The sequence below is a fragment of the Pseudomonas californiensis genome (assembly GCF_021147775.1).
GTDB lineage: Bacteria > Pseudomonadota > Gammaproteobacteria > Pseudomonadales > Pseudomonadaceae > Aquipseudomonas > Aquipseudomonas californiensis.
Genome location: NZ_JAGTPK010000032.1, coordinates 1 through 57,671 on the forward strand (window position 1 = coordinate 1; position 57,671 = coordinate 57,671).

At 57.8% G+C, this 57,671-nt stretch carries 35 protein-coding genes and 1 pseudogene (1 of these 36 running past the window's edge); 24 read left to right on the plus strand and 12 right to left on the minus strand.

Features of this window, described 5'->3' with window-relative positions:
* Positions 1 to 141 precede the first annotated feature (141 nt).
* Positions 142 to 411 carry a hypothetical protein gene (locus KDX37_RS22940; protein WP_231655306.1) on the minus strand — a complete coding sequence of 90 codons (270 nt, stop codon included), beginning with the start codon at positions 409 to 411 and terminating at the stop codon, positions 142 to 144.
* A gap of 355 nt (positions 412 to 766) precedes the next feature.
* Here KDX37_RS22940 and htpG point away from each other — a divergent pair, with 355 nt between their 5' ends.
* Positions 767 to 2,674 carry a molecular chaperone HtpG gene (gene htpG / locus KDX37_RS22945; RefSeq protein ID WP_231655307.1) on the plus strand — a complete coding sequence of 636 codons (1,908 nt, stop codon included), beginning with the start codon at positions 767 to 769 and terminating at the stop codon, positions 2,672 to 2,674.
* A gap of 94 nt (positions 2,675 to 2,768) precedes the next feature.
* Complete coding sequence (locus tag KDX37_RS22950; protein WP_231655308.1) at positions 2,769 to 3,497, plus strand: dienelactone hydrolase family protein; 729 nt, start codon at positions 2,769 to 2,771, stop codon at positions 3,495 to 3,497.
* A 71-nt stretch (positions 3,498 to 3,568) separates the two neighbouring features.
* On the opposite strand, the gene fabB is transcribed toward KDX37_RS22950, so the two are convergent.
* The 3 genes from fabB to KDX37_RS22965 form a co-directional block, all read right to left on the minus strand.
* A complete protein-coding gene (gene fabB, locus KDX37_RS22955; RefSeq protein WP_231655309.1) occupies positions 3,569 to 4,789 on the minus strand; it encodes a beta-ketoacyl-ACP synthase I in 1,221 nt (406 codons plus the stop codon).
* Between the two features lie 10 nt (positions 4,790 to 4,799).
* Positions 4,800 to 5,315 (minus strand): 3-hydroxyacyl-[acyl-carrier-protein] dehydratase FabA, encoded by a 516-nt coding sequence (gene fabA / locus KDX37_RS22960; RefSeq protein WP_231655310.1) that lies wholly within the window; start codon positions 5,313 to 5,315, stop codon positions 4,800 to 4,802.
* Positions 5,316 to 5,535: 220 nt separating this feature from the next.
* A complete protein-coding gene (locus KDX37_RS22965; protein WP_231655311.1) occupies positions 5,536 to 7,455 on the minus strand; it encodes a response regulator in 1,920 nt (639 codons plus the stop codon).
* A 317-nt stretch (positions 7,456 to 7,772) separates the two neighbouring features.
* Between KDX37_RS22965 and KDX37_RS22970 the strand changes: the two genes are divergently transcribed.
* The 8 genes from KDX37_RS22970 to KDX37_RS23005 all read left to right on the plus strand — a co-directional run bounded on the left by KDX37_RS22970 (position 7,773) and on the right by KDX37_RS23005 (position 14,021).
* Positions 7,773 to 8,798: an NAD(P)H-dependent glycerol-3-phosphate dehydrogenase gene (locus KDX37_RS22970; RefSeq protein WP_231655312.1), complete on the plus strand. Its 1,026-nt coding sequence runs from the start codon at positions 7,773 to 7,775 to the stop codon at positions 8,796 to 8,798.
* 25 nt (positions 8,799 to 8,823) lie between these two features.
* Positions 8,824 to 9,168 carry a DUF4389 domain-containing protein gene (locus KDX37_RS22975; RefSeq protein ID WP_264759358.1) on the plus strand — a complete coding sequence of 115 codons (345 nt, stop codon included), beginning with the start codon at positions 8,824 to 8,826 and terminating at the stop codon, positions 9,166 to 9,168.
* Positions 9,165 to 9,620 carry a phosphohistidine phosphatase SixA gene (gene sixA, locus KDX37_RS22980; RefSeq protein WP_231655313.1) on the plus strand — a complete coding sequence of 152 codons (456 nt, stop codon included), beginning with the start codon at positions 9,165 to 9,167 and terminating at the stop codon, positions 9,618 to 9,620. Before KDX37_RS22975 ends, sixA begins: the two co-directional genes overlap by 4 nt.
* A 64-nt stretch (positions 9,621 to 9,684) precedes the next feature.
* A complete protein-coding gene (locus tag KDX37_RS22985; protein WP_231655314.1) occupies positions 9,685 to 10,128 on the plus strand; it encodes a hotdog fold thioesterase in 444 nt (147 codons plus the stop codon).
* A 121-nt stretch (positions 10,129 to 10,249) separates the two neighbouring features.
* Complete coding sequence (locus KDX37_RS22990; protein ID WP_231655315.1) at positions 10,250 to 11,071, plus strand: alpha/beta fold hydrolase; 822 nt, start codon at positions 10,250 to 10,252, stop codon at positions 11,069 to 11,071.
* On the plus strand, positions 11,068 to 11,922 hold the full coding sequence (locus KDX37_RS22995; RefSeq protein ID WP_231655316.1) for an alpha/beta hydrolase: 855 nt from the start codon (positions 11,068 to 11,070) through the stop codon (positions 11,920 to 11,922). Before KDX37_RS22990 ends, KDX37_RS22995 begins: the two co-directional genes overlap by 4 nt.
* Positions 11,923 to 12,049: 127 nt before the next feature.
* Positions 12,050 to 12,880: a DUF4892 domain-containing protein gene (locus KDX37_RS23000; protein ID WP_406643167.1), complete on the plus strand. Its 831-nt coding sequence runs from the start codon at positions 12,050 to 12,052 to the stop codon at positions 12,878 to 12,880.
* Between the two features lie 91 nt (positions 12,881 to 12,971).
* A complete protein-coding gene (locus tag KDX37_RS23005) occupies positions 12,972 to 14,021 on the plus strand; it encodes an AI-2E family transporter (RefSeq protein WP_231655318.1) in 1,050 nt (349 codons plus the stop codon).
* A gap of 57 nt (positions 14,022 to 14,078) precedes the next feature.
* On the opposite strand, the gene KDX37_RS23010 is transcribed toward KDX37_RS23005, so the two are convergent.
* Both KDX37_RS23010 and KDX37_RS23015 read right to left on the minus strand, forming a co-directional pair.
* Positions 14,079 to 15,134 carry a sensor histidine kinase gene (locus KDX37_RS23010; protein WP_231655319.1) on the minus strand — a complete coding sequence of 352 codons (1,056 nt, stop codon included), beginning with the start codon at positions 15,132 to 15,134 and terminating at the stop codon, positions 14,079 to 14,081.
* Positions 15,131 to 15,880, minus strand: a complete 750-nt coding sequence (locus tag KDX37_RS23015) for a response regulator (protein ID WP_231655340.1) — start codon at positions 15,878 to 15,880, stop codon at positions 15,131 to 15,133. The genes KDX37_RS23010 and KDX37_RS23015 overlap by 4 nt, the downstream gene beginning before the upstream one ends.
* 357 nt (positions 15,881 to 16,237) lie before the next feature.
* Between KDX37_RS23015 and KDX37_RS23020 the strand changes: the two genes are divergently transcribed.
* The 3 genes from KDX37_RS23020 to KDX37_RS23030 all read left to right on the plus strand — a co-directional run bounded on the left by KDX37_RS23020 (position 16,238) and on the right by KDX37_RS23030 (position 22,549).
* A complete protein-coding gene (locus tag KDX37_RS23020; RefSeq protein WP_231655320.1) occupies positions 16,238 to 18,238 on the plus strand; it encodes a hypothetical protein in 2,001 nt (666 codons plus the stop codon).
* A 371-nt stretch (positions 18,239 to 18,609) separates the two neighbouring features.
* A complete protein-coding gene (locus tag KDX37_RS23025) occupies positions 18,610 to 20,928 on the plus strand; it encodes an autotransporter outer membrane beta-barrel domain-containing protein (protein WP_231655321.1) in 2,319 nt (772 codons plus the stop codon).
* A 184-nt stretch (positions 20,929 to 21,112) separates the two neighbouring features.
* The gene (locus KDX37_RS23030; RefSeq protein ID WP_231655322.1) at positions 21,113 to 22,549 is read left to right on the plus strand and encodes a hypothetical protein; all 1,437 of its coding nucleotides are present in this window, start codon (positions 21,113 to 21,115) and stop codon (positions 22,547 to 22,549) included.
* A gap of 30 nt (positions 22,550 to 22,579) precedes the next feature.
* Here the strand turns inward: KDX37_RS23030 and KDX37_RS23035 are convergent, their stop codons facing one another.
* The 5 genes and pseudogenes from KDX37_RS23035 to KDX37_RS30005 all read right to left on the minus strand — a co-directional run bounded on the left by KDX37_RS23035 (position 22,580) and on the right by KDX37_RS30005 (position 33,220).
* A complete protein-coding gene (locus tag KDX37_RS23035; RefSeq protein ID WP_231655323.1) occupies positions 22,580 to 23,704 on the minus strand; it encodes a fimbrial protein in 1,125 nt (374 codons plus the stop codon).
* Between the two features lie 50 nt (positions 23,705 to 23,754).
* Positions 23,755 to 26,268 carry a fimbria/pilus outer membrane usher protein gene (locus tag KDX37_RS23040; RefSeq protein WP_231655324.1) on the minus strand — a complete coding sequence of 838 codons (2,514 nt, stop codon included), beginning with the start codon at positions 26,266 to 26,268 and terminating at the stop codon, positions 23,755 to 23,757.
* 37 nt (positions 26,269 to 26,305) lie between these two features.
* Entirely contained in the window at positions 26,306 to 27,061 is a 756-nt protein-coding gene (locus KDX37_RS23045; protein WP_231655325.1) for a fimbrial biogenesis chaperone, read from the minus strand.
* Between the two features lie 101 nt (positions 27,062 to 27,162).
* The gene (locus KDX37_RS23050; protein ID WP_406643160.1) at positions 27,163 to 27,714 is read right to left on the minus strand and encodes a fimbrial protein; all 552 of its coding nucleotides are present in this window, start codon (positions 27,712 to 27,714) and stop codon (positions 27,163 to 27,165) included.
* 497 nt (positions 27,715 to 28,211) lie between these two features.
* Positions 28,212 to 33,220 (minus strand): annotated as a pseudogene (locus KDX37_RS30005) (RHS repeat-associated core domain-containing protein).
* A gap of 312 nt (positions 33,221 to 33,532) precedes the next feature.
* Here KDX37_RS30005 and KDX37_RS23065 point away from each other — a divergent pair.
* From KDX37_RS23065 to KDX37_RS23090, 6 genes are all read left to right on the plus strand, one after another.
* On the plus strand, positions 33,533 to 35,329 hold the full coding sequence (locus KDX37_RS23065; RefSeq protein WP_231655328.1) for a hypothetical protein: 1,797 nt from the start codon (positions 33,533 to 33,535) through the stop codon (positions 35,327 to 35,329).
* Positions 35,330 to 35,364: 35 nt separating this feature from the next.
* A complete protein-coding gene (locus tag KDX37_RS23070; RefSeq protein ID WP_231655329.1) occupies positions 35,365 to 40,077 on the plus strand; it encodes a hypothetical protein in 4,713 nt (1,570 codons plus the stop codon).
* A gap of 100 nt (positions 40,078 to 40,177) precedes the next feature.
* A complete protein-coding gene (locus KDX37_RS23075) occupies positions 40,178 to 42,562 on the plus strand; it encodes a hypothetical protein (protein ID WP_231655330.1) in 2,385 nt (794 codons plus the stop codon).
* Between the two features lie 3 nt (positions 42,563 to 42,565).
* On the plus strand, positions 42,566 to 45,493 hold the full coding sequence (locus tag KDX37_RS23080) for a hypothetical protein (protein WP_231655331.1): 2,928 nt from the start codon (positions 42,566 to 42,568) through the stop codon (positions 45,491 to 45,493).
* 34 nt (positions 45,494 to 45,527) lie between these two features.
* The gene (locus KDX37_RS23085) at positions 45,528 to 46,025 is read left to right on the plus strand and encodes a hypothetical protein (protein ID WP_231655332.1); all 498 of its coding nucleotides are present in this window, start codon (positions 45,528 to 45,530) and stop codon (positions 46,023 to 46,025) included.
* 78 nt (positions 46,026 to 46,103) lie between these two features.
* The gene (locus KDX37_RS23090) at positions 46,104 to 49,958 is read left to right on the plus strand and encodes an RHS repeat domain-containing protein (RefSeq protein ID WP_231655333.1); all 3,855 of its coding nucleotides are present in this window, start codon (positions 46,104 to 46,106) and stop codon (positions 49,956 to 49,958) included.
* 86 nt (positions 49,959 to 50,044) lie between these two features.
* Here KDX37_RS23090 and KDX37_RS23095 read toward each other — a convergent pair whose 3' ends face one another.
* On the minus strand, positions 50,045 to 50,287 hold the full coding sequence (locus KDX37_RS23095; protein ID WP_004882541.1) for a helix-turn-helix domain-containing protein: 243 nt from the start codon (positions 50,285 to 50,287) through the stop codon (positions 50,045 to 50,047).
* Positions 50,288 to 50,556: 269 nt separating this feature from the next.
* Between KDX37_RS23095 and kdpF the strand changes: the two genes are divergently transcribed.
* The 5 genes from kdpF to KDX37_RS23120 all read left to right on the plus strand — a co-directional run.
* Positions 50,557 to 50,646 (plus strand): K(+)-transporting ATPase subunit F, encoded by a 90-nt coding sequence (gene kdpF, locus KDX37_RS23100; protein WP_004882540.1) that lies wholly within the window; start codon positions 50,557 to 50,559, stop codon positions 50,644 to 50,646.
* An 8-nt stretch (positions 50,647 to 50,654) separates the two neighbouring features.
* Positions 50,655 to 52,349: a potassium-transporting ATPase subunit KdpA gene (gene kdpA, locus KDX37_RS23105; protein WP_231655334.1), complete on the plus strand. Its 1,695-nt coding sequence runs from the start codon at positions 50,655 to 50,657 to the stop codon at positions 52,347 to 52,349.
* Between the two features lie 10 nt (positions 52,350 to 52,359).
* Positions 52,360 to 54,426, plus strand: a complete 2,067-nt coding sequence (kdpB, locus tag KDX37_RS23110; protein WP_231655335.1) for a potassium-transporting ATPase subunit KdpB — start codon at positions 52,360 to 52,362, stop codon at positions 54,424 to 54,426.
* A gap of 59 nt (positions 54,427 to 54,485) precedes the next feature.
* A complete protein-coding gene (gene kdpC / locus KDX37_RS23115; protein ID WP_231655336.1) occupies positions 54,486 to 55,058 on the plus strand; it encodes a potassium-transporting ATPase subunit KdpC in 573 nt (190 codons plus the stop codon).
* A gap of 73 nt (positions 55,059 to 55,131) precedes the next feature.
* Positions 55,132 to 57,671: the 5' portion of a DUF4118 domain-containing protein gene (locus KDX37_RS23120; RefSeq protein ID WP_231655337.1), read on the plus strand. Its footprint extends 124 nt past the window's final position; only the first 2,540 of its 2,664 coding nucleotides appear in the window; it begins with the start codon at positions 55,132 to 55,134; its stop codon lies off the right edge, out of view.

Sequence of the window (57,671 nt, forward strand, 5' to 3'; positions counted from 1 at the left end):
TACCGCCCAAGGCCGGGAAGGCCAAGGACGGTGAAGATTTCTAAAACCCGGTACCCAGTGGACCGTAAGGCTGCTCCGCTTAAGTGAACAGCATTACGCTCATGAGCGGGCTTTATTAGTACATTCTGCGAGCCGGATGGCTTATTTGGCAGGCGTTGCTTCTGTTGCCGGGGCTGGAGCCTGATTGGTGTTTTCAGTGGCACGCTGCTGAGCTGCTTCGGCGTTCTTCTGAGCAGCTTCCTGGCTTTCCTTGGCCGCGTCATTCACTTTCTCTTGAGCCTTCTCCATCGACTCCTGGGACTGTTGTGCTGCTTTGTTGGCATCTTGCTGAGTGTTTTCGGATTTCTTGTCGCAGGCGGCGAGACCCAGAGTGGCAGTCAGCATCAAGGCATAGGCAAAAGAATTACGCATGGGATGTTTCTCCTTATTGATTATCTACGTGGCTAAGAGCGTGCCCCGCCGGGTTAAGTTCCAAAGGCGTGTCGATAATCGACTCGACCGTTTCGTAGCGTTTACGCTTTGCCGTCAAGTACCTGCGACGCTGTGTCGAGGTATTTACAGGCGCGCTTGAAAACTGCCGTTGGCTGTCTTGCTTGATGGTTGGACGAGCAGCCTTTCGATGATTTTGGATCATCCGGATACGACGATTGGTTTTGTCCACCCTTGAAATCCCGTGTCCAGCCCCCACCTTGATGACTACCCGCTGCCACACAGGTCGAGACCTGACTGTGGCGGTTTATGCCATCCAGATCGGAGTTTGATGATTATGAGTGTGGAAACTCAAAAGGAAACCCTGGGCTTCCAGACCGAGGTAAAGCAGTTGCTTCACCTCATGATCCATTCGCTGTATTCCAACAAGGAAATTTTCCTTCGCGAATTGATCTCGAACGCGTCTGACGCGGTCGACAAATTGCGTTTTGAAGCGTTGTCCAGACCGGAGCTGCTGGAAGGTGGCGCCGAGCTGAAGATTCGTGTGAGCTTCGACAAGGACGCGAAGACCGTTACGCTTGAAGACAACGGCATTGGTATGAGCCGTGACGATGTGATCACCCATCTGGGTACCATCGCCAAATCCGGTACCGCAGACTTCATGAAAAATCTGTCCGGCGACCAGAAGAAAGATTCTCACCTGATCGGTCAGTTCGGTGTGGGTTTCTACTCTGCCTTTATCGTTGCCGATCAGGTTGAAGTGTTCAGCCGTCGTGCCGGCCAGCCAAGCGGCGAAGGCGTGCATTGGTCCTCCAAAGGCGAGGGCGAATTTGAAGTCGCCACGGTTGAAAAGGCCGAGCGCGGCACGCGTATTGTTCTGCATTTGAAAAATGGTGAGGATGAGTTCGCTGACGGTTATCGCCTGCGTAACATCATCAAGAAGTACTCCGACCATATTGCCTTGCCGATCGAGCTGCCCAAAGAGCAGGCTCCAGCCGCAGAGGGCGAAGAAGCTGCTGCGCTGGAATGGGAAACCGTCAACCGCGCCAGTGCCTTGTGGACGCGTTCACGCACCGACGTGAAAGACGAGGAGTATCAGGAGTTCTACAAGCACGTCGCGCATGACTACGAGAACCCGCTGAGCTGGAGCCACAACAAGGTTGAAGGCAAGCTGGAATACACCTCGTTGTTGTACGTTCCCGCACGTGCACCGTTCGATCTGTATCAGCGTGAAGCGCCACGTGGGCTGAAGTTGTACGTGCAGCGTGTATTCGTCATGGACCAGGCTGAGTCGTTCCTGCCGCTCTACATGCGCTTCGTCAAGGGTGTGGTCGATTCCAATGACCTGTCGTTGAACGTTTCCCGCGAAATTCTGCAGAAAGATCCGATCATCGATTCGATGAAGTCGGCATTGACCAAACGTGTCCTGGACATGCTGGAGAAACTGGCGAAGAACGAGCCTGAGCAATACAAGGGTTTCTGGAAGAACTTCGGTCAGGTGCTCAAGGAAGGTCCGGCAGAAGATTTCGCCAACAAGGAGAAGATTGCCGGCTTGCTGCGCTTTGCTTCGACGTCTGATGACAGCGGTGAACAGAGCGTTTCCCTGGCCGAGTACCTGGCGCGTGCCAAAGAAGGTCAGGACAAGATCTATTACCTCACCGGCGAATCGTACGCACAGGTCAAGAACAGCCCGCACCTTGAAGTCTTCCGCAAGAAGGGCATTGAAGTCCTGCTGCTGACCGATCGTATCGACGAGTGGCTGATGAGCTACCTGAGCGATTTCGACAGCAAGGGCTTCGTTGATGTTGCGCGTGGTGATCTTGACCTGGGCAAGCTTGACTCCGAAGAGGACAAGAAGGCTCAGGAAGAAGTCGCCAAGGACAAAGAAGGGCTGATCGAGCGTCTCAAGACCGCCCTGGGTGAAGCTGTCAGTGAAGTGCGTGTGTCGCACCGTCTGACCGACTCACCAGCGATTCTGGCGATCGGTGAGCAGGACCTTGGCTTGCAGATGCGTCAGATTCTTGAAGCAAGCGGCCAGAAGGTTCCTGATTCCAAGCCAATCTTTGAATTCAACCCGTCCCACCCGCTGATCGGCAAGCTGGATGCGGAGCAGAGCGAAGAGCGCTTCGGTGATCTGTCGCACATTCTGTTCGATCAGGCTGCGCTGGCCGCAGGCGACAGCCTCAAGGATCCGGCCGCTTATGTGCGCCGCTTGAACAAGCTGTTGGTAGAGCTGTCGGTTTAATGACCGACTGACAAGCAACCCGCTTCGGCGGGTTTTTTGTTTGGCCATTCACTCACTTTCATATCTCTCTTTGTGAAGAAATCAGGAGTCAGCGATGAGCAGCAAAATGACAGTCCGTTCCGTGGTTTACCAGATTGATGGTCAACCTTATGAAAGTCGACTTGTGTATGACGCAGGCGCTTCCTCAGCGCGTCCCGGTCTGCTGATGGCACCCAACTGGATGGGCGTCAGTGAGGGTGCCGAGACGATTGCCAAGGCAGTAGCCGAACAGGGGTATGTGGTGTTGCTGGCCGACCTGTACGGGCAAAACACTCGTCCTTCCAACAATGACGAAGCTGGCGCCGCGATGACGCCTCTCAAGGAAGACCGTGCGTTGCTTCGCAAGCGCATGCAGGCGGGTCTTGATCAATTATTGAGTCAGGCAGGGGTTTCGCTGGATTCAAAAAAGATTGCCACGTTCGGTTTCTGCTTCGGCGGTTGCTGTTCACTGGAGCTTGCGCGTACCGGTGCTGAACTCCAGGCGGCAATCTCTTTCCATGGCACGCTCGATACGCCAAACCCTGCCGACGCCAGCAATATCAAAGGCTCGGTATTGGTGTTGCACGGTGCTTCTGACCCTTTGGTGCCCAAAGAGCAGTTGCCAGCGTTTGAAGACGAAATGAATGCAGCAGGGGTGGATTGGCAGCTGCACAGCTACGGCGGTGCGTACCATTCATTTACCGATCCCCACGCGAATGTGCCGGGCATGATGATGTACGACGCGAAAGTGGCTGGTCGCGCGTTCAAATCGATGCACGATTTGCTGGGCGAAGTGTTCAAATAAACTTTATGTCCGATTTTTGCTCATAAAAAAAGCGCCTCTGGAGGCGCTTTTTTCATGCTGCTGCAAAGGTATTACTGACCTTTCCAGCTCTTCAGGACCAGCGTGGCGTTGGTGCCGCCGAAGCCGAAGCTGTTGCTCATGACCAGGTCGAGCGTTGCGTTTTCGCGAGTCTTGAGCAGGATCGGCATGTCGGCGACAACCGGGTCGAGTTCATCAATGTTCGCGGAGCCTGCGATGAAGTTGTTTTCCATCATCAATAGGCAGTAGATCGCTTCGTGAACGCCTGCTGCGCCCAGCGAGTGACCGGACAGGCTCTTGGTCGAACTGATCGCAGGGGCCTTGTCGCCGAACACTGCGCGTACACCTTCCATCTCCTTGGCGTCGCCGACCGGGGTCGAGGTGCCGTGGGTGTTGATGTAGTCGATATCGCCGTCAACGGTAGCCAGCGCCATCTGCATGCAGCGGATGGCACCTTCGCCGCTCGGTGCGACCATGTCGTAGCCATCGGACGTTGCGCCGTAGCCCACAATTTCAGCGTAGATCTTCGCACCGCGTGCCAGAGCGTGTTCCAGCTCCTCAACCACAACCATGCCGCCGCCGCCCGCAATGACGAAGCCGTCGCGTTTGGCGTCGTATGCGCGGGAAGCTTTCTCCGGCGTCTCGTTATATTGAGTGGACAATGCGCCCATGGCGTCGAACAGGAACGACTGGCTCCAGTGTTCTTCTTCACCACCGCCTGCAAAAACGATGTCCTGCTTGCCCAGCTGGATCTGCTCGACAGCGTTGCCGATGCAGTGGGCGCTGGTGGCGCAGGCGGAAGAGATGGAGTAGTTCACGCCCTTGATCTTGAACGGCGTGGCCAGACAGGCGGAAACGGTGCTGCCCATGGTCCGCGTGACGCGGTAAGGGCCAACGCGCTTGACGCCTTTCTCACGCAGGATGTCCAGCGCTTCCATCTGGTTCAGTGTCGATGCGCCGCCGCTGCCGGCGATCAGGCCGGTGCGCACGTTGGACACTTGCTCGTCGGTCAGGCCGGAGTCAGCGATGGCGTCTTTCATGGCCAGGTAGGCATAGGCTGCCGCATGGCCGACGAAGCGGAAGATCTTGCGATCGATCAGTTCTTCAAGGTTGAGGTCGATGGAGCCGGCAACCTGGCTACGCAGACCCATTTCGGCATATTCCGGCTGGAATTTGATGCCAGGGCGGTTGGCACGCAGGTTAGCGGTGACGGTGTCTTTGTCATTGCCCAAGCAGGAAACAATACCCAGACCAGTGATAACGACGCGGCGCATGCGATTACCCTTAGAAGTTGTCAGTAGAGGTGAAAACGCCGACCCGAAGGCCTTCGGCGGTATAGATCTCGCGGCCGTCGACAGTGACCGAACCATCGGCGATGGCCAGGTTCAGCTTGCCCTTGAGGACGCGTTTGATCTGAATGTTATAGGTGACTTTCTTGGCAGTTGGCAGAACCTGACCAAAAAACTTCACTTCGCCCGAGCCCAAGGCACGACCGCGGCCTGGCAGACCCTGCCAGCCCAGGAAAAAACCGACCAGCTGCCACATGGCGTCAAGGCCGAGGCAGCCTGGCATTACCGGGTCGCCCTCGAAGTGACAGGCGAAGAACCACAGCTCTGGATTGATATCCAGCTCAGCGACCAATTCACCTTTGCCGTATTTGCCACCCTCTTCGCTGATGTGGGTGATCCGATCAACCATCAGCATGTTGGGGGCGGGCAGTTGCGCATTACCTGGGCCGAACAGCTCGCCACGACTGCAGCGCAGAAGGTCTTCCCGGGTAAAGGCGTGTTGTTTGGTCATGCGAGCTCCTCAATAATCTTGTGCGGCAGGTTGGGGCGCGATGGCCCAAACGCCATTCCTGGCGCAATCATTCGCCAGGACCTTGTCCGGCAGCCTACTCATAGACTGTTGCGTTGTAATGAAAGTCACAGCACAGGAGAAAATCAATGTACACCTGTGCACTGAATTTTGTCATTCGACCGTCGTTTCGGGTCGATCAGGCCACCAAGACTGCCGTAATTTAACATTTATCGCCAGTCACGGATGTCCGAAAGAGTAGCCAGCGGTGCAAAACCTGCTGTAAATCAGCGTGTTTGAATGGTTTTGCGAGGTAATCGTCCATGCCCGCCTGTAAACAGGCGTCACGATCACCCTGCAGCGCGTTGGCCGTCAGCGCGATGATCGGCACTCGATCCCGCCCTGCAAGTTGCCGAATACGACGAGTGGCCTCATAGCCATCCATGATCGGTAGTCTGCAGTCCATCAGGATCAAGGCATATTGCCCGGCTTCTACCATCACTACAGCCTGCGCGCCGTCGACGGCCACATCCACCGTGCAACCCATATTGTGCAGCATGGCTTTGACGACTGTACGGTTGACCGGGTTGTCCTCCACCAGCAGCACATTGCGTTCCTCGCCTGGCGGGCCGAAGTCGAGGGGCTGCTGGATGCCCACCGGCGGATTGCTGGAGATCGGGAGTGCAATCTGCAACGTGAATATTGAGCCCGAGTCTTCTTCGCTCTGCGCCAATAGTGTTCCTCCCATGCGTTCGGCCAGTGTGCGCGCAATCGGCAGGCCCAGCCCGGTTCCGCCGTAGCGCCGGGAAATCGAGCTGTCGGCTTGTTTGAAAGCATCGAACATCGATTCAAGGCGATCCGCGTGTATGCCTATGCCGCTATCCTGCACCGTGCAGGTAAACCGCAACTGTTCACTGTCCAGCGTGTCCCAGCTCGCCCTGACAGTTACTTCGCCCTGCTCGGTGAATTTCAGCGCGTTGCCGATCAGATTCACCAGGATCTGGCGGATTCGGGTAGGGTCGCCCTTGACCGTCATGGTCTCAAGGCCGGGCTGAATGTGCAGCGCAAGGAGCAGGTTACGTTGCTGGGCACTGTGATTGAACGCATGGGTAGACGCACTGACCAGCTCTGCGAGGTTGAATGTAATGCCTTCCAGTTGCAGGGCGTCCCGTTCGATGCGCGAAAAATCCAGAATATCGTTGATGACCCGTAGCAGATGCTCTGTGGATTCGGTCGCCAGCGCCGCATACTCGCTCTGCTCATCGGTCATGCGCGTAGTTTCGAGGAGCTGCAACATGCCCAATACACCGTTCATCGGGGTGCGCAGTTCATGGCTCATCATGGCCAGAAAATCGGATTTGGCGCGGTTTGCCTTCTCGGCCTCTTCACGGGTCTGTATGAGCTGGTCCATCGAGCGTTGCTGTTCGAGGCTTGCCTGCTCAAGGTTCTGTGCCAGGTTATTGATATGCCGCGCCAGCGCGCCAAGCTCAGCATCGTCGCTGACCGGTAGCGGGGTTGCGTAATCGCCTTTCTGGATGGCCTTGAGGGCTTCGCCCATGGCGCTGATCGGCCGGGACAGGCTCAGCGCCAGGCGTCGGGCCAATAAGAAGGTAAACAGTAATGCACACAGCGCAAGTACTCCTGCCTTGAGCAGGATTTCCTGCTGGCGCTTGCTGAACGCTTCGCTCGACATACCGACCCGTACGCGCCCCAGGTATTGCTGCGAAGCGGCATCTACTTGCCTGTCGATTGAGAGTTCATTGGGAAGGGCAAGATGCTGTGCGTGGATGGGTGCCTGGAACGTTTCCATCTTGCGGGTCTGGCGATCATTGCCCTGAGGTTCGTCAATATAGAGAAGCACGGTATTGCTACTGTCCTGGATCTCGACATAACGCACATTGGGCATTGACAGGGTGGCACGCATCAGACTTTTCAGGCCATCTGTATCACCCACCAGCAGGCTTGGCTCGGTAGCCGGTGCAAGCTGGTTGGCAATCAGTTGCCCCGTGTGATTGAGCTCCTGACGCAGATCCTGAATGCGCACGAACGTGAAAAAAGCGATCAGCAAAACTGTCAGCAACAGGGCAGGTCCCAGGCTGATCATTTGGGTTCGGGTATTGATATCCCAGTGACGAAATTTCATCAGTGGCCCCGAGGGGCAGGGTCATGGCCCTGAAATTCGATTGTTGCGTCCATGCCTGTGTGCTCGAAAGTCCGGTTTTACGCCAGGTGTCGTTGCGTATCGCGAACCAGGTGATCAGTTCGGCAACCCGTGCCACGTGCCTGCATGTTAACCGAGTTGAACAGGGTTTCCAGACAAGTTATTTCCTTTCGGCAGGTTGCGCTGTAGCCGTTATGCACGATGATGTGGTGTTGCCGACAGTGTTTGACTCTGGCTGATACTGCCGCGCCCCGTATAATGCGGCCATTGCCAGTCAATGGCCCCGGATGGATTGATTTATGACCACGCAGCAACCTGTAGCGGTTCTTGGCGGCGGCAGCTTCGGTACTGCCATTGCAAACCTTCTGGCCGAAAATGGTCATCGGGTTCGCCAGTGGATGCGTGATCCGGAGCAGGCTGAGGCCATTCGCGTCAATCGTGAAAACCCGCGTTATCTCAAGGGCATCAAGGTCAGGCCCGAAGTCGAACCGGTGACCGATCTGGCCACGACACTTGAAGCCAGCGAGCTGATCTTCGTCGCGCTGCCTTCCAGCGCCTTGCGTGCAGTGCTGGCGCCTCATGTCGAGTGCTTGAATGGCAAGATGCTGGTCAGCCTCACCAAGGGCATCGAAGCGCAGAGCTTCAAGCTGATGAGCCAGATCCTCGAAGAAATCGTGCCCCAGGCGCGTATTGGCGTGCTGTCGGGCCCTAATCTTGCGCGCGAAATCGCCGAGCACGCCCTGACAGCAACGGTGGTAGCCAGCGAAGACGAGGCCTTGTGTCAACGCGTTCAGTCCGCTTTGCACGGGCGTACGTTTCGCGTCTACGCCAGCACCGACCGGTTTGGTGTCGAGCTGGGGGGGGCCTTGAAAAACGTTTACGCGATTATCGCCGGCATGGCCGTTGCGCTGGAAATGGGCGAAAACACCAAAAGCATGCTGATTACCCGAGCGCTGGCCGAAATGACACGCTTTGCGGTGAGTCAAGGGGCCAACCCGATGACCTTCCTGGGGCTGGCTGGCGTCGGTGACCTTATCGTCACCTGCTCATCGCCCAAGAGCCGCAACTATCAGGTGGGCTTTGCGTTGGGGCAGGGGTTGAGCCTGGATGAGGCCGTGACTCGTCTGGGGGAAGTCGCCGAGGGCGTCAATACGCTTAAGGTGCTCAAGGTCAAGGCTCAGGAAGTTCAGGTCTACATGCCGTTGGTCGCAGGCCTGCATGCAATTCTTTTCGAAGGTCGTACGCTCGCCCAGGTCATCGAAGCACTGATGCGTGCCGAGCCAAAGACAGATGTCGACTTCATTTCAATCACTGGCTTCAATTGAATTCAACCCCCTCAGGGAGAAGGTCTTGAACGACTCGAAAAACCAGAAGAACGAATCCATATTGCTGCGTATCCTGTGGATGCTGCTGTTTGTCATCGTCTGGCAAGTGGCAGAACTGGTCCTCGCTGGCGTGGTGCTGGTGCAACTGGGCTACCGGCTCATTTATGGCGCACCCAGCGCCAGCCTGATGAACTTTGGCGACAGCCTGAGCCAGTTTCTCGCCCAGATCGGACGTTTTGGCACGTTCCATACTGACCAGAAGCCCTGGCCGTTTGCCGACTGGCCGACCCCACGTGTTCCGGATGGCGAGGCCGCCCATCGCGTTGATCCCGCGCCGCATCCGGTACGCGACGAAGAGCCCAGGCTGTGAAGGTCTGGGTATTGCGCCACGGCGAGGCTCAATCGCGGGCCCGCAGCGATGCAGAGCGAGAATTGACGGCGCATGGTCGTGAAGAAGTACTCAAGAGCTCCGTTCATCTGACCGGCAAACCGGTCCAGCGGATCGTGGCCAGCCCTTATGTTCGCGCTCAGCAGACCGCCGAACTGGTGCGCCAGTATCTGGGCTTCAGTGAAGCGATCATGACAGTGCCCTGGCTCACGCCTGAAAGTGATCCGCGTGAGGTATTGCGTCAGTTGGACGCGTCAGCCCTGGATGAAGTGCTGTTGGTCAGCCATCAGCCGCTGGTTGGCAGTCTGATTGGCTTGCTGACGCAGGGCAGCGTTCAGCAGGCACAGCCGATGAGCACCGCGAGTCTGGCGGAGCTTGAAGGTGAGTTCGCGCTGGCTGGCGCGATGAATCTCAACAGCGTCCGACACGTCTGAACAGGCAGCGAGGGTGCTGCCTCGTAATGTTGCTTGCGATTTCCCACAATAAAAAGGATTTAACATGAGCATCTGGCGTCAAGCCCCCGATATCGAAGCCCTCATGACGGCTCAGAAAAATACCATCGGCGAAGTACTGGATATTCGGTTCGAGTCGTTTACCGAAGATTCGCTGACCGCGAGCATGGTGGTCGATCCGCGCACCCATCAACCGTTTGGCCTTTTGCACGGCGGCGCATCGGTGGTGTTGGCCGAATCGTTGGGGTCGATGGCCAGCTATCTGCTGGTGGATCCGGGCAAGTTCTTTTGCGTGGGGCTTGAAGTCAACGCCAACCACCTTCGTGGTGTCCGTTCCGGTCGGGTCACCGGCGTGGTGCGCCCGGTTCACATCGGCCGCACGACCCACGTTTGGGACATTCGTATCAGCAACGATGAAGGCAAGCTCAGTTGTATCTCGCGTCTAACCGTTGCGGTAGTCGCGCACGGTCAGGAACCACCAGCGCGCTGACTGACAGGCAATTCGGCCTACTGCTGGCCGATTTGACACCTTTGATGGCAGTTCCAATCGTTGCCGTACCTTTTGCCGGATGCGCAAAATGCAGGCTCGTCCGGCTCTTGAGTGTACAGGCATGACCCAACCCGTCTTTTTCGCTCATGCCAATGGATTTCCGTCGGGCACCTACGGCAAATTGTTCTCTGCGCTGGCGCCCGAGTATTCGGTGACTCATCTTGAGCAGCATGCACACGACCCGCGTTTCCCCGTCGATGACAACTGGCTGAATCTGGTCGAAGAGTTGATCCATCATCTTCGCCAGCAACCCGGTCCCGTGTGGGGTGTCGGGCATTCGCTGGGCGGCGTGTTGCATCTTCATGCCGCGCTGCGTTGCCCCGAGTTGTACCGGGGCGTGGTGATGCTCGATTCGCCGGTGCTGGGGTTGGCCGATCAGTTGTTCATCCGCCTGGCCAAGCGTCTTGGGTTCATTGATCGGATAACGCCCGCTGGCCGCACGCTGGGTCGCCGTGAGGCGTTCACTGACCTGGATTCGGCCCGCGCCTATTTTGCCAGCAAGACACTGTTTCGCCGTTTCGACCCCGAATGCCTGAATGCTTATCTGCTGCACGGGTTGCAGCAAGACGGTGAACAGTTGCGCCTGCGCTTTGATCCTGCGACCGAAATCAGTATCTACCGCAGCATTCCCCACACCAGCCCCGTTCCATCAAGGCAGCTCAAGGTGCCGCTGGCAATGGTGCGTGGCAAGCACAGCCGCGTGATCATGCCGCACCACGGTTATCTGGCCAAGCGCATGCGCGAGGGTGAGTACCTGTCGATGCCGGGCGGGCACATGTTTCCACTGGAACGGCCGGATGAAACGGCGCAATTGCTCAAATCTCTGTTCGTGCGCTGGGATGAACGCAGCGCACAACGTCATCCACAGAAAACTCCCGCATGAAGTGTGCTGTCGAGGAAGTGCGCCTGAGCCTCGGGCATGTCGAGCTTGCTGCGCATCTGTTCGGCCCCGAAGACGGCACGCCGGTCATCGCGTTGCATGGCTGGCTCGATAACGCCAACAGCTTTGCCAGACTTGCTCCGAAGCTTGACGGCCTGCGTATCGTGGCGCTTGATCTGGCCGGGCACGGTCACTCCGATCACCGACCGGCAGGTGCCGGGTACGCGTTAGCCGATTATGTGTTCGACGTCCTTCAGGTCGCTGAGCAGTTGGGCTGGTCGCGCTTCGCGCTGCTCGGGCATTCGTTGGGGGCAATCATTTCGGTTATGCTGGCTGGCGCGCTGCCCGAGCGGGTTAGCCATCTTGCGTTGATCGACGGCCTGATTCCGCTGACAGGCGAGGCTGACTCTTCTGCCGAACGGATGGGCGCTGCGCTGCAGGCGCAACTGGCGTTGTCCGGCAAGAAGAAACCGGTTTATCAGGATCAGGACCGGGCCATTCAGGCGCGCATGAAGGGCGTGGTGGCAGTCAGCCGCGAGGCTGCCGAGTTGCTCGCGCAGCGCGGACTGATGCCGGTGCCGGGTGGATACACCTGGCGCAGCGACAGCCGCCTGACGCTGCCTTCTGCGACGCGTCTGACGCACGAGCAGGCCATGGCGTTCATCAACAATGTGAAATGTCCGACGCAATTGGTCATTGCCCGCGAGGGCATGCTGGCGAAAAAGCACGACGTCATCGAGCGTCTGCCTTTCGGCATCGAAACCTTGCCGGGCGGCCATCACCTGCATCTGGATAACGAGGAGGGCGCGTGCGCTGTTGCACGCTGTTTCAATCGCTTCTTCGCTGCTTCTTGACTTGCGGTCGGCAACTGCCGACGCTGAGCAGGTTGAAACAGGAGCCAACCACGATGGATCAATCCTCCACTCTGCAAGATTGCCTTGTCGGCAATGCCCCTCATGTTTTCCTTTCGTCTGCCTGCCAATGAGAGCACTCATGCGTGTATCCAGTGTTCCATTCGTTGCACTCTGGGCGTCGATATTCAGCGCCATGGTCGGTGCCGCTGATCTGCCGGGTAGTCAGGACCTGCAAATCCTGCCGCGTCTGGCGGATACGGAAATCATCGACTATCGCCCCCGGGCCGAACTCGAGCGCGTCTACCCCGTGGGCTCGATCCGCAAGATCAGCGGCCAGTTGCGGTTCGATGGTCAGGTCAGTGCGCGAGGCAATCTGACGTCGGTTACCTATCAGCTGCCTGCCGAGCATTCTTCTGACGACGCATTCACCGCAGCGCGCGAAGCCTTACAACAACAGGGTGCCGAGTTGCTGTTCTGGTGCCAGGCCCGCGACTGTGGCGAAAGCAGCCTGTGGGCCAACGAGGTATTCGGCAACTCCAAATTGTACGGCGCCGATGACAGGCAGGCGTATCTGCTGTTGCGCCTTGCCGAACCCAATACGGATACGCTGGTTGCGCTCTACAGCATCACCCGTGGCAATCGCCGCGCCTATCTGCATGTCGAGCAATTCGAATCCGCCGCGCCGCTGGGCGATCTGTTGCCGACCTCGGCTACCTTGCCGCGTCAGCTCAAAAGCACCGGCAAGCTCGATCTGCCAAGACTGGGTGGCGAACCTCAGGATGCTTGGGTAACGCTGATCTCGCGCGGGCTCAACCTCGACAGCACCTTGCGTGCCACCGTTTCCGGGGCCAGAGCGGCTGCATGGCGCGATGCGTTGATCGCCAAGGGTGTCCGTGCTGCACGACTGGAGACCGGCGGTGCCGAGAAAAAGGGCGTGTCCATCGAGGTGATTCGCTAGCACTCCACGTTCTGCCCATGACGAATACGGCTGACGCCAGCCGTGTTCGTCTTTATGCTCGCCACTTCCGATTCCTTCTCGCAGGCCCTTCATGTTCAACAATGATCGTCTACTGGTTCAGATCCTGCTGCTGGCCCTGTTCGGCGCTTGCCTGTGGGTGATGGCACCGTTCTGGTCGGCACTGGTCTGGGGCGCGGTGCTGGCGTTTGCCAGCTGGCCGCTGATGCGCCTGCTGACGCGCTGGTTCAAGGGTCGGGAATCGCTGGCCGCATTGGTCATGAGTCTGTGCTGGCTGCTGTTGGTGGCCGCGCCGCTGGTATGGCTGGGTTTCAACCTGGCTGATCACGTGCGCGATGCCACGGCGTTTGTCAAAGATGTACAGGTCGACGGTCTGCCGGATCCGCCCGCGTGGCTGGCGGGTATTCCTATCGTGGGTGAGCGGCTGGTGGGTTTCTGGACCACCATCGATCAGCAGGGCGCGGCCTTCATGGCGACGGTCAAACCCTATCTGGGCGAAGTGGGCAACTGGCTGCTGGCGCGCAGTGCGCAGATCGGCGGCGGGATCCTTGAACTGACCCTGAGTATCGTTTTCGCATTCTTCTTCTACCGCGATGGCCCGCGTCTGGCAGCCTTCGTACTCAGCCTGCTGGAGCGTTTGATCGGTGATCGTGCGCAGTATTATCTGGATCTGGTCGCCGGTACGGTGCAGCGCGTGGTCAACGGCGTGATCGGCACTGCCGCAGCCCAGGCGGTTCTGGCGCTGATCGGCTTCCTCATTGCGGGCATTCCCGGCGCGCTGGTGCTGGGTATTCTGACCTTCCTGTTCAGCCTGATCCCCATGGGTCCGCCGCTGGTCTGGCTGCCTGCCACCGCCTGGCTGGTCTGGCAGGGAGAATACGGCATGGCCATATTCCTCGGCATCTGGGGCATGTTCGTCATCAGTGGCGTGGATAACGTGCTCAAGCCTTACCTGATCAGCCGGGGTGGCAACCTGCCGTTGGTGATTGTATTGCTGGGTGTTTTTGGCGGACTGCTGGCGTTCGGTTTTATCGGCCTGTTCATTGGGCCGACGTTGCTGGCGGTGGCTTATAGTCTGTTGACGGACTGGGTGGGTAGCGAGCGGGCGCGTACGCCGCGTTGAACTGACGTTCGCGCAGGCCAGCGACGTCGCAGGGCCAATACCTGTGGCGTCTGGGGCTCAATGACGTGGCAAATGCAGCACCGCCGTCAGCCCTCCACCCGGCGTCTGCTCCAACGACAATTCCCCCCCGATGCGTCGTGCGGCTTCGCGGGCGATCGTCATGCCCATGCCGACGCCACCGGAGTTGCGATTGCGCGAACCTTCCAGTCGATAAAAGGGCTCGAACACGCTTTCATGCAGTTCAGGCGCAATGCCGGGGCCATGATCGACGACCGAAATCTTGACCTGATCAGCGCCGTCCTCTATCACGATCTTCGCGCTGCCTGCGTAGCGCAGGGCGTTATCGACCAGGTTCTGCAGGCATGAGCGCAGCGCCATGGGCTGGGTTTTCAGCGGCTTGCACTGGCCCTCGTATTGCACATCGTCGCCGTTGTCCTGGGCGTTTTCGGCCTGTGATTCGATCAGCGCCTGTAGATCCAGTTGCTGAAGTATTTCGGTCCTGCGGTGTTCGTTGAGGTATGCCAGGGTCGCATCGAGCATGTTGATCATGTCGTTGAGGTCCTGGGTCATCTGCCCGTGCAGCCTGGGCTCCTCGATCTGTTCGACACGCAGCTTGAGCCGCGACAGGGGCGTGCGCAGGTCATGAGAGACCGCTGCCAGCATGCGCCCGCGTTGCTGCATCTGCTCACGGAGCTTGTGCTGCATCAGGTTGAAGGTCTGCGCCGCCTGACGTGCTTCGCGCGGGCCGGAGATTTCCAGCGGCGGGCTGTCGAGGTTTTCGCTCAGGCGTTCGGCGGCTTCGCTCAATCGCTGCACAGGACGGCTCAGGGCCTTGGCGCCATACCACGCCGCGATGATCAGGGTAATGAACTGAAAGATCAGTGGCACGACAGGACCGCCCAGTAGCGGTGGTCTGGCCGGTCTGCGTCGCTCGTCCGGATAATCCGGCCTGCTCTGATCGTGCTGAGCAGAAGATTCACCCCCTGGCGGAGGCTGCATCGGGTGCATGCCGTAATTCATGAACCAGATGAACGCCAGCAGGTGTGCCAGCAGGATGGCCAATAGCGCGCCGCCAAACAGACGGGCAAAGAGCGTATCGAACCTGCGGATCAACCCAGGTCCCTGGCATCGAACAGATAGCCTTCGCCGCGTACGGTCTTGATCAGCTGCGGGTTCTTCGGGTCGTCGGCCAGCTTCTGGCGCAGGCGCGAGACCAGCAGGTCGATACTGCGGTCGAACGCCTCGATCGAGCGACCTCGGGCGGCATCCAGCAATTGCTCGCGGCTCAGCACACGATGCGGACGCTCGAGAAACACCCGCAGCAGCCGAAATTCGGCGTTCGACAACGGTACTACCAGCCCATCGGGCGCAATCAATTGGCGCAGTACGCTGTTCAGGCGCCAGGTGTTGAAGCGAATCGTGCTGCGTTGATCGCTGCGTTCATCGCGAACCCGACGCAGGACGGTCTGGATACGCGCGACCAACTCGCGGGGTTCGAACGGCTTGGCCATGTAGTCGTCTGCACCCAGTTCCAGGCCGATGATTCGGTCGGTGGGTTCGCAGCGGGCGGTCAGCATCAGGATAGGGATGTCCGAGGTGCTGCGTAGCCAGCGGCACAGCGACAGGCCGTCTTCGCCGGGCAACATCAGGTCCAGCACGACTACGTCGAAGCTTTCTTCGCTAAGGGCAAGACGCATCTGTGCACCGTCAGTCACGCCGCGTGCCTGAATATTGAAGCGCGTCAGGTAATCGCACAGCAGTTCACGGATCGCCACGTCGTCATCGACGATCAGGGCGCGCACTGCCCAGCGCTGCTCGGGGGCGGTAATGTCGAATGAATTATCGGTGAATGCCTGCATAGTGCCTGTGCTGCCTGTTGATGCTGCCATGGTTGGCCGCTGTTGATGATTCAGGCTCCCGTCATACCGATTCGCCGCGAGGCGCGGCGAGAGGGTGGCGCTTCTGATTGTCATCGGCATGTCGGGAATGTATCGGAGTTGATACACCTCAGAATTTTTACCTCATTTTTGTGCCTGCACCTAGCGTTTCCAACAGTATCGACAACGCCGCTGTCAACGTTAAATGGCGTCTGTACGGCCGCGCAACCGCAGTGTTGCTGCGTGCCGGCAGGCCGCCTTCTCGGACATGAAAAGTCCGTTCAGGCCTATGTGTCATTGCCCGTCGGTCCGGCGGGTCTTCGTCAGGGAGACGCATTGATGACTGTATCAAAACCTCAACCCGAACTGACCGCCGCTGAGCAGGCGCGGCAGTCCTATCGAAAAAAACGTTCCGAGGGTTCACAGAAAAAGGTGGACCTGGATCAGCCCGACGTCGATGGCGTGCTCGGGTTTATTGATGGAGATGACAGGTACCTTTGGCCCAGAACGCAGTGGGGAAAAGACTGGACGATCAGGATTCCGAATTCTGTACAACTGAATCCTTATGAACAACTGCAATTCATCATGAATGGAGCTCGACTGGCTACTATCGACCTGCCTGATCCGGTGACCCCTGCCATTCGCGAATATGTGATACCCGCGGATAAATTCGAATCCGAAGGCGTATATAGGATTGAATATCTGCACGCAAATAGTGATGGCAACATAATTGGTTCGGCTTCCCGGTCAGTGACTGTCGACCATACGGCGCCCAACGGAAACATTCCCGGGCAGGCTCCCGGCTTGCCGCAAGACGTCATCGATAACGGCCTTACACTGGCGTACTTCGATGCTCATGCGACGCTTGATATCAGTATTCCTCGTTCCAGCGATATCATTGCCGGGGATGAAATTCGGTTGTATTGGGGGCCGGTGGGTCCCAAAAGCATTGCCGATCCGGTAGACCCTGTCGAATCCATTACCGTCTCAAAGGATCAAGCCTTGCCAGGAGCTGCTGATCCGGTCATAAGCCTTGACGCTGCTCTCGTCAAAACGCTTGAGGATGGCTCGATCGCAGTGCTTTATCGCTATGTCGATCGAACCGGCAACCTTGGTCAGCCCTCAAGGTGGCAGGAGATCTACGTTGATCTTGATCCGTTGCCGGCAAGTCTTGTAGCGCCGGTGGTGCCGCTGGCAAATGATGGTTTGATTGATCGTGCCGACGCGCGTCTGGGCGTGTACGTGGAAATTCCCGCGCCAGGTTATGACAACCCGCAACCAGGCAAGGACATGATTGAGGTCAATTGGGAAAAAACCACCGTTCGAGCGGTGCCGCTGTCAACCTTTCCGATGTTGATTTTCATTGACTGGCCTACCTTGTCGGCAGAGGGAGCGCTGGACGCGCGCAGTTTCAAAGTGAGTTATAGCGTGGTCCGGGGCGTTGCCAAGACAAAATCTTCGGAAATTGACATCTCTGTGGATTTCACCGTGGCAGGTGTCAATCCAGATCCGGATCCGGATCCCGAAGGGCCTGATCCGATAAATGACAAGCTGCCACTGGTGGTCATCAAGAGCCTCGGGTCTGTAGATAACGAGCTAGGCGAAGAGGACAAGGGCCTGAATGCCAAGGCGCTGGTGACGCCAAATCCTGTGATCGCCGGACAGAGCCTGCGTCTGTTCTGGGGGGCGCTGATACCTCATGTCGATGAGGTGGTTATTCCCGACCCGCCCGCCGATCCCGTTGAGTTCACAGTGCCTTGGGACAAAATCCAGCAAGGTGGCTACAACGAACAATTACCGGTCTATTACAGCACCTGGAATGGCGTCAACGAGCAGCAATCCCGGCGTACCCTGGTAAAGGTGACTGTCGTCGAGTCGGAAGAACTTGCAGATGTAGAGTTTCCAGACCGGTATTCCGGAGGAAACCCGGCCATTCCAGTGATCAACTGCTGCTCGAAACCCTGGGATGGAATTAACGCTCGGATCCCGGGGGATCGGGTGAGTTTCGAAGTAGGTAACACGGTTGATGTCAGTTGGCAGGCATACGATGACTCGCAAGGTAACTCGCCTATTCCTAATACGGCCTATTCGGCGGACACTGTAACGCTGGATGACAACGCGGTGAGAAACGGTTTTACCATCACGGTGCCTTATAAAGATTACATCGAGCCCATCGTGACGCGTGGCAGTGGCCGCGTCACCTATGTGTTGAAGAAATCGCCAACCCAGATAAGTGTCAAATCGACCCTGGTCGTTGTAACGCGCGTACTGCCAGGCGAGTTAAACCTGTGCACACCGGAAGAGCCGGGAGTTTGCGATATCCCCGATCTGCCTGAATGAGGGCCTGCGACGCGGCTTGACGATTAAACTGTATTGAATACGGCAATACCTGATGATTGTTTGGGGCGGGTATTGCCGATTTCGACTCAAAGGGTCGCGAAATCGAAGCGTCCATCCTTTCTGTTGCGGGCCACCCGGTTTAACTAAGCAGGTGAGCTTATAGTTCAAAACGTTCTGTTGCATTGAATTTCAGGCTTTAAACTTAGAGGCTGACGGCATTATTACGTAGGACGAGTCCTACAATAACATCAGATTGGTCTTGCATAAGTTTGAGGTGCAAGCATGTAGTCTGCGCGGCCGCTCACTCATCAAGGGCCTGGCTGGAGTTGCCCGACGCATATCAGCCGCCCATGGCCTCAAGGATATTATGTATGTCGATCGCCGATCTGTTCATTCGTCGCCCCTTGCCTGCTGCGATCAGCCTGACGTCGCTCTTGCCGGTTTTGCTTTTCAGCCATACGGCGCTGGGTGCCACTATTCCAGTCAAGGGCGTTCTGGACATTGATCGACTCAGCAGTAGTAATAACTACATCGTGACCGAGGGGGGAACGCTGAATGTCAAAGGTGGAACCCAGCACGGCTCGGTCAATGTTCGGAACTCCACCCTCACGATGACCGCCGGATCCTCGATCGAGTACGCCGATTTGTCGTTAGGCTCATCGTTCACGATGACAGGCTCGACGGTCAGAAGCGGAACGACGTTGAACGAAAGCCTGGGAACGATCGTCGACAGTACACTGCTCAACAGCACGGGTAGCGGCCTTTCCCTTATAAGGCAGTTAAGCAATACCTTCGGCTCGACCGTGACCCTGACCAACAGTACCAGCACTGGCGTGACTAACGGGGCTTCGGTGACGCACTTCAGCCTGCTCGATCTGCAGAACTCGACATTGACCGGCAACGGTACCAGTGGTTTGGGCCTGCGATTGATTGCAGGAGCGGCCGAGGCGAGCGGCAGTAGCATTACCGGTACTAAGCAGGGTGTGCTGATCGTCGCAGAACAGGTTTACAGGGAGGGTTCGTTGAGCCTCGACGCCAGCCAGGTGACGGGGCAGACCGGTGCTGCGATAAGGGTCGCACAATCGAACCCGACAAGCGCTCCACCCATCGCCGTCATCAATGTGAATAACGGTTCCACCTTGACGGGCGGCAACGGAAATATCCTCGAAACCGCGGACGGGTCGCACGCTACCCTGAACGTCAACGACAGCCGCCTTAACGGTAATGTCCAGGTTGATGCCAGCAGTACGGCCACCGTCAATCTGAACCAGAGTAGCCTTACGGGCGATATCGTTGCCGAGTCCGGCGGTACGGCCAATGTGCACCTGGACAACGGCTCTCTACTGACCGGTCGTCTCGAAAACACTCGCAGTGTCGCTGTCGGCAACGGGTCGCAGTGGACAATGGTCGACAACGGTAACGTCGAAAACCTTGTGATGAACGGCGGTGCCGTCCAGCTCGGCGAGGCTGCTGCCTTTTACACCCTGTCGGTCGCCAACCTGTCTGGCAGCGGTACCTTCAGGATGGATGTGGACTTCGGCGGGGCGCAAACCGATTTTATCGACGTAACTGGCAGTGCGACGGGCAGCCACCAGTTGCTGGTCGGCAGTACTGGCAGCGATCCGACTACCGACACCAGTCTGCATGTGGTGCATGCGCAAGCGGGTGATGCCAGTTTCGCGCTGGTCGGCGGACGAGTGGACCTGGGCACCTGGTCTTATGATCTGATCAAGCAGGGCGACAACGACTGGTATCTGGACGCCACTACCCGCACGATCGGTCCTGCACCGCAGACAGTTCTTGCCCTGTTCAACGCCGCACCTACCGTGTGGTACGGCGAGTTGAGCAGTCTGCGCACACGTATGGGTGAGCTGCGCGCCAATGGTGGGCGCTCAGGGGTCTGGATGAGGACTTACGGCAATAAATTCAATGTGGCCAATGCATCCGGCTTCGGCTACAAACAGGTGCAGCACGGAACTGCTTTGGGAGCGGACGGCAGCATACCGACCACTAACGGGCAGTGGCTGGCAGGCGTGATGGCCGGGCAGAGCACGTCCGACCTGGATCTGGATCTGGGAGCCAACGGCAAGGTTGACAGTTATTACGTGGGCGCCTACAGCACCTGGCTGGACAGCCAGAGCGGCTATTATCTGGACAGCGTGATCAAACTCAACCGCTTCAATAACAAGGCACGAGTGAATCTCAGTGATGGTACGCGCACCAAGGGGGACTACAGCAATTCCGGCGTTGGTGCGTCCGTTGAGTTTGGGCGTCACATCAAACTGGACGGCAGCTATTACGTCGAGCCCTACACCCAACTGATCGGGGCATTCATCGAAGGCAAGGATTACGAGCTGGATAACGGTCTGCGTGCCGAGGGTGATTCGACCCGCTCGCTGTTGGGCAAGGTGGGTGTCACGACAGGGCGCAACTTCGATATGGGGCAGGGCCGGATCGTTCAGCCATACCTGCGCGTCGCGCTGGCCCATGAGTTCGTCAAAAGCAATGAAGTGAAAGTGAACGACAACCGGTTCGACAATGACATTTCCGGTTCGCGCGGTGAGCTGGGAGCTGGCGTCGCCGTTGCGTTTTCCGAGCGGCTGGAGGCGCACATGGACTTCGAATACAGCAATGGCAGCAGCATTGAGCAGCCTTGGGGTGCCAACGTCGGACTCAGGTACAACTGGTAATTCGCCAGAAATTTCTACCGCACCCAAAGGGACGGCCAGCAGGTCTTCCCTTTTTGCGTATGTCTCTCACCGACGACCTAGCAGATCTGCCAGTGTTTACGACACGGGTCAGCGTGTTAAATCTGGATCTTGAAAAATTGATGCCGATTTCATGACGCTATGAAACCGGATGGTGAGGGTGCACATGACCGACTCCACTCCAAAGCAAGAACTCGCGTTACCTGTTGTCGCCGATTTGATGGCTGACGATTCCCGATGGGACGAAACGGGTCTGCTGCCTGCCTGCATGGCGATCTCGCCATTGCGGATCGAAGTGCCTGCCTGGGAATACACCCCGAGGCCCGGTGAGCGTTTTAATCTCATTATATTCTGGGATAAAAAAATGCTTGAAGAGCGGCAGCTGAATGGCGAAGTGCCTACCTTGCCTGCGAATGATCTGATCTTCGACATACCTGTTGCGCAATTGACCCAAGGGGTGCATGAGCTTCATTACGTGGTGGTCAATTCAGATGGCAACTCGAACGATTCGTCGAGACAGATCGTTACGGTGGATGTGATCGCCCCTGTACTGAACGCCGCCTCCGGCCAGTTGGAGTTCGACACTGCGACTATCACAGAACAGTATCTGCATGACCACGACAATAAAGTCATTGGCATTGTGCCTGTTTACAGTGGCGGCAAGGCTGGTGATGAGGTGACTTGGTACTGGAGTGAAAATGCCTTCAATTTCAGTGACGCTGATGTAGCTTCAACCAGGATCCTCGAGCGAGAAGAAGTGGGCAAGCCGGTCGCGCTCGAGTTTGGTGGTGACATGATTCTGTCGCGCAAGGATGGAACGCGTTACGCGTTCTACAGACTCGGCGATCGGGCGGGCAATCTCAGCCCGTATTCCCAACCCTTTGAACTTGAGGTCAAAGCCCAGCCTGCACCTCGCGTACTGCCTCCCCCGAGAGTCACACAAGCGACTGGCTCGGCAGCAACCAGCACGCTCAACCCGATACATGCCATCCACGGCGACACGGTAACAATACCTGACGGCGCCGTGATTCGTGCCGGAGAAACAGTCTCGGTGCAGTGGGCGGAGCCAGACAGTGTGGGTTCCTTTCACACTTCACATGAGGACGCGAGGACGTTCACCATCCCGCCTACCTGCATCGCGCAGCATTTCGGAAAATCAATTCCGGTCTATTACGAAGTGCACGAAAGCGGCGTCGCGGATCCTCACGTTTCGAACACTCACACTTTGAAGGTATCGACGATCAGCGGCTTTCCCGTGGTGCAGTGCGACAAGGTTTCGGGCGGGCGGTTGAGTCTGGGCAGCATTGCAGAGGGAGGAAGGGCCCTTTTTACGCTGGGTAGCTGGCCGTTCATGGACACCAGCCAATTCATTAACATTCAGGTTATCGGCCTGAGCGTCGGAGGACAGAACCTGACCATCGATGTCTTGAAAGAGTCTCCGGTCCCCCATGTCGCCGATACCATCGATGTCGGACACATCACCAAAACCGACCTGCAACGTTTCAAGACAGGTGGTCTGCTGGAGGTGCGCACGAAGGTGAGTTTCGATGAGAAAGTCAGCTGGATGCCATTCGGGTCGCTGAGGCCGACGCTGTCCAACTGATCCGGAAAGTCGGCTATCGAGCGCTCACCACTACCGGTAGGTCATCGTGAAACTGAGCGCTCCTTTTGCCAGCCCCGGACGAATCTCGCTTCTGGTATGGGTCTGGTAGAAACGGGCATTGAAATTGAGCGTGGTGCTGCCCGGCATAATCGTGACCAGAGGCACTTCTGCCTGCAGTTCCATCGGCGTAACACCATCGGCCTTGAGGATCTGAATGCCCATCCCCTCAGCTCCCGAATCGCTCGTCAGGCTGAAAATGCCGTTGCTGGCCGGCCCAATAGGTGTTGAGCCATTGACGCCGTCCAGCTGGATGTGTGCGGTGCTCACGAACGCTCCGCTGGCATCGGTCTCGCAATTGCTCAGGGCAATGCTGAAAGGAACCGGGGGGGTGGTAAAGCCTGGTCCTGTGAAGTCCGAGCTGTCCCATTCACCCAGTTGTACCGGATCTGCACTGACCGGGTTGCTGCCTACAGTGCACTGAGCCTGGATGATGGTGCCGACCAGTCCGTATCTCATGATCCTGCCCAGCGTCGTGACGCTGCCGGACCAGAGTTCGCCACCGTCCAGTTGATGCGGGCCAGGCGGGATCGGTCCGGTCTTCACCAGTGTTATCACATTAGTCAGATACGTCATGCTGAGCGAAGTCAGCATCTGCTGGTGGTCGTTGATCCCGAGGTAGGGCACCGTCGGATTTCCCCCCACCGGCAAGAAGCAATTGGCGCAAGGGCCAAACGGGCTGGTGAACGGATAACCCAGTTTGATCCTGACACCGACGCCTGGAATATTGGTTTGCACTATTTTGCCGGTTACATCTTCACCATTGATCGGGTCGATTACGCCCGGAAAGATCGGTGCAGTTGCGACCGCGTTGAATTCGAGAAGCACCGTGCCGTTGTTGCCACAGGCAGCGTGCAGGTTGGCCAGATCAGTGCTTCGTGCGCTCATGTCCACCGTACCGATAACGCTGCCGATGCGCGCATCCCGGGGGATATACAGCGCGCCGATGTCGCGACGGAAGTCTTTGATTCCAGGGGTGGAAACCCAGTAACAATCGTTGTTGGGGTTTTGCTTTTGCGGTTGCGCCTGGACGCTGGCACCGTAGAGGATACCAAGGGCGATCAGGCCCCTTGTCAGGCGCTTCATTGGGTTGTTCATCAAGGTGTTCCTTGGCGGCGGGCGGTTTAACGGTGTCGGTTGCGTGGCGATCAAGTGCAGGTCAGCTCTTGCAAGCGATAGCCATCGGTTTGCGGCATGCTCGCTGGATCAATATGCAGGCGGCATTGCGGCTCGCTTTGTTCGCCCCAGTGCACGTCAAGGGTCTGCGGTTGGGCGTCAGTGGCGATCAAGACCTGTCCACCCTGGCCGGCAATTCCCAGCGGCTTTCCGGTTGCATCGCTGATCCGGGCTCCGAATGGCAACGGCTGCCCCCCGGCGGTCCGGGCGGTAATGACCAATCGCGTGACCGTACGAGCAGCGAAGGTGGTCTTGATCACCGCTCCCCGTGTGGGCACCACTTGAGCGCTGCCGTTTTCGATTTCGACTTCCGGGCCAAGCTGATCCGTCTGCAGAGCAATCTGGTTGTACCTGTAGGGGCGCAGGTAGGGGACCAGCGCGTAGCCCTGGCGGTTTGTTTCGACCCCTGTGGCGTTGAGAATGCCGACACCTGGCGTGCCAGGCACTTGCACCAGCGCAATGGTGTCGCCCAGATTGGGTCCCAGCTCGATGCCGTCGGCGTGGAGCAGAACGGCGCCATTGGCGTTGATCGATGTGCTGCGATAACCGGTACCTTGAGTGACGCCTGCACCAACGCTGCCGAAAGCGGCCTGGTAGCCTGCCGAAACCCCGATGCTGCGTTGGTGCCCGTCGTCACTGCTCAGGCTGGTTCGGTAGCTGAGGCGGTTATCGTCAAGGCTGCCACTCAGGCTCGCTCTTTGACTGTGACGGCTGCCGCTGCTTTGCATATCGAACGTGACATTGCTGGAATGACCGATGTCCAGAGGCATTGACAGACTGAGACCGATTTGCCGATCGCTGTTGCGATTGCGCCCCTCGCTCAGCGATTGCGAGGCATACAGGTTATAGGTGATGCCGGCATATCGAGTGTTGAAGTTGAATTGATACTGGCGTTGCTCACTCCGGGTACCCCAGTAGTCCTGTTGTGACAGCGTCATGCCGAGGCTGCTGCGCAACCCGATCCGTTGATGAATGGACACTTCCAGACGGCTGCGTCTGCTGCCGCTGAACGTATTGCTTTGGTCGCGTTGGCGCACAGCCTCGTCGAAGTCCCGATACCCTTCGGTGGAGTAGCGATAACCCGCGAAACGCAGGCTGGTGTCGGTCGCGAATGCCTTGCCGTATTTGATCGCATAACTCATGCCTTGCACGCTGGCCTCATCACGCCTGTCTGTATCGGCAAGCGAATGGGTGAGATCGAAGGCCAGCGCACCCAGTTGTCCCATGTCCTTTGATATTCCAAGCGCTCCGGCCTGGTAGATATCGCTGGTCATCAGGCCACCATAAAGCGTCGAGTTCCAGCCGATACCCATGGCCAAAGTGCCTTGCCACAGCCAGGGCTGTTCGCTGTCCCGAGCGCCGTTGTAACGTCCGAGCGCAGCGCTGTACTTCCATACGCCTTCGCGCAGCAGGTTGCTGATCGTGGCATAGGGCTGGATAAAGCGCCGGACCTGCCCATCAGCCTCGGTCAGCACGACTTCCAGTTCGCCGCTGCCTGCTGTGGTCAGATCGTCAATCGCATAAGGGCCCGCGCTGACGTAGGTTGAATAGATCGGATAGCCGTTCTGAAACACCTCCAGTTTGGCGCGGCTTTGTGCAACACCACGGATCACCGGTGCGTAGCCTTGAAGCGCATCCGGCAGCATTTCCTGATCGGTCCTGATGAGCGCGCCTTCTATCGGCACGCTCGCGAAGACGTCACCTGCCGTATAAGTCTCGCCCAGGGTCAGGTTCGCATGAGTACCTGGCAGATCCCGCTGTGCATAGGCGTAGGCCCGTGTCCATTGGCGGCCGCCTTCTTCATCGTGGCGTATGCTTTGATTGCTGCGCAGTCGCCAGGCACCCAGATTGATCCCGCTATTGAGGTATAGATCAGCGCTGTTGCGCCTTCCGGTATGGCTTGCGGTGCTTTGCTGGGCTGACGCCTGATAGCTGAAAAACGCAGCGTTGATACCATGATCCCAGAGGGCTGGATCGACCTGGCCGAGCATGTCGCGGCGCATGGCAACCTGCGGGACGGAGAGTGACAACTGGAGCCTGCCGCCGTCGAATTCGATCTGTGATCCCGGGACCAGTCGCAGCAGGTCGACGCACTGCTCTTGCAACAAGGCAGGTTCGGCAAGGCTTTCAACCCGAAGCCCCATCTGTTCCAGTATCGGGCTGGAGAAACATGGCACAAGACCTTCGTCCGTCGGGCGCTGTATAAAACGGATCTGTCTCTGGCCGAAATAGCGCGTGTTCACGTAGATCTCTACCCAATAGCTTCCCGGGACCAGATCCTGAGTGTCGATGAGCGAATCGAGCGCCTGCGCGCCGGCATCGCTGGAGTAACCGGGGCCCTGACGCAGGAAGCCTGACTGGAACTGGAGCGTAGCCGCAGCACCGGTGCTCGGCTTCAGGATCAGGGCACCGCTTCCGCATACCAATAACAGGCGCATAAAACGCAGGCGCACCGGTATGAGCCCGGATTCGGGTAATAGCGTCATTTTCAATGTCCTGGAGGTGAATCTAAAAAACGCCGACTCAGGGTGTCAGCGGGGCAGGGGCGGTAAGTGGCGTGCTGTAACCGCCGTAATCGTTGATGGCTGAAAACACCACTTGCACGCCTGGTGTCGCGTAGGTCTCGTCCAGCAGGTAACGTTGGGTCGAAAAGGGGGCGAGCATGGCGGCTTGCTTGAGCTTTTCAGTCTTGCCGCTGCGAGTGACTTCCAGACGAATGAACGACACGTGAAAAGGCGTCGGATTGGCGGCAGTCAGGTAGGTTTTTCCCTCCAGCCTGCTGACCGACCATTGCAGATCCTTGAGCCGCGAGATGGGGTTGTCCTTGAGCTGCGCAGGCCGATAGAACAGTTTCAGGCGTGTGCGCAGTGCGATATTCAGTACGTTGCCTTGTGCCGCGTCCGCCTGTGGGATTTCCTGGACATTGAAGAAAAACAGCGATTCGCGATCATCGGGCAGATCATTGGGCAGGCCGTTTATCTGCACCTGCTGTTCTTTGCCGGGGTTGAGGCGAAACAGGGAGGGTGAGGGGGCAAACGGCACGAGCGAGGTAGCGTCGTCCGCCTGGGTGTTGACCCACGTCTGAACGGCGAACGGTCGATTGCTCGGGTTGGAAATGATGACCGAAGTGCTGCGCTTGTCGCTGGCAAATACCACGCGAGTTGCATTGACGGTCAATGCCGCACGAGCTTCGTGCGTGAAAGCGGTGAGCATGAGCAAAGTCACGCAAAGCGCGCATGCACGGCTTGCAAAAACCTGCTGACGGGTTACGCCGATCATTGGATTTACCTTGTGCGTCCAGACCTCAGGAGGTCTGGATGCATTGACGATGTTTCAGGTGGATGGTGCGTGGACCATCATGTCGGGGGCAGACGGGCAGATCAGTTGATTGCAACAACGAACTGCACGTCTGCCGAGGCCGTACCCGCAGTGACTGTGGCAGCGGTCGACCTGTAGTAGGCATCGAATACCATGTCTGTGATGCCATCCTTGATCAGCGGGTAGTCGGCAGATTCCGCGCCGGGGGCAACAGCCGCTCCGGTGTGGTCCTTGATCACGATGGCCACACCGATCGCACCATCGGAGGTAGGGGTGACACCGAAGTAGCTGCCAGAGGTGTCAGCAGTACCGTTGAATGTCACCTTGGCGACATCATCGACGCCGGTCAGACCGCAGCTGCCTTTATCGTCGATGCGCAGGGCAAATCGCTTGCCGCTGTATTCCTGGCCCACGCTGGTAAAACGGCTGGCGTCGACCGAACCCATTTTCACCAGATTGCCCACTGCGCCGTCGCCGGGATTGACGACTTCAATCGGACAGGTACTGCTGGTGATCTTGCCTTCGAAGTTGATGGTGCCGGTATTTGCCGATGCCGACGCTGCGCAAAGTGCGGCGGCCACGGTCAGGCCCAGTACGGATGCTGTTTTTTTCACGGTAAGAACCTTATGGCGAGTTGAAGTGTAGAAATTTTTTTGCGTTATATGTATCTATTTATATCAAATGGTATGGCGTTTTTATTGCGTGTCATGACGGGGCGGGATTCTAGTGCGGGGAGTTTGATTGATAAAGGGGTGAGTCTTACTTGGTTGATGACTGTGTCTGTAAGAACTTTCCTACTGATTTTTCAAGGGGAAATAGATGGCATGTGACGGGGTTTTCTATTTCTTTTTGTATGTGGATATGTCTCGTTGAAAAAAACAAGGCGGCTTGGAAGTTGTGGGTCGTTGCAGTGATGAAGGTGTAACTGCAGTTTTTGCAATAGTGGCAGGGCAACATCGATTATTAGAAGTTGTTTCAAGAGTGATCTATAGTGAGGTTTTGAACAGGCGGAAGTGCTCGCTCAGAGCACCCCGGCCATTCCACCTTTTATGTGATCATGCACTCACTGGGTAGGCTTCATGTCACAGCAAGCCCGTAGCGTTGCGTCACATCAGCTGTATCCAATCATTCTGATCCCATAGTTCAGTTTGCCGTTCGCCGGAAACTGCTCTGCGATGACGAATGTCGGCTGGATATTCTGACTTGTGACTGCCATGGCTGGCACGTTGTTCAGTACCGGTTGATTGGCTTGATTGGCGCTGGCTGCGGTCCGCGCACCGCTGACACTGGGGTTACTGCCTGGCACTTTTATCGGCAGCGTGTGCAGCCTTGAAGAGCTCATGTCTACGTTAATCGCCATGAGCTGAGGTTTAAGAGCAGCTCTTGGTAGAGTGATGACATCGCCGAGACCGCTTCTCAGGCCGTTCGAGGTTCTCGATGCAGCGCCAAGCGATCCCGCGTTCGACTCACTCGCTGCCATAGCTGCGACGCTTGACGATAAGCTGCTTCTAGCTGCCGTCTGCGCGGCTGCCGCAGGCGCAAGAGCCGCTTTGACGGTACTTTTCACTGTGGAGGCGATTGCGCCGCCGCCGAATGAGAGAGGTAGCGTTGCCAGACCCGAGTACATGCCTGCTGCGCGCCAGGTATTGTTGTTGGTAGCAGCGCCATATGCGCTGGCCGCAGTTGACGCAGCCTGCACCACCGTACCCAGAGCGAGCATCCCGGTGGCTATTGTCGAGGCTGATGCGGCACTCATCGAGATCCCCATGGCCGAGACAGGAACCGTTACCGGCGCGGCTGTTCCAAAGCTGGCAACTGTCGCGTAGGCACCCGCTATGGTGAATGCGACGCCCACACCCAGCATCACCCAGTCCACGATTCCAAAACCATCACCAGCGGAACTTCCCGGCACCACATTTTCATCCGGTCGACGCAACCGGCCACTCTGGTTGGCTGCGTCGTGGCCGGTGGGGTCACGCAGGGCGATGGGGTTGCCCAGGCAGTAGGCATAAGGATTGACCCCCGCCTCGCTGAATGGACTCATGAAGTCCGGACTGTGAAAACGCATCAGGGCAGGGTTGTACGCCCTGTAGCCGTTACCCAGCAGGTACCAGCCGGTGGATGCCTCACGCGATTCGCCGTTGAACCCATGAAGTGCGAGAAGCGGTTGGTCCGGCGGCTGCTCCCCGTAGGCACTGTAGACCGCCGTTCTCAACGTGTCTTGCTGGTATTCACCGAGCACACTCCGGTTGGCGTCGGTGAGCAACAGCAGTGTTTTTTGCGGGTCCTCCGTCGTCTGCTGGCCCAGTGGTTGCTCGTCGAGATAAAGGTGCTGGGTGCGGTGACCGTCCTGGATACGGCTGCTTTCCTGATGCCCCTGATAGAAGTGCAGCGTTTCACTGGCGCTGCCGTGTCTGGACGTTACGAGGTGATCATGACCGTCATACGCATAGGCGCTGACGGGCTCGCCCTCGGAGCCATGAACACCCACCAGACGATTCTGGCTATCGTACTCAAGCTTCTGGCCTCGCTCGTCATTGAGTTGGTTGCCGTTCAGGTCGTAGGTGAACGACGGATTCGGTGTTGCCCTTGCAGGCATGTACGCAATACCTGTCAGTTGGCAGGGGTTATCAGTGTCATACGAGAACATGGCGAGTTCGAACTTGCCATCGGCAAATTCGGCTTTGCTCAGCGTGATGTTGTCCAGAGCATCGAAGCTGAACTGTTGTTTCGTGATCTCGCGGCCCATGACATCTTTGGGGAGCGTGGCGCCTGAACAACGGTAATCGTCAAGACGTCCTCTGGCGTCGTACCTGAACTCTTCAAGCAGCAGACTGGTTCCGTCGTTCAGGTGAAGGTGTCGGCTCTTGACCAGATTGTCCGCTTGCCATTCCTGACGAATGTAGCGCGTGGGCTGTTCGGGAAAACACTGCGTCCTGAGGGTTTCCCTTCCCTGATCATCGTATTCAAGTGCCGTGCTCAACACGGTCGATGCGTTGATGTCGGTCGTCAATATCAGCTCAACGCGGCCCAAATCGTCGTAGCCTAACTCTGCAACAAGATTGCCCTGCTCCAGCGTTGCGATTCGACCGAGCGTGTCATAGTCATACTTTGTCTCGATAGATAGGGTCGTGCCGGGGATCTGCTCGCTACGTTTTACAGGACGTCCCTTTGATGACGACTCGTGAAAGGTTGTCCAGTCGTTGCCCTGCTTATCGGTCCATGCCTCACGCTGCAGGCGGCCGAGCGCGTCATAGTGGTAGGTGCGTTTACCCTGTTCGTTCTCTGCAAGAAGCAGGCGGGCGCTCTTGTCGTGGTATTCGAAGCGGACCCTTTCATCCGGCGCAGTGCTGGTCAGGGCCTGATGCGTCAGTGTCGGGTCGTAAGTGAACTGTATGGTGTCGGTTTTACCGGTTGTTCTTGCCTTGATCTGTGGTAGGCCATCCTCGTAAGTGAAGGTTTCGGTCCGGTTGCCAATCCGGGTCTGCGTCAGACGCTGCAGTCCGTCGAATACCTGCTCACCTGCCAGCGTCCGGGTCGTGCCGTCGGCGTGAATGACTTCAATTTTTTCCGGCAACTCGGCAGAACTGTGTACGGCGTAACTGCGTTCGACCACGCTGGTGTCGGGCAACGTTGTCGTGATCATGCGCGACCATGCATCGTAGCGGTACAACGTTTGCTGCTGCAGTTGATCGATCTGCTTCGTACAGCGTCCCAGGCCATCGTATAAAAAGGTCTGAGTGCTGGCTGTCTCTCCATCGCCGTTCTGGCTGATGATGCGGTCCGGTTGATGCGGTCCGGTTTGCCGAGCAGGTTCAGCCAGATTTCCTGGCGACCGGTAATGAGCGGTTCCGGCCCGGCGCTTTGAACCCAACTGCGCAGAATCGGGCTGGCGGATTCTGTGCTGCCGACGGGATCGAACAACTGATGGGTCTGCACACCATCGCTGCCGATAACGCAGCGTTGTTGGTTCCAGTCGTCATACAGGTAACGGTTGGTGAGAACGAGCGGTTGATCATTGTCGCGATGGTCGTACACGGTTTCTGTGAGCATGTTGCCCCAGTCGTCGTAGCAGGCCGAATATATTTGCTTCAGGGCCTGCGGGTTATTGCTGTCGAGGTTGTCCCGAGCTTCGAAGATGATCCGGCCCATTCCGTCCACTCGGGTACAGGTCTTTACACCCAGTGCATCGGTCATGACCTGTTCGGCCTGATCTTCAGATCCCGCGCACAAGGTGTACTGGTAAGAACGGCTGGCCTCGAAGAGTGGCATGCCTGGCGCAGTCGTTTCAAGAATCACTCTTCTCAGAACGTCGTACTTGTAGTGAATCTTCACACCATCGGCAAGGCTCATTTGCTCAAGTGCCGTCTGCAGTGACTGCTGGCGCAGGCTCGTCTTGGTGGTTTTATCGAAATCGTTGCTCAGGCACTGTTTAGTCTGCAAGGCTTGCAGGCCCGTCTGTTCACTCGTGATTTTTTTGTAATCGTAGGTGATAGAGGTCGATTTTTTATTCAAGGTTTGAGTCTGACGCTGGGTGCGCCCATGCGAAAGTGGTTTTTCTAGAGCGTGAAAATACTCTTTGCGGGTGCGCTGCAACTCCAGCTCATTACCGTTGCCGTCAGCGTCCAGGTGCACCATCGTCTCGGTAACCGGCACGATCCATTCAGGCATGTCACTGCCCTCCAGCGCAGGCAGTGCTGCATAGGTGTAACGCGTACTCAACGTCGGAGCGCCACCCTGACTGGATTTCGCGGGTGTAATGGTCTTTTCCTTCAACTGACTGACAAAACCTTCGGGGTTGGCGGGGCAGAGTTCGCTGCCGTCCGGGCTTCTCTCGCCTTGCGCTGGATACCACGTCAGGTGTTCGACGACTCCGTCCGCGCGTGCCTTGCTCTGCAGGTTGCCGTCAGGGTAGTAGGTGTGGGTGACTGTCTCCTTGCGTATCGCCGACTCACCCGACACGGTCCACTCTGTAGTGATATCACGGGGCATCTGGCAATCGATGGGTTGCTGGTCAAAGGGTTGGCCCGGTCTGATGTTGTAGTTCGTACGTAACGTCTGGGTATGGTTGTTCTGGGAGGTGACTTCCAGCGTCTGCAGATGAAACCGGTTGAAGGTGCGCTGAACAGTGCGTGCGGGTTTGTCATCGATACACAGGCTTTCAGTGCAGACGTAGTCGTAGTCCTGGAGGGTTTTGAACAGGTTGTCCAGGCCGTCGTTTTCCCAGGCTATGGTAAGACCGGCACCCAGGAAGTTCCTGTCGCTGTAGATGTATTCCACATCGACCGCAGATTGACCAAACCCCGGCTCAGTCCGGTGATGGGTAACTCTGGGCAGAGCGGTACGATGGGCACTGGCAGGAAATGTGTGCCCAGCGTCATGGTAGCTCAGGAATTCCCTTCCGCCCGTCGGCGTGCGTACAGACACGATGCACAGCTGTTCGTGGCTGTAATCATGTTCGAACTCCCAGCTCGCCTCATTCTCGGTAGGCAGAACAATACGTATCACGCGGTTATCGCTGTAACCGAGGATCAGCTTGTAATCGGTCAGTTGGCCATCCGTGCCTGAATCAGGGTAGAGATCAATGCTCACCATCTTATCGCTGCGCGACACGGCAAGCAGTCTTTCACCGGCGTCATCCGTGATCTCTTTCAACCTGAACTGACTGTTGCCCGCAGCGGAATAACTGAGGTGCACGCTGTGCCCGGAGGGCGCAATGATCCGGGTGACGAGGGCAACCTGGGAGTCGCCGGCGCTGTGCACGGTCAGCAGTTCCCTGAGTCCGGATTTATGTGTCACACGAAAGTTTCTTTGATCGATCTTGTAGAAGTGAAACGTATCCAGTTTTTTCTCCCTCACCAGCAGCTCGGCGCCGTCGGTGTTGTCGATGCGGTAAGTTTCACCGGTACTTAGAGACAGAATATGCCGATTGATATCGTAGTGCGAAAGTTCGAGGGTCCAGCCGTAGCCATAGCCACTGTCCAGGGTATTCAAGGGGCTGTAAGACAGCGTGGGTTTGATGTCCGGACCGCGCAAGTCATTGCATTTCAACTCGGGCAGATCGATCGATACGTTGTAAAGCCCGGTGCGCGGATCGACACCGCTTTTCAGGTTGCTCATGAAACTGAGCGCTTTGGAATGCACGGAACTGTTGGCTGCAGGCATGGAGGCGGACCTCTTTGATCGGGGAAGAGACGAGTGCGCGGACGCCTGACAATCTCTGATCCGTGCGCCTGGGCATTATTGAGCCGGCAGTGCTGAAGCCAGGCTCGTATTAACCCTAACAACCCTCCGCAGGCAGGCAACCTAGCAGTTGTGCGAGTAGGCGGGGCAGTGAGCGCAGGGTAGAAATACTCCACCCGCTGTCGTGAGCCTGATGCCCGCAGCGTTTCGTTCTTGAGTCGAGTACAAATGCGACAGGAGCCATCCGATATGACCCGCAATCTGCCTGCGCCAAAGGTGCCTGACCTGCAACAGCCTGGCAATTACATCGATCTGGCCAGGTTGGGCTCCGCTGCCCTGACGACGTATGTCGGTTATCCGGGCATCGCTGACGGTGATTTTTTCTACCCTAACTGGCGAGGCTGCGGGGCTGCAGGGGAGGTTGTGGATTTCTTTGCAGATATCCAGGAGGTTATCAGTCCAGGGCCCGAAGGCATGCTTCTGGAGATTGATAATGCATTGCTCAAGGCGCTGGATCAGGGCTGGGTGTTTTATTCCTATCGGCTCCTCGATCCCGCCCAGCGGAACGATCCGGGCGAAGAGTCCGCGCGGCTGTTTTTCTACGTCGGCGAGCGGTCGATCATGGTGCCTGCCCTGGCAGTCGCGCAGTGCAAGGAGTCTCATGACCTGCACCTCGATCCCGCGCTGCTGGAAAAGATCGATACCATTTCGATCGTGACGCCGCCTTATCGCGCCATGCTTGCGGGTGACAGGGTCACGCTTACGCTCGACCTCTACCTGGATGAAGATTTTTGCCTGATCTCCCTCGTTCAGTCAAAAGAGGTGACCGAGGCGGATGTGGGGCAAACGTTGCTGTGGGTCATCGGTGTGACCGAGCTGTCGATGATCGAAGACGGTTTTTTTCTCATGCACTACAGCGTCGACTATGCAATACCCACGCAACCGACGGTGTCGCTCATTCAGAGGCTGTCTGTCGTCGCTCCTTCGCAACCTATGCTGCCCGCGTTGACGATTGAAGGATTCAGCGGTGGCTCGCTGGACCCCAATTCCTTTCCCGACGGCCTCACACTGGTCATCGAGCCCTATCCCGGCATGCGTATCGACGACGGCGTGGTGCTGTACGCAAGCGGTGTGCAACAAGAGGCAGAGAGCCTGCGTACTGATCGTTCGAATCTCGACAGCGGCGTGCTGCAGTTCGATCTTTCGTATCAATGGCTGCTGCAGAACAACGGCAAGGAAATCGAGCTTACCTGGCAGTACGCGCGCGAAGGCCAGGCGGGCAGCGCCATTGCACACAAAGTAATGATCCGCAAACCCCTCGATCTACCGCCGCCGGAGATCGACGATGCCATTATCGACGGTGTGATCGAGAACGGCGTGGCGGGGCATATCTTTGCATCCAGTCTTTTACGTGGAGCACGTGTCCGTATTCCGGACAGCGCCCTCACCGGTGTCGACGATACCGTGCAAATGCATTGGGACGGCTACGGCAACACGGGCAGCTTCATTGCCAGTCCTTTACCGGATGATCCCGGTTCATTCGATATCCCTGCCTCTGCCGTGCCTGCCAACATGGGGCGGCATGTCAGTGTCTATTACGAGGTCAAGCCTGTGTCGCAACCCTCGGGAATGTCGAAAATATTCGATCTGGAAGTCAGAGGGATCAAGGAAGGCTGGCCAGTGATCCAGATCAAGCGTCCACCTGCCACTGATGCGCGAATTCCATTGGGCAGCGTGCCTGAGAAGGGCGCCGGGCTTGATCTGGCCGCATGGGTCTATATGGCGCAGGGCCAGCGCGTACAGGTCAAGGCCATAGGCGTATTGCAGGCAGGAGGGGAAGAAAGAATCGACATTCGTACGGGGGCTGCCGAACCCGTTACCTCGGCGGAGCATCAGGCGGGAGAGGTATCGGTAATCCTTCCCAAGGATTTTCTGGCGCGCCTGAAGAGAAACAGCGAGACCAACAGGGTTACGGTTGCCGTCAGCTTTGACGACGGGGCGACCTACGTGACCTTCCCCTTTATCGACTTCAGTGTGCTCGACTGATTCAGCGGCTGATGCTTGGCTGGGAGAAAACCGCTATGGATGGCAGTTCGCTGGAAGGTCTCGTGTCATGGATGCGCGACAGCAAAAACGACGTGATGCATCGCTGGGGATGCATTGCAGTACTGGCGCGCAAGCAGCTCAATGAGGTGCTGGTGCAGAATCACATCGCCTGCCATACCGCTGATACCGGGTTTCGTATCGATGCAGCGGTTGACACGATTCCGGGCAAGCAGAAAGACATCCTCAGCGGTTTTTTGCTGGATGCGCCCCAGTTATCGTTCGAGAGGGCCGAGCACAATCATGCAAGCCTGAGTTGTCCGGTCACAGCCGGTTCCTGGCTCTTGCTCGTTGCCGAGACTCAGGGCTGGCATATCCAGAAAGTCACGGCGATCAACCCCTTGACCGCCCCCAGAGTACTGCTGAACGTGGACCTGACAACTGCGTCGGGAGACGTGGACGACGACGGTCGCATCCTGCTGGACCTCAGGAACTGTGATGACTTCAGGTTTATGGGAGCCGACACTGAAGAGCAGCAAAAAAGGATCGGGCAGATTTTTCAGAACTGGTTCAAAGGACAGCCCGATGACAAACGTATCCTGGAGTTGGGCAGTATAGGCGGCGAAGGCGGAGGGCTGATGACGCCGGATGGCTTTACGCTGCGTGCGCAGAAAAACCCGGCAGCGGAGCGGGATAATGATGGCGACGGCGCTGTTCTTGTGTGCATCAACATGGCGGGTCAGGACAGGGGGGACGACTTTCCGGCTGATTACCCCTATTTCATTCCTGACGACGTCGGGGAGCACTATTCGGCCACCGTACTTTTTGACCAGGCCACAACCCCCTTTGCCTTGTTCGCTGCTATCGAGAAAGCATTCGGCAGCCAGGCATTTTCGTTTGCCTACGATGCACAGGGTTCACGCTGGGAAGCGAAGCTGACCTCCGGAGAATTGAGCGTGCCGCCCATGACGATCGAACAAACCGATCCGGACACGGGTTATGTGGTGGTTTGCGTCATTGAAAAAATGAACTTCCCTGCCACGGTCGAGCAGCCGCTCGTACTGGGCGTCGAGGGCACCAGCACTCATATCACCTGGTCTTCGGCAGCCATAGTGCGTATTTCGGCAGAGGGTTATCCCGAGCAGGAAAGCGTCACCTTTGGTTTGTCCCTGAGGCTCGACACTAGTTATGAACTGCAAGGCCTCACGTTCGTCAGAACGGCTTATGCGCTCGATAAAACCTACATTGCCCCCGGTGACCTTGATCTGGCTCGCCGTACGGGCTGGTTCTGGAGTTTTATCGAGCAGGTGATACTCGACCTCGTTCACTACGCATTGCTGGAATCAGTCAGCGCAAGCATCGATCCGATGTTTGAAACCACCTTTTCGGCCGGGATCGGTGCCGAAGCCTTCCTGAAGGACAACATCAAGGTGGGGGCTGACCAGTTCATCGAAAGCCAGAGCCTGCACATCCCTCGTGACATTGTCATTTTTGGCCGCGTCAACCCGACCCTGACGACGTTCGTCATCAATCCTTTGCAGCCGATAATGGCGGCAGGAGGCAGTCAGCAGTTCAGCACCCAACCCGGTGTCTCAGGTGTGATCTGGTCACTGGAGGACCCGGCAGGTGGCAGTGCAGGCCTGGGCAGCATCAATTCTGCAGGGCTGTACAAGGCACCTGGCGCTGAAACGTCAAGCCCCACGATCAATCGCATAAGGGTGGTCGCCACGCACAACGGGCACAGCAGCGCTGCGCTTGTCACTGTACTGGAACACAGGTTGAACATCAGTCCCTTGATTCAGGTATGCAACGCCGGCGAGACCGTGGAACTGGCGGGCGGCGCACTGGACGATGCAGCACTGCAGTGGACGGTGCGCAACCCGGTGGCGGGGGAAAGCGGTACGCTAGAACCCGGTAAGGTGCCTGGCCACGATTGCAGCTATGTCGCGGCGGCAAGAGTGCCGGACAAGACGTATGTGATCGATGAACTGCAGGTCGGCAGCGCAGGTGAGACGCGTTCTGCCTGGGTGCTCGTCAGGCAGATAGTGTCACCGTTGACAGTCAGACCGTTCCCGGACGTCAACCTGTCCGCCGGGCAGATACGTCTGCGAGCCTTCTTCGATAGCGACGAGGCCACGCCTGTCTCATGGCGTCTGCCGCTGGAAGGTCCGGGCTCTCTCGATGCAGAGGGCGTCTATACCGCACCTCAAGGTACCGATGACCGGTTTGTCCTGATATTTGCCTCGTGTGACGATGCATTTCTTGGCGACATCGAAGGCCATATCATCCTGCCCCTTCCGCTGGAAGACTTCCCTGACGAACTGGGGTTGCTGAGCGTGCGCACTGAAGAGGAGGGAATGGGGCAGAAATCGCTGCTCAATGATCCTTCCCTCGAGGGGCTCGTGCAATGGATGGCCAATCCCGACAACAACGTCATGCTGGGGTGGGGCGCCATCTGTGCCATGGCACGGGGCAGGATCAACGATCTGTTATCACAGGAATATACCGCCCGTTTCGACAGCGACACTTACCTGCCGCCCATAAGCGGTGAAGTGTCGACAGTGAACGGGGTGTGGAAGGAAAGTATTCACGATTTCATCCTCGATGCACCACGTCTGGCCTTTACCAATGATGACCTTGGTCGCTCACGCGCGACCTTGAAATGTTCCATTTACAGCGGAACGCAGTTCACGCTTCACAACAACGTCGATGTCTGGCAGGTCGAAAAAGCGGTGTACATCGACCCGCTGCAGGGGCCTGAGTTGACACTTGACCTGCAACTCGATCAGGTTCCGGGTCTTGTCGAAAGTGACGGTCGGGTGCGACTGGACCTCAAGGACAGTGACAATTTCACGCTGTCGTTTGCAGACACCGAATATGAGCGAAAGCTGGGCGGTGATTTTTTCAGCGAGCTCTTCAACAAGCTGCCCGACTCACAGCGGATCTGGACACTGGGTGTCATCCAGAAGAACAGCAACCCGTTGCTGGCGCCGGCGTCGTTCAAGCTGCGTACGCAGTCCGATCCCATGGCTGCACGCGATGGCCGTGCGGCGAGCTTTGGTGACGGGGCTCTTCTGGTGTTCATAAGGATGGAGGGCAGCTCGGAGGGCGGAGATATTCCGGTCGAGTATGCGTATCTGATCCCGAATGATCAGGGCAAGGACTATTCAGCCACCGTCCTGCTCGAAGCTGAGCGAGCCATTGACGCCGCGCGTTTCGTTGAAACGGTGGCAGAGGCCGTCAAGGCGCGCTTCGAGGCCGCCGATTTTACCTATAAGCAAAACGCTGACGGAGTCGTGATCAATGCTACAGCAACCAGGGGTTTTCTGAATTTTCCCACCTCCAGTCGAGATCTTCTCCCAAGCAGGGTCGACGGTGTCTGGGTGACTCCCCGCATTTACTGGAACGGCGCGCAGGTTGATCTTGCGCGATCGCAGCCGATGGTTCTGGAGCTGGCCGGACGTAATGGTGTTCTGCTGAAGTGGAAGGACAGCCTCACGATTGCCAATATGCTTGAGCTGAAAGGCATAGAGTTTCCGCTGATTGTGTTCACGGAAAAAATCTCGATTGACGTGACTGTCCAGTACAGTTTCAACGATGAAACCGGCGAATTGATCCTCAAGCCCGAGCTCAGGCTGGATGTGAGCAATTCAGACCAGGATACCGGCATCGAACCCGGCTCCCCGACCCCTTCTATCGCTCTTATGGCTTTGATTGTGGCAGCAGGTATTGGTGCCTCGACCAGCAGCCGCGAGCTATTCATCACAAGGATTACGGACATCCTGGAAAGCACGTTCAATGCGAGTGTGCAAGTCAGCGGGTTCATCCGTGAAAGCGTCCAGCTCAATTTCAATCGCGCCATCACCAGCGATGTGTTGCGTGCACCTCGGGATTTCCTCTCGGTCGGTCGTGTGGCTGCGATGGAAGACGATTTTGTCGTGACGCCTCAGCAGCATCTGATGGTGGCTGACAGCTCCATGAAGTTCACGACCGATCCACCCGAGATGGATGTGCAATGGAGTATCGAAAATCTGTACGGAGAATCCGACGATTTTGGTGCGATCAGTGGGGTGGGCAAGTATTACTCGCCGGAAGCCAGCTCGCTTGAAAAGTCGTTCACCCGGATCAGGGTCACCGCCACGGATCCGGCCACCGGGCATGCCAGCTCGGCGCTGGTTACCGTGCTGGCCAATGCGCTGACCGTCAATCCACTCATTCAGGTCTGCGATGCCCAGGCTAGCGTGGAATTGGCTGCCGGTGCCCTTGGCGGCGGTGATCTGGAATGGCGCATTGACAATTTTGTCGAAGGCGAAAGTGGAGAGCTGCAATTCAGCGAGCAACCAGGCAGTGATCACAACGGCAATCGCGCCTATCTCGCGGCACCGGCCGTGCGAGGTAAAACCTACGTACTGGATGAGGTTGTCGTGACAGGCGTCGACAGCTGCGTATCGGCCTGGGTGCTGGTGCAACAGAAGCTGCCAGGCCTGGTGATCAAACATGAAGAAGCGGGGCTCACCGCAGACAGTATCCATTTGTTGGCGTTCGCCAATGGCAAACCCTTGCCGCCCGATCAGCCCGTCAGCTGGTCAATCGGGGCGCGCGGGCCCGGGTCAGTCAGCGAAGCCGGTACCTATCTCAGCGATCCGCAGTCCAGCGAACGGTTTGTTCTTATTTTCGCAAGGTGGGAACACCCGATCAGGGGTGGGTTCGAGGGGCATATAATTCTGCCGTTGCCTTTGCGCAAGCTCTAAGGTTGGTCAAGGCTGCCTTCACGATTCGCAACGCATTCAGCAGAGCGACTGACGGCAGTCTGTAAGCAAGATGCACACTGATATCAAAGGAGATGATGTCATGGCGGGTTATTCAATGGACAGTCTGTTGGTGTGGTTGAAGGATACGACCCGGTTAAGAGGTTGGGATAACGTAATAGCGCTGGATACTCGACAGGTCAGTGAGGGCCTGAAGGGCATTTACCAGCTCAACCTCGAGAATGGCGTTACGCCAACCGTACCCGACGGAAGCGTCGTCATCCTCGACACCAACATCTCGCACTTTTTCTCGGGATTCGTATCAGGGCCGCCAGGCCTTTCACTCAGGCAGGCTTCGCTTGAACATGCACCACTGGCATGGCGAGTGTCGATGGTCGGTGGCCTGCATACTGTTCTGGCCCGAGAGTATGGTCAGAACGAGGTACTGCGGATATCGGCCTATGAGCCGCTCAACAGTCCGGCGCTTGATATGGATCTGGCGCTGGCCAGCGAATCCAATACCCTTTCTGTGGATCTGGCGCTTGGCGAGGGCCCGGAGCTGACGATTGCCGGCACTAAGACTGAGCAGCGCGAGGCGGGCAAATTTTTTCACAGTTGGTTGCAAAGCCTTTCCGAATCTGCGCGCGTGTTTCCGATCGTCGAATTCAGCGCCACGGACAATCCGTTGTTGAAGGTGCGCAGGATCGAGGCAAGAGCCCAGCTCGAGAACCCTCAAGGTGTTTCTCGACAAACCGCAGAGGCGCAGGGCAAGGGAGCGTTGCTGCTGTTTGTCACGCTTGATTATGGCGTGGCGGGTGGGCTACCGGATGACAGCTCGGATTTCCGTTATCTGATTCCCAATGACGCAGGCGCTGACTATTCGGCGGCGATGGTGTTTTCCTCTCACGCGCTCCACAGGGCCGCGCTTGGCCATGCCGTGATAGAAATGCTGAATAGCCCCGAATTCCTTTTCGAAATGCCTGACAAGGGACCGCTGAGATCGATGGTCGCCCGGTCGGGCACGTTCGACGTGGCGGGCGACAGTTACCAGAGCGCCGACTTTGTTTTCGAGTCTTCCGCATTCAGTGTGCAGGCCTCTGAAACGCAACAGCCACTGACGGTTGATTTCGATTACGGCAACGCTGTTCACAGTTGGGGTTTTCCCTGCACGCTCAACTTTCGGTACCGGGCGCTGAACAGTAGCGAGTGGCAGCCGTATCAGGAGGCAACGTTCAACGTCGCCCTCAAGCATGAGTTTCACCTGACGCCTGGCGAATTCGACAACGATGTGATCGAGGGCCATTTCTATTGCCCTTATAACCATGATGCGCAGGTCACCCCTGTGGCAGGTCATTTGGCAGACATTTCGCCCGCAGACCTGCAACAGATCAATGACTTCGTTGCCTACACGGCCAAACATGGTCTGCTCAAGGGACTGGCCCCGCATTTTCGTGCCGATGGCAGTGATACCTACCTGTCGGGTCTGAAACTGTGCGGCGGGCACGGATTGCAAGCTCGGGCAAAGAGGCTGCCTCACGATCTGGCAGTGTTCGGCCGAATGGGGCCTGACTCCTCGACGCTAAGGATTGTCGCGCCCCAGGGCGTGGTTGTGGCTGGCTCAAGCCTGCAGTTGAGGACTGAGCCCATCTGCGAAGGCTTGCGATGGTCTGTCACTCTGCCTGATGGCAGTCATGGCGCCCCGGGGACGATCAGTGCCCAAGGCCTGTATCAGGCCCCTGATACCGAGGCGATGGGGCAGCGGTTTCATCAGGTGTTGATCAGCGCAGAGAACGCTGTCGGCAACGAGCGCGCTACAACGCTGATTGCCGTCCAGTTTCATGGCGTCAGCCTGAACCCTCTGATCGAAGTCTGCAATCACAGCGAGTCGGTAAGGCTGTCGGCCAGAAGTGTCAGTGGCGCAGATCTTGTCTGGAAGAAAAAGGACGCGGCCAGTGGCGGTAGCCTCGGGCCTGACGGGAGTGATCCGGCAGGCGGCCAGATCTACACCGCCGGGCCCAGGGTTGCAGATAAAACCTACGTGCTGGATGAAGTGACGGTCAGCGATGGCAATGACACCCGTTCGGCCTGGATCCTTGTGAAGCAGATGCCGCCTTCGCTCGCGATCAGGCCTGTCGAGGATGCAACGCTTCCCGAAGGGCAAATTCGCCTGGAGGTCTTGAGCGGCGTCGATACAACGAGCTTGAAAAAGGGAGAACGCATTCCGGCAAAGACTTCCGACGAGGAAGGGCTCGTGTGGTCATTGCCTGCCGGTGGCCCCGGCTCTATTGATCAGAACGGTATCTACACCAGCGCTTCCAATGCCGGCGACTGTTTCGTCCTGATTTATGCCACCTGGGAAGACGATTTCCTCGGAGAGTTGGCAGGGCACATCATTCTGCCCCTGCCGCTAAAACAGGCTGCGGCCGTAGTCAAGGCGCTTTCGATAAAACCCGATGTCCAGGCACAGCCTGTTCTGCCCGGAGCGTGAGTCATGTCAATTTCCCTCGATTATCTGAAACACCGGTTACAGACTTCCGACAACGGTTCGGTCACTCAGGGCTGGGGCGCTGTTCTGGCCATCAGCTTCTCCGAGCTCAACGAACAATTGCTCGTTCAGTATCTGGAGCGCCATGCGCGGTTGAGTTTTCTTCCATCGTTTTCCGGTGGCATCGACTCGACAGACAAGACCATGAACATTCATCTGTCTCGCATCGAGTTGGGTGTACCGGTTCTGTCCATTTCAAGTGCGTCTGCGTACAAACAGTTCGTGCAGGTGACGATGGGGGTGGTGTCCGGTACTTGCCGAATATCGCGCTGCCCGCAAGGCAGTGCCACCATAGTGTCACAGGATGTACGCATCACTGAGGCCATGGGTTTCAGCCTGCAGGCAGTTGCTGAACTGCAGCTCCATGATGACCTTGGCGTGACACTGGATCTGGCAAAGGCATTCGACTTCACCTGCAACTTGGCGGGGGCTGATGAAGTCTCCAGTGCGCTTGTTGCCGAATTTATCGAGCAGAAGTTCAACAATCTGCGTCTGCACCAGAGTTCATTTTTTCTTGTGCAGAAGTTACCTCCACAGGTGCTTTCGGGCAGCAGGCTTTTCATTCAGCCAGCGCCTGGATCGCACGTGCGGGGGGCCAGAAACTTCGGTGCGGGTGCCCTGGTGGTATTCATGCGATTGAGGGGGCGTCCTGAGTCCGGACGTTTCCCGCCCGCCAGTAATTTTCCATTCCTGATTCCTGACGCCCCCGGCGCGGACAAACGTGCGGGGTTCGGGGTGACGCTGGCACTTTCGCGCGACGCACGAGGCATGACTGCCGAGGGGCTTGCGATGATCGTTGACAGCCTGCGCTTCGCTGGGCAGAGCAGGTTTGTCGAGGTGGAACGCGATGTGTCGAGCGATCTGGTGATGTTCGGTACGCTCGCGTCGCCGCAGGCTGCTATCAGCCCATCGACGACCAGGCTGTATGCCGGGGAGCAGCGGCAGTTTGTGCTGCATGATGCTGACGGTACGGAATTGAACGTCGACAAGTGGGAGGTGCGGGGTCTGGAAAGCCATACGCTTGAAAGCCAGGGCAAGATCAATCCAGTTGGTGTTTACACGGCAGCCCCCATGGAGCAACTGGGCCACGAATCCCTCCGTGTCGCGATCATCGCGACCTACGGTGGTGCCAGACCTCGCATTGCTTCGGCGCAGGTGACGGTCGCGTACGAGGAATTGGAACTCGGGCCACGCCTGGCGCTCGTTGCAGGCGGAACACACCCTGAATCTGTGCCACTGAAGGCATCCAGTCCCGAAGGTGCCGTAACGCGCTGGGAGTTGCTCAGCCCGGAATATGGCGTACTGAGCGACGTCGAGGGTGGTGCACTGTTCACCCCCGATGAGCGATCTGCAAACAAGACACTGATCGCTCAGCAGATCAAGGTAGGGGGAACGGACGGGAAAGTTGCCACGGTTTTGATAGCCAATGGGCAACCCATGCTGCGAATCGATCCCGTCTTTGTAGCGCGGGCGCGACAATCGACTCCCGTCAAGCTGACCGACGACGCCACGATGCTTCCGGGCTTTGAGCGCCGCTGGCACGTGATCAGTGGCGCTGGCAGCGTCAATGACCAGGGTGAGTTCAGCCCGCCTCTGGAGAATGCCGGGTCGAACAGCGTGGTCAGATGTGAGATCGTCCGCGAGGGTATGGTGCTGGCCTGTGGCTATAGCGTTATCGAGGTGTCGGATCTGATCGATGAGCCGACGTGGAGTGAGCTGAGTGTTTTCAAGGTGGTGGTGCCAAGCGTATATAACGTTCATGCCGGAAAGTTGCTTCCGAACGGTCGCCAGCAACTCGCGTTCCGGGTCGAGACGCAAACCATGGACGTCAGCGGTGTGAATTATCCGTTGAGCCCGGCAGAAATGGCTTCGATGCGACTGGTCGATAAAGCTACCAGTCAGGAGATAGCATTCCTGCTTGATGGTCAGGAGGCTATCGCTGAAGCGGCCTCACTGCAAGAGCAGCAACTGTGGGCGACCCACAGTCTCGCCAATCGTTTCGATCTCGCTACCTGGACGATGGCCAGTGCGGATGTGCCGGATACGTCCGCCGCGGCCGAGTCGTCAGTTATTAGTTCGAGCACCGTCGTCCAGCCCTTTTATCTGCAAAGTCGTGCACCTGCAGGAGCTGTCACAGAGTTTTATGCCAGGTTTCAATCTGAAACAAATGCATGGTTTGAATCGATCCAGCTTGCCGACGAGTTCAGCAGGATAACGATCGAGCCTTTAGCGCTTGTTGTATTTGACACGAAAGACTATTTGTTCGAACCGCATCGGGTCGAGGGCAATGATATTCCTCCTCCCACAGCGGAACCGCCCCCGCCCGCGGCGGACGGCGACGTCAGTTCAGACCCCGCATTCAATTCCGTATTTAAGTCTGTCGATTTCTGGGCGTTGAAAGTGTTGGATCCGATGACGCGTCAATGGATAAAGTTTTATGCCGTTGAGTTCCTGCCTTCGGTCAGCGGGAGCGATGATATCAATTGTTCGGCACTGCTTTGGGAGAGCGAACAAGTGAACGAGTCGTTTGTCAGCTGGACAGGTTATATATTTCAGACCATCCCGGATGGCCAGAACGTTGAAAAAATTTCAGTCGATCCCGGTGTTTCGGACGTTATAGGCACCGGTGAAAGTCTGGATAAGGGCGTGGTACTGCCGGGGTTTGAAGTGGGGTCGCTGGTCATCAGCCTGCACCGCTCCTGGAAAATACCCTACCGTCCCGCAGGCGATGCGGTGCGCGATCGTTTGTACCGTCCGCTGGCGGTCAAGTTGATTGATCAGAAAGGAAGCGTTCACCGAAGATACATCGACTTTAGACCCAGCGGTGTCGGAAGACGAAATCGTCTGATTCATAGTTTGTATACCCCCCTTTAAACCTTAGGCTATTGAACGACAGGGAGTCAGGGTCATGAATATAAGGAATGGTTTTTTTGCCTGCCTGCTGGTGGCAGGCTTGACGAGTTTGCAAGGATGCAGGTCTGACAGGCAGCCGGTAGCGCCCGCAGACGATACATCGCGCTACATAAGGTTTGCAGAAAAATTTGAAGAGGGAAAACCTGACGGCGATCAGTGCTCGGTCACCATCAATTCGACTGTGGATTGGAGTTTCGCGAATGATGATCCCTGCAAGAATGATCAGATGAGTTATTTTCAGCTGGATAATGTTCGTTCGGCCACGGGCATCGAATTGGAGTCGAGGCACTGTGACGATTCCGGTGGGTGGGTGTTTGCTTTAAAGACGTACATTGATCCGGTCAGTACGGGCTGGATTAAAATCGAGGATCTGAAAGGCAGACAGCCTGGCTATATCGTTCAGGAGGGCGTTTATCTCGAGTGGAAAAAACGTGAAGACGAGGATCAGATAAAAGGAAAGCTGTCCTGTGTCAGGGTGAGAACCTCTCGTTGACGGTGAGCGCATGGGTTTCGTTGCAAGGGAACGATGAGGCCTGTCTTCCCTTGCGAAAAAGAATGGGAGAATCACGCAATGACGCTTTCAACTTCCGTACATTCCAACGCTTTCAATTTCATGAGTTTCGTCCAAAGCGGCGTAGACCCACGTACCGGTCAGTACACCGTTTCCATTACATTGCCGGATATAAAAACCAATGGGCTTCGCGGTCCGGGTTTTCCATTGGCATTGAACTATAACCCGCTCAATACCCAGGACAGTGGTTTTGGCCTGGGCTGGAATCTGGCGTTGTCGCAATACACGCCGGGCAATCAGATCATTGCCTTGAGCACCGGCGAGACGTTCAAGGTTTACGACAGTAACGGCGATCAGTTACTGATGCCGGAAAAGAAGATAGACAGTTTTCACTTTTACCAACAGGGCGACTCGACGTACCGGGTCATGCACAAGTCCGGACTGGTAGAGATACTTGAAGTTATCGGGAGTGGCGAAAATCGCGTTGCGCTGCCCGTGCAACTGTTTGTGCCCGAAGGGCACAGTTTGAAACTGAAATACACGCCTTTCGACAATAGCCATCAGTTGCTCAGCCACGTCATTGATGATGCAGGTCAATCTTTGCTGAGCATCCTTCGAGACGATATGTCCGTCAGTCTCCGAATGAGTGCGGGGAAGGGGCCGGAGGTCGAGTTTTCAATGAGGCTGGAAGGTTCGGATCATCGTGTCCAGAGGATTGAACTTCCTACCGAGAATGCCGCCTCCTGGCGTTTTGGTTACGACCTCTTTCGCGAACACCTCTGTGTCACATCGGTCGATACACCTGCCGGAGGTCACGAAGACATTGCCTACACAGACAGCGGCCATCAGTTTCCGGTGTCAGCGGGACGTCCGCCATTGCCGCGCGTGACCCGTCATCGCACTACGCCCGGTTTTGACCAGCCTCAAATAGAGGTGCATTACACCTATCAGGACAGCGAAAGCCCTGAGCATAATTTCCTCGGTGCCGGCCTTGAGATTGATTGGGCGAACGACGGTCTCGACAATCTCTACAAATACAGCGGGACGCAAGGGTATGACTATGTCACTACTGAAACCCTGCGCGTGGACGATCAGGACGCACGCACGGTCAAGCGTGTGTTCAATCAGTTCCACCTGCTTACCCTGGAAACCACCCGCCAGAACAACAATGTCAAGGAGGTGCAGACCCTTTACTACGTTGATCCGGACAAGCCCTTCGATCAGCAGCCCAACTACTTTCAGCTTCCCAGGGAGGTCAGGACCGTATGGCAGCAACTGGAAAGCGGGCGTGTGCCGCGCAGTGAAACCGTCAGCAGCCACTATGACACGCATGGCAACCTGCTCAGTCAGACTGACGTAAACGGGGTGGTCCAGACCAGTGTGTGGTACGAGGCCGAAGGAGAAGACGGTTGCCCGCGCGATCCGGAAGGGTTTGTTCGTAACATCAAGAGCCTGGCTGTCGAGCCTGCGGCTTCGGAGTACGGTCAGGCTCCGACGCTTGTTACGCGCTACCGTTACACGTCGCTTGACCCGATAGCGGACAGCGAACTCGACAACTGGCTGGCTGTGCAGAGCGAAACGCAGGCGCAGATCGATACATGGGTCATACATAAGCTGCAAGCGAGTCTGGACAAGATAGCTGCCGCTTTACCGTCAAAACAGGCCCCTCTCTTTCAACGCGCTGCGCGCACGCTCATCGAGGCTATCAGGAAGAAAGTCGCACAAAACGAGCAGCCGCTGCAGAGCATTGTCTACGACTATATTAAAGTGCCCACCGATGCATTTCGGCATGGCCGCCTGAGGCGACAGATCGTGACACTGGACGGCCAGGGCACCACAACCGATTTCGCCTACGACACGTTGGAAAATCCCGTCTTTGGCGAGAGTGTGCAGCGCACGGTTCAGACGGTCACCGGCTTTGACGGAGAAAAGAAAGTCACCACGCTCGAACACTCTCTGCTCATGGGTGAGCCTTTGCTCAATCGCGATGACCAGGATGTGGAAATCCGCTATGCATACGACTCGCTCAGACGCGTCATCAAGGAGACCGTTGCGCCCGATACGATGTACGAGGCTTCCCGGTTCTACAGCTATGTCCTTTGCGCCGATGACGGCGATCAGGCCGAGCAAGGGGTGTTCGACGTCAAGGGCGTGAAAACCATCAGTTACATGGACGGCTTGCACCGGGTGATCCGCGAGGAACGTGACGATGCTGACAACCCCAGCCCGTTCGGTACCCGTTTTACACGTCCGACCTATGCGGCCCACTATGATCCATGGGGGCGGCTGGCGTGGGAGTGCGAGTACGACTGGCTTGATGCGCGTGCTCTGGCGTTGACCAGCAGATTCGAGTACGACGACTGGGGAGAACAACGCTGCGTGACGGGCCCGGACGGTGTCAGGGATTTTGAAGAAACCGACCCCATTGGTACCGATGAGTCCAAAGGACCTGTCCGGCGCAGCTGGAGTGAAGGAACCGACGAAAACGGTATCGTCGTAAAAACCGGCGTCACCGAAACTTGGCTCAATCTGTTTGAAAAACCCACCCTTGTCGTCCGGTTTGACCGTGACGGTAAAAAAGTCAGCCAGACGCAGAGCCACTGCGATGGCCTGGGACGTACCGTGGAGGAGATCGTCGGCCTCGAGCCACCGTTCAGGGAAACGAAGTTTTCCTATGATGCCTTTGGCCGGGCTGTGAGAACCACCTTGCCGGGTAACGCCATCGTGCACCGTGCCTTTGCGCGCCACAGCAGCGAAGACCTGCCTGTGTCCATCAGCGTCGAAGATGCCGGCAAGACATTGCCACTGGGCGAACAGGTGTTCGATGGCCTTGATCGCATCAGGAAAACCGTCACGGGTGGACGACAGCGCGTATTGAAGTATGAGCCGGGAATGTTGCAACCCCAGTCGGTCACCACGCCCAGCGGAAAAACTGTGGGGTATACCTACGAGCCTCGGCTGGGCTCCGATCCGTTGCAACGGACGCTGGAGGGCGTGACGTCTGATTACACCTATGATCCGAAAAATGCACGTCTGCTTCATTCCCAGGAGCAGGGCGAGCGTCTGGAGCGCAATTACTACAGCACCGGAGAATTGAAAAGCGAGCAGCGGCTCTCCGATGGCAATCTTTACTCAATGCAGTATCGCTACAGTCGGCTTGGCCGACTGCTGGGCTATACCGATGTGCTCGAACATGAGCAAACCTTCCTGTACGACGACTACGGACGTTTGAGGCACACCTCGCTGGGCACTACATCCACGGATTTCACCTACGATGCCCTGGGTCGCACGAGAAGCATCACGACGACTGACACCGGAAATCAGCAGCGTGTCGCGGTCGGTCTGGAGTACGACGATTTCGGTCGCGAGATCCTGCGCATTTTTGATCTTGCCGGCGTCATGCAGCGAATGGAACAGGAGTACGATCATGTTGATGACATGACCAGGCGTCTGCTGACTGAAGGAAGCACCGTCATTCGGGACGAGGCTTACGGTTATGACCTGCGTGGACGTCTGACCCGATACGCCTGTGAAGGTACTCACTGTCCGGTGGATCCCTACGGCAAGACTGTCTCCGGACAACTATTCAGTTTCGACGGTCTGGACAACCTGAGACTGGTCCAGACCAGCTTCGGTAACGAAAGCAATATTGCCAGCTATCTTTACGAGAACCCCGACCCTGTTCAATTGAGCGCCGTCACGAATAAACACGCGGATTACCCGGGCAGAATCGATCTGACCTATGATCCGGACGGCAATCTGATTCGCGATGAATGCAACCGCACGCTTAAATACGACGCCCTTGGCCGTCTGATCGAGGTCAGCAGTCCGGGCGTGACGATTGACAGGCCCCACGACCCTGCCGATCCGACTCTGGCAGTCGCAAGCTCTGAGGATACGCAAGTCAGGCGTTGAGGCGTTGCTTGTGAAAGCCGGCCAAGCATACTTTCTATCTTGGCCGGCTTTTTTATGGGGGCTTGATAAGCGGTTTCAGCAGTTGCCTACCTGGACAGCAACATGCCCTGATTGATGGCGATGACCAGCGCCGCTCTTATCGAGCTGACCCCGAATTTGCGACGAATATTGCTCAGGTGAAAGTTGATCGCCGCTTCGCTGCAATCCTGTATGCGCGAGGTTTCCCACGCGGTCTTGCCGAGCATGGCCCAGTGCAGGGCCTCCTGTTCCTTGGGGGTCAAGCGTACGGGCGCTTCATGGGCGCGATAATAGCGTTCTACAGTGTTCATGGCCGGTTCCTCATCCTTGAAAACCAGCCATTAACTTAGCGCGTCAATGAGCGCTTGAAACCTGACAGAAATGTCATTTATTCACGCCAGGTTCGCCAACCGACCTGATGTTCTTTGCGCGAGCGTTTTTTAGCGCCAAATCCCGAATTTTACGGTTTCTTTATGGGGGTTCTGCCGCCTCGCCCTCGTTCCTTTACACCTTTGATCCTGACAATGCCATTACGCGGCCATCGCCGTATTCGATGTGGCCTGATCATGGGGAAATTGCAATGAGCGTTATGGATGGTATCTCTCTGTTGATGGGAGTCGGGTTGTTCATCTATCTGTTGGTGGCGCTGTTGCGCGCCGACCAGAACTAGGAGCGGCCATGCACAGTTATGACTATCTGTTGATCCTGGCCTTTCTCGTGCTGCTGCTGTTGCCGGCACCCTGGCTTGGGCGTTTTTACTACCGAGTGATGGAGGGCGAGCGTACCTGGCTGACGCCTGTGCTGGGACCCGTTGAGCGGGCCTGCTACCGGATATCCGGCGTCGATCCACGAGTGGAACAGTCCTGGAAACAGTACGCCTGGGCCTTGCTGGCCTTCAATCTGGCGGGCTTTGTCCTGTTGTTTGCGATCCTGTTGTTGCAAGGCGGATTACCCCTCAACCCGCAGCAATTGCCGGGGATGGAGTGGTCGCTGGCGTTCAATACCTCGATGAGCTTTATCACCAATACCAACTGGCAGTCCTACAGCGGCGAAGCGTCGCTCAGCTACCTGAGCCAGATGGTCGGCCTGACCGTGCAGAACTTTGTCAGCGCCGCCACTGGCCTGGCGGTGCTGGTTGCACTGTGCCGCGGCATCAGCCGTCGCTCGTCGCAGAGCCTGGGCAATTTCTGGGCTGACATGACCCGCGCAACGCTTTATGGCCTGTTGCCGATCAGCATCGTGCTGGCGGTGTTTCTGGTCTGGCAGGGCGTGCCACAGAACTTTGCGCACTACATCGACGCGCTGACCCTGCAAGGCACCGATCAGAGCCTGCCGATGGGGCCCGCAGCCAGTCAGATAGCAATCAAGCAGTTGGGCACCAACGGCGGTGGATTCTTCGGCGTCAACTCGGCGCACCCGTTCGAGAACCCGACCGCGTTGAGCAACCTGTTTGAACTGGTGTCGATCCTGCTGATCCCGGCGGCGCTGGTGTTCACCTTCGGGCATTACGTCAAGGACATGCGCCAGAGCCGTGCGATTCTCGGCTGCATGCTGGCGTTGTTGCTGATTGGCGGGGCGGTGTCACTGTGGGCCGAGTATCAGCCCAACCCGATGCTGAATCTGGCGGGCGTCGAACAGACTGCGCCGCTGGAAGGCAAGGAAACCCGTTTCGGCACCACCGGCACCGTGCTCTGGTCGGTGGCCACGACCGCGGCGTCCAACGGTTCGGTCAATGGCATGCATGACAGCCTCAACCCGCTGACGGGCATGGTGGCGCTGGTCAACATGATGGTCGGCGAAGTGATCTTCGGCGGCGTCGGTGTCGGCCTCAACGGCATGCTGCTGAACGTGCTGATCGCCGTGTTTCTGGCAGGCCTGATGATCGGTCGCACGCCAGAGTATCTGGGCAAGAAACTGCAGGCTCAGGAAGTGCGGCTGCTGGTCGCGACGCTGCTGGTAATGCCGGTCGGCGTGCTGGTACTGGGCGCCATCGCCGCGAGTATTCCCGGTCCTGCGGGTGCGATCAGCAACCCCGGTCCGCATGGCTTCAGTCAGCTGCTTTACGCCTACACCTCGGCCACAGCCAACAACGGCTCGGCGTTCGGCGGTTTCAGTGCCAACACCGTCTTCCACAACCTAATGCTCAGTCTGGCGATCTTCATCGGCCGTTTCGGCTACATCCTGCCGGTCCTCGCCCTGGCGGGCAGTCTGGCGATGAAAAAGAGCATACCGCAGGGCCAGGACAGCTTCCCGACCCATGGCCTGCTGTTCGTGACATTGCTGACGGTGACCATTCTGCTGGTCGGCGGGCTGACCTTTTTGCCGACGCTGGCACTGGGTCCGATTGCCGAACACTTGAGCCTGGGTTTTTGAGGAACCGAACATGAACATGCCTATTGGTAGTGTAAAAACGGCTGAATCGCAGACCACCCGCGAGTCCGCCAAAACCGGTATCGCTGCGCTGTGGCGTCCGGCGCTGGTGCAGGCGTTCGTCAAGCTTGACCCGCGTCAGCTCAAGCGCTCGCCGGTCATGCTGGTGGTCGAACTGACCGCCATTCTGACCACCGCGCTGTGTGTCATTCCTGACCCGCAGGTACCGACCTCGGTGGCCGTACAGATCGCTTTGTGGCTGTGGTTTACTGTGCTGTTTGCCAACTTCGCCGAGGCCTTGGCCGAAGGCCGTGGCAAAGCCCGCGCCGACAGCCTCAAGGCGGGCAGCGAAGGGCTCAAGGCCCAACTGCGCACCGAGAACGGCAGCTTGCACACGGTCAATGCCAGCGAGTTGCGCAAGGGTGACGTGGTGCGGGTCGAGGCCGGGGAAATGATCCCGGGCGACGGCGAGGTCATCGAAGGTATCGCGGCGGTCAACGAGGCGGCCATCACCGGTGAGTCCGCACCGGTGATCCGCGAGTCCGGCGGTGATCGTTCGGCGGTGACGGGCAATACCCGGCTGGTGTCTGACTGGCTGCTGGTGCGTATCACCACCAATCCCGGCGAGTCGACCCTGGACCGCATGATTGCGCTGGTCGAAGGTGCCAAACGTCAGAAAACCCCCAACGAAGTCGCACTGGATATTCTGCTGATCGGCCTGACGCTGATCTTCCTGCTGGTGGTCATCACCCTGCAGCCGTTCGCCCACTTCGCCGGTGGCAGCCTGCCGCTGGTGTTTCTGGTGGCTTTGTTGGTGACGCTGATCCCGACCACAATCGGCGGGCTGCTGTCGGCTATCGGCATTGCCGGCATGGACCGACTGGTGCGCCTGAACGTGATCGCCAAATCCGGCCGTGCGGTAGAAGCCGCCGGCGACGTGCACGTGCTGCTGCTCGACAAGACCGGCACCATCACCTTCGGTAACCGTCGGTGCGCGGCCATTTACGCAGCGCCCGGTGTCACACTCAAAGAATTGGGCGAGGGTGCCTTGCTCGCTTCGTTGGCTGACGACACGGCCGAAGGCAAATCGATTGTCGAGTTCCTGCGCAACCTGCACCCGATGAACGAACCGACACTCGGTTCGGTCACTGCGGTGCCATTCAGTGCCGATACGCGTTTGTCCGGCGTGGATTATCAAGGCCATGTGTACCGCAAGGGCGCTGTGGATTCGTTGCTGGCGTTCATCAACCTTAATCGCGCCGATCTGCCTGCGGCGTTAGCCCGTGAAGTGGACAAGATCGCCAAGACCGGTGGTACGCCGCTCTTGGTGTGCGCCAATGGCCGACTGCTGGGCGCGATCCATCTCAAGGACGTGGTCAAGCCGGGTATCCGCGAACGTTTTGAAGAGCTTCGCAAGCTGGGCATCCGTACCGTAATGGTCACCGGCGACAACCCGTTGACAGCAGCGGCGATTGCGGCAGAAGCGGGCGTCGACGATGTGTTGGCCGAGGCTACGCCCGAGAAGAAGCTGGAGCGTATCCGTCAGGAACAGGGCGAAGGTCGACTGGTCGCGATGTGCGGCGACGGCGCCAATGACGCACCCGCGCTTGCTCAGGCTGACGTTGGCATGGCCATGAACGACGGTACTCAGGCGGCTCGTGAAGCGGCCAACATGGTCGATCTGGACAGTGACCCCACCAAGCTGCTGGACGTGGTGCAGATCGGCAAACAATTGCTGGTCACCCGCGGCGCGCTGACGACGTTTTCCATCGCCAACGATGTGGCCAAATACTTCGCGGTGCTGCCAGCTCTGTTTGCGGTGATCTACCCACAACTGGGCGTGCTCAACGTCATGCACCTGGCCAGCCCGCAAAGCGCGATTCTGTCGGCCATTGTGTTCAACGCACTGATCATCGTCGTGTTGATTCCACTGGCGCTGCGCGGTGTGCGGGTTCAGGCCGCAAGCGCTGCACACCTGCTGCGCCGCAATCTGCTGATCTATGGGGTCGGCGGGATTGTCGTGCCGTTCCTCGGTATCAAGCTGATCGATATGTTGCTGGTCGGTCTGGGTCTGGTCTGAACCGTTGCCTGTGCTGTACGCCGGTCGGTGTGCAGCCTAACCTGATTGAGGATGTGCAGATGTCCAATGTAGTGCGTCCGGCCTTGAGCCTGATTGTGTTGATGAGCCTGATCACAGGCATCGCCTATCCACTGGTAGTAACCGGGGTGGCGCAGGTCGCGTTCCCGGCGCAGGCCAACGGCAGCCTGGTGTATGACGAGGCGGGCAAGGTGCGTGGCTCCGCCCTGATCGCCCAGTCGTTTACCGGCGATGAGTGGTTTCAGTCGCGTCCCTCGGCCGGTGCCTTTGCGACGGTAGCCAGTGGCGCAAGTAACTTCGCCCCGAGCAACCCGGCGCTGGCGACTCGGGTCAAGGACGACGCGGCGAAACTGGCCGTTCCAGGTCAGGGGCCAGTGCCTCTGGCCTTGTTGACCACGTCCGGCAGCGGCCTTGACCCGCACTTGTCGCCCGAAGCGGTGGCCTGGCAGTCGGCCCGCGTCGCTGCAGCACGTCAGTTGCCGCTGGCCAAGGTGCAGGCGCTGATTGAAGCCAATACCGTCCGCTCGCTGATCGGCCCGCCGGTAGTCAACGTATCGGCCTTGAATATGAGCCTGAATCAGTTAACGTCTGCACCACGAAGTGCGCAACTGTAACCAGACATGACCCAGCGCAGTCCCCCCGGGGTTTGCGCGCCGTAATTGATTCTCAGAGAGAGTGGTAACCAACGTGAGTGATTCCGGTCGAGCCGATGCATTGCTGGCCCAACTGCCCCGAGAAGGGCGAGGACGGCTGAAGGTATTTCTCGGCGCGGCACCGGGCGTCGGCAAGACCTACGCGATGCTGCAAGCCGCCCACGCGCAACTGCGTCAGGGCGTGAATGTACTGGCGGGCGTGGTGGAAACCCACGGCCGCGCGGAAACCGAAGCGTTGCTCAACGGCTTGCCGCAGCAGCCGTTGCTACGCACGGAGTATCGCGGCGTAACGCTGGAAGAAATGGACCTCGATGGCTTGCTCAAGGCCGCGCCGAGTCTGGTGCTGGTCGACGAACTGGCGCACAGCAATGCGCCGGGCAGCCGGCACGCCAAGCGCTGGCAGGACATCCAGGAGTTGTTGTCGGCGGGCATCGACGTCTACACCACCGTCAATGTCCAGCATCTTGAGAGCCTCAATGACCAGGTGCGCGGCATTACCGGTGTGCAGGTGCGCGAAACGCTGCCGGACTGGGTGTTGCAAGAGGCGTTCGACCTGATCCTGATCGACCTGCCGCCCCGCGAGCTGCTGGAGCGCCTGCGCGAAGGCAAGGTCTACGTGCCCGAGCAGGCGCGTGCCGCCATCGATGCGTTTTTCACTCAGACCAATCTTACCGCTCTGCGTGAATTGGCAATGCAGACTGCAGCGGCACAGGTCGATAACGATCTGGCGCAGGGCTATCGGCAGCTCGGTCAGTCGGCGCCTGCGGTGCGCGGGCGGATGCTTGTGGGCATCGACGGCGACGTGCATGCCGAGCGCTTGATTCGGCACGCCAGCCGGGTCGCGCAGCGTCGCCATCTGCCATGGAGCGCCGTGCATGTCGACGACGGCCAGACATTGGACGAGCAATCCCGTGCGCGGCTGCAGAACGCTCAGCAACTCGCCGAGCGGCTGGGGGGTGAAGTGGTTTCGTTGCGTGCCGGAGAAGTCGCCAGAACACTGGTCCAGCATGCCATCGAACGTCGCGCCAGCGTGGTACTGGTGGGGCAGTCACGCAGGCACTGGCGGCGTCGCGCGTTCGGCGGTGGCGTGGCGGCGCGATTGCTGCGCGAAGGGCACGGTCTGGAAATATCGGTACTCGATGACAGCGAAGAATTACCGGACCAACCGCCGCGTGCCCGTCCGGCGCGCGAAGTGGTGTGGTTCGATTACGGCCTGGCGTTGCTTGCCACTGTGATCGCCAGCCTCGTCGCATGGGGCGTCGCCGGCGTGCTGGCGCTGCCGAACATATCGCTGATCTTTCTGGCTGCGGTGCTGCTGGTTGCGGTACGCAGCAGCATGGGCCCGGCGCTGGCCTGTGCCGGACTTTCGTTTCTGGCGTATGACTTTCTGTTCATCCCGCCGAGTTTCTCACTGAGCATTCAGCGCGACGAAGACGTACTGACCCTGCTGTTTTTCCTGCTGATGTCGGCATTGACCGGCAAGCTGGCCGCCCGTCAGCGTCGGCAGCTGCAAGCACTGCGCGACACACAGGAACAGACCAGCGAACTGCTCGACCTGTCGCGCAAACTCACCGCTGCCACCGACCGCCGAGCCGTGCTCAATGCTGCGGAACAGCATCTGGCGGGCTGGAAGGAATTGAAACTGTGCCTCGTGGATCGCGATGATCAGGGCAGTTGGACGGTCGAAACCGGCGGTCCGCTGACCTTTTCCGAAGCCGAACGCGCTGCGGCCGACTGGGCCTGGCAGCATGATCAGCCAGCGGGCAGCAGCACCGGCACCTTGCCTTCAGGCCGCTGGTGGTGGTGGCCGATCACTGCAGAAGAAGGCCCCTTGGCTTTGCTGGGTGTAACGGCACGGGAAGGGCAATCCTTCACCGCGCAACATCGCCGTCTGTTGGCCGCGCTCACCCAACCGCTGGCGCAGGCCCTGGCACGCGCCCAGCTGGCCGAGGAGCTTGAAGCTGCGCGCTTGCATGGCGAAACCGAACAACTTCGCAGCGCGTTATTGGCCTCCGTCTCCCACGACTTGCGCACGCCGTTGACCTCGATGCGCGGGAGCATCGACAGCCTGTTGGCTTTGGGTGAGGCCATTCCGTTGGACGATCGACGCGAACTGCTGGAAGGGACCCGCGATGAAGCCGAGCGCCTGGATCGCTACATCCAGAATCTGTTGGACATGACCCGCCTGGGGCATGGTGCCCTGAAACTTGCCCGAGACTGGGTGTCACCGGCCGACATCGTGGGCAGCGCACTCAACCGGCTGCGTGCGGTACTGACGCCTTTGCAGGTCAGCACTCAGGTCACAGGCGAGCTGCCGCTGTTGTACGTGCATGCCGCACTGATCGAACAGGCGCTGGTCAACGTACTGGAAAACGCGGCCCGTTTTTCGCCCCTCAATGGGCGGTTGCACGTCGCTGCGGGTGTGGTCGATCACGAGCTGTTTTTCTCGGTCAGCGATGAAGGCCCCGGCATTCCCGAAGACGAGCGGGCCAAAATTTTCGACATGTTCTACACCGCTGCCCGCGGCGACCGAGGCGGGCAGGGCACCGGGCTTGGGCTGGCGATCTGTCAGGG

Coding starts and splice junctions, on each gene's coding strand:
- KDX37_RS22940 (WP_231655306.1), bottom strand. CDS start 411: ATGCGTAATTCTTTTGCCTATGCCTTGATGCTGACTGCCACTCTGGGT.
- htpG (WP_231655307.1), top strand. CDS start 767: ATGAGTGTGGAAACTCAAAAGGAAACCCTGGGCTTCCAGACCGAGGTA.
- KDX37_RS22950 (WP_231655308.1), top strand. CDS start 2,769: ATGAGCAGCAAAATGACAGTCCGTTCCGTGGTTTACCAGATTGATGGT.
- fabB (WP_231655309.1), bottom strand. CDS start 4,789: ATGCGCCGCGTCGTTATCACTGGTCTGGGTATTGTTTCCTGCTTGGGC.
- fabA (WP_231655310.1), bottom strand. CDS start 5,315: ATGACCAAACAACACGCCTTTACCCGGGAAGACCTTCTGCGCTGCAGT.
- KDX37_RS22965 (WP_231655311.1), bottom strand. CDS start 7,455: ATGAAATTTCGTCACTGGGATATCAATACCCGAACCCAAATGATCAGC.
- KDX37_RS22970 (WP_231655312.1), top strand. CDS start 7,773: ATGACCACGCAGCAACCTGTAGCGGTTCTTGGCGGCGGCAGCTTCGGT.
- KDX37_RS22985 (WP_231655314.1), top strand. CDS start 9,685: ATGAGCATCTGGCGTCAAGCCCCCGATATCGAAGCCCTCATGACGGCT.
- KDX37_RS22990 (WP_231655315.1), top strand. CDS start 10,250: ATGACCCAACCCGTCTTTTTCGCTCATGCCAATGGATTTCCGTCGGGC.
- KDX37_RS22995 (WP_231655316.1), top strand. CDS start 11,068: ATGAAGTGTGCTGTCGAGGAAGTGCGCCTGAGCCTCGGGCATGTCGAG.
- KDX37_RS23000 (WP_406643167.1), top strand. CDS start 12,050: ATGAGAGCACTCATGCGTGTATCCAGTGTTCCATTCGTTGCACTCTGG.
- KDX37_RS23005 (WP_231655318.1), top strand. CDS start 12,972: ATGTTCAACAATGATCGTCTACTGGTTCAGATCCTGCTGCTGGCCCTG.
- KDX37_RS23015 (WP_231655340.1), bottom strand. CDS start 15,880: ATGCAGGCATTCACCGATAATTCATTCGACATTACCGCCCCCGAGCAG.
- KDX37_RS23020 (WP_231655320.1), top strand. CDS start 16,238: ATGACTGTATCAAAACCTCAACCCGAACTGACCGCCGCTGAGCAGGCG.
- KDX37_RS23025 (WP_231655321.1), top strand. CDS start 18,610: ATGTCGATCGCCGATCTGTTCATTCGTCGCCCCTTGCCTGCTGCGATC.
- KDX37_RS23030 (WP_231655322.1), top strand. CDS start 21,113: ATGACCGACTCCACTCCAAAGCAAGAACTCGCGTTACCTGTTGTCGCC.
- KDX37_RS23035 (WP_231655323.1), bottom strand. CDS start 23,704: ATGAACAACCCAATGAAGCGCCTGACAAGGGGCCTGATCGCCCTTGGT.
- KDX37_RS23040 (WP_231655324.1), bottom strand. CDS start 26,268: ATGACGCTATTACCCGAATCCGGGCTCATACCGGTGCGCCTGCGTTTT.
- KDX37_RS23045 (WP_231655325.1), bottom strand. CDS start 27,061: ATGATCGGCGTAACCCGTCAGCAGGTTTTTGCAAGCCGTGCATGCGCG.
- KDX37_RS23065 (WP_231655328.1), top strand. CDS start 33,533: ATGACCCGCAATCTGCCTGCGCCAAAGGTGCCTGACCTGCAACAGCCT.
- KDX37_RS23070 (WP_231655329.1), top strand. CDS start 35,365: ATGGATGGCAGTTCGCTGGAAGGTCTCGTGTCATGGATGCGCGACAGC.
- KDX37_RS23075 (WP_231655330.1), top strand. CDS start 40,178: ATGGCGGGTTATTCAATGGACAGTCTGTTGGTGTGGTTGAAGGATACG.
- KDX37_RS23080 (WP_231655331.1), top strand. CDS start 42,566: ATGTCAATTTCCCTCGATTATCTGAAACACCGGTTACAGACTTCCGAC.
- KDX37_RS23085 (WP_231655332.1), top strand. CDS start 45,528: ATGAATATAAGGAATGGTTTTTTTGCCTGCCTGCTGGTGGCAGGCTTG.
- KDX37_RS23090 (WP_231655333.1), top strand. CDS start 46,104: ATGACGCTTTCAACTTCCGTACATTCCAACGCTTTCAATTTCATGAGT.
- KDX37_RS23095 (WP_004882541.1), bottom strand. CDS start 50,287: ATGAACACTGTAGAACGCTATTATCGCGCCCATGAAGCGCCCGTACGC.
- kdpF (WP_004882540.1), top strand. CDS start 50,557: ATGAGCGTTATGGATGGTATCTCTCTGTTGATGGGAGTCGGGTTGTTC.
- kdpA (WP_231655334.1), top strand. CDS start 50,655: ATGCACAGTTATGACTATCTGTTGATCCTGGCCTTTCTCGTGCTGCTG.
- kdpB (WP_231655335.1), top strand. CDS start 52,360: ATGAACATGCCTATTGGTAGTGTAAAAACGGCTGAATCGCAGACCACC.
- kdpC (WP_231655336.1), top strand. CDS start 54,486: ATGTCCAATGTAGTGCGTCCGGCCTTGAGCCTGATTGTGTTGATGAGC.